This window comes from Streptomyces sp. 2323.1, from assembly GCF_900221035.1.
GTDB lineage: Bacteria > Actinomycetota > Actinomycetes > Streptomycetales > Streptomycetaceae > Streptomyces > Streptomyces sioyaensis.
Genome location: NZ_LT907981.1, coordinates 1,258,897 through 1,316,567, shown reverse-complemented (window position 1 = coordinate 1,316,567; position 57,671 = coordinate 1,258,897). Strand labels below are relative to the sequence as shown.

Genomic DNA, 57,671 nt, shown 5'->3' with positions numbered 1-57,671 from the left:
TGGGTGCCGACCACATGCACCTTGGTGCCGTTGACGTCCAACACCGCATAGACGAAGCCCTTGTTGGAGAAGTAGTCCGAACCGCAGGCGTCCTTGTAGATGTACTGCTCCTTGTGGACGATGGGCCACTTGCTCAGCAGTGTGACCCCGCCGTCCTCGGGGGTGGTGGCCGAGTAGGCACCGCCGGTGGCGTCCCAGCCGCTCCGGCTCCGGCCCACCACCGGTGTCTGGTGCGGATACTGCGCCGCGGCCCGGCTCTTCAGCGCATCGGAGGCGGAGTTGTCGAACGCCTCCTGGAGCACGACGACATCGTTGCCCTGGAAAAAGTCCGCGGCCGCGATCGCCTGGGCGCGGTGGTCCTGGCCCCAGTTGGGGTACAGCGTCTTGCTCATGAGGAAGGTGTTGTAGCTGAGCACCTTCAGATGGGGGACGGCGGCGGCCGACGCGGAGGGGGTGGCGGCCACGGTGACGGCGGTGAGAGCCGCGGTGAGGGCCGCGATCCGGGACGTGCGCAGCGGTGAGTGCGGCACTGAATCTCCCTGTGGGGGTGGGGACTTGACTCGGCGACGCTCATCCAACCAGTTGGGGTTACTTCCAGGTAGCCGCTCGGGGGGTGTGGGATGTACGGAGCAAAGACGTCGGTGGTGAGGGGGCGTCGGATGTGTCGCCGTCGTTGTCGGCCTCGTCGGCCGGTCTCGGTCGCGGTAGCCGAGGTGAGGTGACCGTCCGGAGGTGCGCCTCCCGTCCGGACCGGGTGCCGAGGTGGCGGTGGCGGTACCCCCGGCCGCCGCGCGGTCCGGTGGTGCGCTGCGGCGCTGTCGCTGCGGCCCGGGGGACGTCGACCCGGCAGCGTCCCCCTAGGGGCCCGCGGCGCGGAGGGGCCGGCGAGGGTGACGCAGAATCGATCCCCTTCTGAGCCGGTCACGGGGAGGCGCCGTATCATGATTAATGCAATGAATACGGTAAATAACGAAACAAATCCCCCACCGGTCGGAGGCGTGCTCTGGTCGCTGGTCGGGGACATCCGCATGCTCCTGACCCTGCCGGCCGCGCTGACCATGCAGGTCGCCCACCCCTCGGTAGGAGCCGGTGTGGACGACCACTCCGTGTTCCGCACGGACCCGTGGGGACGCGGCGAGCGGTCGCTGACCTCGCTGCAACTGTGGGTGTACGGCGGCGAGGGCGCGGCCGCGGAGGGGCGCCGGCTGCGCCGGCTGCACAAGGCCATTCAGGGGACCGACGCGCACGGCCACAGATACCACGCGCTCACCCCCTCCTCCTACGCCTGGGTGCACGCCACCGGCTATCCCGTCTTCCGGCACGCCCAGCAGTATCTCGGCCGTCCCTTCACCCCGGCGCAGGAGCGCCAGCTGTATGCGGAGTGGCTCCAGGTCGGCCGGGTGCTGGGCATCCATGACCGCGATATGCCGCAGACCATTGAGGAGTTCTGGCCGTATTACCGAAAGGTCCTTGAGAACGATCTCGAAGTGACCGTCGTGGTCGAGGAGTTGATCGCGCCGGACCAGCCGATCCCGGCCCCCGACCGCGGCCCCCGGTGGCTGCGGCTGCTCCTCCGGCCGCTCTGGCCGTCGCTGTGTCCGTGCTTCACCCGCTTCCGGCGCTTCCTGACGATCGGGCTGATGCCGCCGGACGTCCGCAGCGCCCTCGGTCTGGAGTGGACGGACGCTCAGGAGCGCAGGCTGCGCCGCTTCGGGCGGGTGGTGCGCGCCGTGGTGCCGGTGCTTCCGGAGCGGCTGCGGTTCATGCCGCTCGCCCGCCGGGCCCGCCGGGCGGCGCGCGGCTGAGGACGCGGTACGCGAACGGAGCCGGGGAACGCCCCCGGCTCCGTTCGGATCGGTCTGTGAACGGCCTGCTCAGTGCCCGTGTACCTCGTGCACCCCGTGGGTGGCCGCGGCGATCTGGCGCCACGACTTGGGCTCGGCGACGGCCGTGTGCCGTACGCCGAGCGTCCGGCCCGCCGCGCCCGCAGCGGGCCGGGTCGGCTCGAAGAGCCAGGTGTCGAAGAAGCCGTCCAGCGACTTGCCGGACTTCTTCCCGGCGAACTTCACGAAGTCGGCCACCGAGGCGTTGCCGTAGCGGTGCTCCGTCGGCCAGGACTTGAGGATGCCGAAGAACACCTTGTCGCCGACCTTGTTGCGGAGCGCCTGCAGGGCCAGCGCGCCACGGTCGTAGACCGCGTCGTCGAACTGGTTCTCCGCGCCCGGGTTGCCCGGCCTGACCTTCCAGAACGGGTCATCGGCCGGGTGCTGGGCGTAGACGTAGTCCGCCAGCTGCTGAGCGGTGCCCTCGCCCTCCTTCTCCGACCAGAGCCACTGGCTGTAGGCCGCGAAGCCCTCGTTGATCCAGATGTCCTTCCAGTCCTTGAGCGAGACGCTGTCGCCGTACCACTGGTGCGCCAGCTCATGCACCACGACGGAGACATTGGTGCCCCGGTCGAAGGCCTTCTTCCCGTAGAACGGACGGGTCTGGGTCTCCAGGGCGTAATGGGCCGGCACATTCGGCACGTAGCCGCCCACCGCATTGAACGGGTAGGGGCCGAAGACGCTCTCCAGCCACTCGGTGGCCTCGGCGGTGCGCGCGATGCTCGCCCTCGCCGACCCCTCGTTCGCGCCGAGGTCCTTGCTGACGGCGTTGATCACCGGGAGGCCGTTCGCGGTGGTGTCGGTGGTGATGTCGAACTTGCCGACGGCCAGCGTCGTCAGATACGTCGCCTGCGGCTTGTCCGAGCGCCAGTTGTAACGCGTCCAGCCCAGCTTGGAGGACTGCGAGGCCAGGACGCCGTTGCTGAGCGCCTGGGTGCCGTCCGGGACCGCCACCGAGACGTCGTACGTCGCCTTGTCGGTGGGGTGGTCGTTGCTGGGGAACCACCACACGGCGGCGTCCGGCTCCTGTGCGACCACACCGCCGTCGGGCGTCCGGGCCCAGCCGCTGTAGTTGTCGATCTTCACCTCGGAGGGCTTGTCCGCGTAGCGTACGACGACGCTGATCTGCTTGCCCTTCTCCAGCGGAGTGGCCGGGGTGACCTCCAGCTCGTGCTTGCCGGAGCGGGCGAAGCCGGCCTTCTTGCCGTTGACCCGGATCTCGCTGACCTTCAGCGCGAAGTCCAGGTTGAAGCGGGAGAGGTCCTGGGTGGTCGTGGCGAGCAGCGTCGCCGTGCCCTGCAGCAGGTCCGTCTTCGGCTGGTACTTGAGCCGCAGATCGTAGTGGGAAACGTCGTATCCGCCGTTCCCGCTCTCGGGGTAGTAGGTGTCGCCCACACCCGGAGCGCCCGGGGTGCCGGGTCCATCAAGGTTGGCGGCCGCGGAGGCCGGGACCGCCAGCACCAGGCTGAGTGCGACCGCGCCCGGGACGAGGAGTCTGTGACGCACGAGTCCTCCAACTCGTAGGGGGGATGGCTCTGTTCAGACCCTATGTACTCCGATGGGGCGGCGTCATGTACATGGCCTCATCTGACACATTGCCGACATGAACCACATCCGGCCACTCCCGGCCGCCCGCCTTTGTCACCGGCCGCACCTCCCTCGTCACCCGCACCCTTACGCGCGGGAGTTGAGCCGCGCTACCGTCCGCTTCGTGACCAATCCTGCGCGGATTCCCCGCATCTCCTTCACAGCACTCGTGCTGGCGGCCGTCGCCGCCCTGCTGTCCGCCCTGATCGGGCCGGCCGCCGCGCAGGCGGCGCCCCGTGAGAGCAGACCCGTCTACTCCTACGACCACGCGATCCGCGAATCGGTCTGGGTGGACACCGGGCTCGACGGCGACGGGGACGGACGGACCGACCGCGTCGCCGCCGACATCGTGCGGCCGTCCGAACCCGCCCGGCAGGGCCGCCGAATACCCGTGATCATGGACGCCAGTCCGTACTACTCCTGCTGCGGACGCGGCAACGAGAGCCAGAAGAAGACCTATGACGACCGGGGCCGTCCGGCCGGGTTCCCGCTCTTCTACGACAACTACTTCGTGCCGCGCGGCTATGCGACGGTCCTCGTCGACCTCGCCGGAACCAACCGCTCGGACGGCTGCGTGGATGTCGGCGGCCGCTCCGACATCCGGTCGGCCAGGGCCGTCGTCGACTGGCTCGGCGGCAGAGCCCGCGCCTACACCGCGCGGACGGGCGGTAGACCCGTCACGGCGGGCTGGTCCAACGGCAGTACCGGCATGATCGGCAAGAGCTGGGACGCCACCATCGCCAACGGCGTGGCGGCCACCGGGGTCAGGGGACTGAAGACCATCGTCCCGATCGCCGGCATCTCCTCCTGGTACGACTACTACTTCGCCCAGGGCGCCCCGCTCTACGACTCGGGCCCCGACTCCCTCGCGGCCATGGTCGAGAGCTCCGGCGCGCAGCGGCATTGCGACGCGGTGCAGCGCAAGCTCGTCAAGGGCGCCCCGCGCAGCGGTGACTGGACCGGACTGTGGACCGAGCGCGACTATGTCCGTGCCGCCGGCAAGGTCCGGGCCAGCGTCTTCATGGTGCACGGCATGCAGGACCTCAACGTCCGCACCCGGCACGCCGGGCAGTGGTGGGACGCGCTCGCCCGGCACGGCGTCGCCCGCAAGATCTGGCTGTCCCAGACCGGGCACGTCGACCCCTTCGACTACCGCCGCGCCGAGTGGGTCACGACCCTGCACCACTGGTTCGACCACTACCTGATGGGCTACGACAACGGCATCGAGCGGGCGCCGAAGGCCGATGTCGAGCGTGCGCCCGGCAGCTGGTCCACCGACCCCCGCTGGCCCGCCCCCGGCACAACGACGACCGTCCTGCGGCCGCGCGGCGGCAGTGTGCCCGGTGTCGGCGTCCTGGGCACCGCCAAGGCACCGCAGGGCGCGACGGAGACCTTCACCGACGATCCGAAGCGGAGCGAGGCCGACTGGGCGGCCCGGGCCGGTCAACCGACCCCGGACAAGGCCGGATTCAGCACCGGAGCGCTGCGCGCGCCACTGCGGCTGTCCGGCTCCGGAACGGTGACGGTGACCGCCACCCCGAGCACCTCGACCGCCCACCTCTCCGCCGTCCTGGTGGACCTCGGCCCCGCCACCATCCGCAATTACACGGCCGCCGGCGAGGGCATCACCACGCTGGACGCGCGCACCTGCTGGGGCGCGGGCACCCCGGCCGACACCGGCTGCTTCAAGGAGACCGCCGCCGACACCGAGAAGGTGGCCTCCACCGTCTTCAGCCGCGGCTGGGCCGACCTCGGCACCTACGCCGACGCCCACAAGGGCCGGCCGCTCACCCCCGGCAAGCCGTACACGATCACCCTGCACCTCGCCGCGAGCGATCATGTCGTGCCCGCCGGACACCGGCTCGCACTCCTCGTCGGCGGTACCGACGCCGGTCTGATCGACCCGCCCGCGTCCCGCCCGACGCTCACCCTCGACCTGTCCCGAACCTCGGCCGCGCTCCCGCTGACCGGTGGTGCCCCTGCCTTCGTACGGGCCACCGCGGGCGCGCCCCGGCCGCCGGTGGGCGGCCCCTTGCTGGACGGCCTCGCCCCGTCGCACGGCCTCAGCCGGATGCCGGCCGCGCGCTGACCGCCGTACCGCCGCGGGACGACCGCCCGGGGCCGCCCACCGCGGGCGGCCCCGCCCACCCCCACCGCTCACCCAAGGGAGGCACCCTCGTGATATCCCGCTCCCACCGCCTCGCCCGAGGGGCGCTGGCCATCGGACTGATGGCCACCCTCGGCGCGATCCTGCCGGCCCCTCCCGCCCGCGCCGCCGCAACCCCCCTGCCCCGTACGGGATTCGAGACCAGCTACGGCGCCCGCTGGACCGGCGAAGCCGAGGAGCAGGCGTTCCTCACCGCCGTCGACCGCGGCTCCGCGCGCGTGCGGATCGACCGGATCGGCACCACCGCGCAGGGCCGGCCGATGCGGCTCGTACGGATCGGTGCCCCGGCTCCCGCGCGCCCGGCGGACGTACGGCGCGGCAACTCCGTCCTGCTGACCTGCTCGCAGCACGGTGACGAGCCCTCCGGGCGCGAGGCCTGCCTGACCACCGTCCGCGACCTGGCCTACGCCCGGGACCCGGCGACCCGGCGCTTCCTGGCGCACACCAGCGTCCTGGTCATCCCGACCGCCAACCCCGACGGCCGGGCCGCCGACACCCGCGGCAACTCCGCCGGTGCGGACATCAACCGCGACCACCTCGCCCTGCAGACCGCGGAGGCCCGTGCGATGGCCGCCGTCCTCCGCGACTACCGCCCCGACACCGTCTACGACCTGCACGAGTACGGGCCCACCGTCCCGTACTACATGAAGGACGTGCTGTCGCTGTGGCCGCGCAACCTCAACACCGCGGACCCGGTGCACCGCGAAGCCGCCTCGCTCTCCCAGGACTTCGTGGCACCCGCCGTGCGCCGGGCCGGCTTCTCCACCGGCGTCTACGGCATCTGGACCGACCCGGAGACCGGCGACCCCGTCAAGCAGGTCGCGGGCGACGGCCAGGAGCGGATCCTGCGCAACACCGCGGGGGTGAAGGGCTCGATCGGGATGCTGGTCGAAACCCGGGTCGACGCGCTGACCGACGCCGAGAAGGCCGACCCCGCGCGCAACAACAGGCGCCGGGTGGACTCCCAGATCGCCGCCCTCAAGGGCGCGTTCGCCTTCCTCGACCGGCACCGCCCGCGGATCGAAGCGGCCACCACCGCCGCCCGGCTCGCCGGATACACCGACCGCGGCCCCGTCTACCTCGGCGGCGCGGACAACGAGCCCGCCACTGCGGAGCAGACCCTGGCCGATCCGCCCTGCGCCTACCGCCTGGACGCGGACCGGTTCGCGCAGGTCAAGGACGTGCTGGCGGGGCACGGGGTGCTCTGGAAGCGGGAGCGCGACGGCGTGGTCGTCCCGCTGCGCCAGCCGCTGCGCAAGCTCGTCCCACTGCTGCTGGACCGACGGGCCGTCTATCACGTCACGGACGCGACGCCCCTGGACGTCTGCCCTCGCGTGCGAGGGGAGAACCGGTAGGCAAAGGCGAGGGGCCTGCCCGCGGCCGTCCGGCCGCGCGCAGGCCCCCTTGTCCGTCCGGGACGGGCTACTTCTTGAAGCCGTAGTCCATCAGCTTCTTGGCGTCCGCGGTGCGGTTGGCCACCGAAGAGGAGGCCAGGACCGTGCCGATGACGGTCTTGCCGCCCCGGGTGGCGGCGAAGACGAGGCAGTACTTGGCCTCCGGGCCCGAGCCGGTCTTGACGCCGATGGTGCCCGCGTAGCTGCCCAGCAGATTGTTGGTGTTGGTCCACGACATGTAGCGGTAGCCACCGCTCTTCGTCGTGACCTTCTGCTTGGTCGACTTGGTCCCCACGACCGTACGGAACGTGGAGTACTTCATCGCGTTGCTGGCGATCTTCGTCAGGTCGCGCGGGGTCGAGTAGTTCCCGCCGCTGCCGATGCCGTCGAACGAGTCGAAGTGCGTGTTCCTCAGGCCGAGGCCCTTGGCGGTGGAGTTCATCTTGCCGATGAAGGACTTCACCCGCGCGGCCCGGGTGGACCCGCTGCCGAACTTGTCGGCCAGTGCGTACGCCGCGTCGCAGCCGGACGGCAGCATCAGCCCGTACAGCAGCTGGCGGACGGTGACCTTGTCCCCGACGATCAGATGGGCCGACGACGCCGTCTTGGAGACGATGTAGTCGCTGTACGCCTTCTGGACCGTGACCTTGGAATCAAGGTTGAGGTTCGGCTGTGCCAGCACCACCCGAGCCGTCATGATCTTGGTGGTGGAGCCGGTGGAGAGCCGGGTGTCGGCGGCCTTGGTGAAGAGGGTCGACCCCGTGCCGTTGTTCATCACGAAACCGCCCTTGGCGGTGATCGTGGGGGTGTTGAGCGTGGCGGCCTGCGCCGGGGCGGTGAACGCCCCGGCCGTCAGGACGGCTCCCGCGGTGACGACAACCGCGGACACGCGCCGAATGCCCTTAATGCCGATTTTCAAGTGAATGCTCCAAATGAAATGCCCCTGCAGTGCGGCGCCATAAGAGTGCCGCTCGCTGGTGAGACGCATGAGACGGGCTGATGGATGCGCCTGCGGAGCGGCAAATTTGTTCGTGTCCGGATGCCGCCCGGCACGAGGCGGCGTGGCGGGAAACCGCCCCGGAGCCTCGGCTACCGGAGGCCGCCCTCCCCGATCTCCCGTACGGTCCGCAGCACTTCGTCCGCACAGCCCCACGCCACGGTCACGCCCGCGCCCCCGTGCCCGTAGTTGTGGACGCACACCGCGCCGCCGGGCAGCCGCTCCGCCGCCAGCCGCACCGCGGGGCGGGCCGGGCGCAGCCCCACCTTGTGCTCCCGTATGGGGGCCCCTGCCAGCTCGGGGAAGTGCCGGGCGCACCGTGCCACGATGGCCTCCGCCACCGCCGGATCGGGCTCCCGCGACCAGGCGTGCTCACGGGCCGTACCGCCGAGGACCAGGCCGTACGGCTGCGGCAGCACATACGTGGTGTCCGCCGCACCGGTGTCGGCGGCCACGTACCACTCCTCGATACCGGGGTTCGCCACGATCACCAACTGCCCCTGGACCGGGTGGACCTCCGGGTCGGGTACCAGTTCGCGCGCGCCGAGACCCGAGCAGTTCACGACCAGGCCCGCCGCCCGGCCGGCCTCCTCCAGGGACGTGAGGGTGCGTCGCTCCACGGTCCCGCCGGCCGCCGTCAATCGACGTTCCAGGTACCGGAGATGGGCCGGCATGTCCACGAGAGGAGTCCGTGCCCGCCACCCCGAGGCGCACCCTTCGAGGAGCTCCTCCCGGCGCGCCCGCCGCAGCCCGGGGACCGCCTCGTACCAGGCGGCCAGACCCTCCTCGACGCCGTTGTCCGGGGCGCGGTGCCCCTCGTCCGCCGCGTCCGGCCCCGAGGCGCTCGCCATCGTGCCCGTCACCATCCGGGCGCCCGTCTCCTCCGGCCGCCGGGCCAGTTCGGCGAGCACCTGGAAGGACCGTACGGACCACTGCACCGCCCGCTCGTACGGCTGGATGCGGTACGGCCAGCACAGCCCGCCGGCCACCGCGGACGTCGTCCCGCCGGCCGCGTCGCGGCTCACCACCCGTACCCGGCGCCCGTCCTCCGCCAGCGCGATCGCCGACGTCAGCCCGATCACGCCGCCGCCGACCACCCATACGTCGTCTGTCCTGATCGTCATGGAGCGACGCTAACCCGTGCGGTGCGCGATGCCGAGGGGCTGGAAGACCTGGAAGAGGGGAGGACGGACGGGGGAGCGGAGGGGGCAGCGCGGCGGGCCGGCCGGCCGGGCCGCCTGCCCGCCGCTCGCCTGTGATCTTGCGGTAACCCCGCAGCAGCGAAGTGGACAATCCCGGACCTTAGGCTGGTAGCACCACCGTCGGCCGATGTCGCCCTTCGGATCCCGCCGGACCGGCCCGCCGCGCCCGTCCGAACGTCGTCGTCTGAGGAGGCTCATGCTCCGCGCGCAGCGCGCCGTGCCCGCCTGGCTGGCCCACCCCTTCCACTGGCCACGGCTGCCCGTGCCCTGGGCGGCCGTGGCCCGCGGTGCGCTGTGTGCGGGGCCGCTGCTGGGCGCGGGGATCGCGACCGGCCACCCGGCGCCCGGCGTACTGGCCGGACTCGGCTCGATGCTGGCGGGGGTCAACGACCGTCCCGGCACCCGGCGCACCGGCATCGTCCATATCGGTCTGCCCGCCCTCGCCTCGGCGTTCGGCATGCTGATCGGTGCCTCGCTGCAGGCGGCCGGCGCGGGCTGGTGGCTCGTGCCGGCGCTGTTCGCGGTCGGCTTCGTCTCCGGCGCGGGCAGCGTGGCCGGACCGGTGCGCTCCAACGCCGGCATGCAGATGCTGGCCACCACCGTCCTGGGCGCCGGGATGCCGCTGCCCGGCGCGCCCTGGGCGAAGGCCCTCTATGTCCTCGCCGGCTGTCTGTGGCTGCTCGTGCTGCGGCTCGTACTGCGCTCACCGCGTCCCGCGGGCGGGGCGCTCAGCGGTGAGCGGGCGGCCGTCGCCCGGGTCTTCGACGCGCTCGCCGACGCCCTGGGCGCGGCCGGCGGGCCCGGTGCCGAGGCCGCCCGGCGCCGGCTCACTGCCGCCCTGGACCGTGCCGACGAGGCGCTGCGGCTGCGTCGGCTCACCAGCCGGCTGCTGCACCGGCCGGCCCGTACGGAAGAACTCCTGCTCACCGAGCGGTTCGCCGCGGCCACCGCGCTGTGCGAGGCCAGCGTGGCGCTGTTGTGGGAGGCCCGCCCGCTGCCGTCCCGAGTGGCACAGAGCCCCCGCCGGTTCGCCGACGCCCTGCGCACCGGGCGCTCCCCGGGCCGGCTGTCCGCCCCGGAGACCAGTACGGCCGCCCGCGGCGCCTTCGACCGGGCGCTGCTGGACGCCGCCGTCGCGTTCGCCCGCCGGGAGCCGCTGCCCGCGCCGGAGCCGGGACCCGCGCCGTCCCGCCGGCCCGGCTGGCGCAGGGTGCCGGCGGCGGTGGCCGGCGGTGCGCTGGCGGCCGTCGGTGGCCGGACCCGGCGCGGCCGCAGCCTGTTCGGGCCCGCGGGGCGGGACTACGGGCTGCGGGTCGCGGTCTGCATCGCCGCGAGCACCGCCGTGGCGCTGATGCTCCGCGCCGACCACTGGTACTGGCTCCCGGCGACCGCCACCTTCCTCGTCAAGCCGGACCTGGGACCGCTCTTCTCCCGTACGGTCAACCGCTTCGCGGGGACGGTCGCCGGGGTGCTGGTCTTCGCCGGGGCGGGACTGTTGCTGACCGGCACCTGGTGGCCGGCGCTGGTGGCCGGGGCCGGCGGTGCGCTGCTGCCGTTCGCCACCCGGCACTTCGCGCTGCAGACCGTCGCGATCACCCTGATGGTGCTGTCGTTCGTGACGGTGAGCGGGGATCCCCAGGCGGCCGCCGAGCGGATCGTCGACACCTCCATCGCCTGCGGCATCGTCCTCGTCGTCGGGCATCTGCCGCACCTCGCCGATCCGCGCCGGCGGATCGGCCAGCGCGTGACCGCGGCGCTGTGGGCCGCCGAGCGGTTCCTCCGGCACGTCCTGGAGGCGGAACCGGGCGCGGACCCCACCGCGCGGCTGGCGCTGCGCCGCGCCGCCTACCGGGCGTTGGGGGAGGCCAGGGCGGCGGCGGAGACCGCCGCGGCCGAACTCGTCGCGGCCCGCGACCGCAACCCCGACTGGCTGACCGTCGTCACCGCGGCCGAACGCATCGTGGACGCCGCGACCGCCTGCGCGGTACGTCTCGACCACGGCGCCCACCGCCCGAGCACGGAGGAGGCCGAGCGGCTGTGCCGGGCGCTCGCCGCGATGGCCGAGGCCCTGGAGGACCCGGGCCGCGAGCCCGACGCCGCCGTAACGGACCCTGATCTGTTGCCGGTTCCGGACTGCGCCACGCTCACGGACGTGGCGGCGGAACTGGAGCGCATCCGCGGCTACGCGGGGGCCGGCTGAGCGTCCAACGGCTCCGGCAGCAGCGGGAGCCCGTCCCGCTGCTGCCGTTGCCGCCGGCGGGTGTCAGCGGCCGCCCCGCTCCTTGCCCAGGAGTCCGGCCCGCCGCAGGGCGTCCGCCATCGCGTCGTTGGCCGGCCCGGCGTCCCGGCCGCCCCGGCGGTCACCGCCGCGCCGGCCGTCGCCGCCCTGCCGCGGGCGCGGGGCACCGCCCCGGTTGCCGCCGTCCCGCGGCCCCCGGCCGCCGCCCGCGCCGCCGCGGCGCTCGCCGCCGCCCGTCGCCTGACCGCCCTTGCCGGGCTCGTCCTCCAGCCGCAGCGTCAGCGAGATCCGCTTGCGCGGAATGTCGACATCGAGCACCTTGACCCGCACGATGTCGCCCGGCTTCACCACGTCCCGCGGGTCCTTGACGAAGGTCTTCGACATCGCCGAGACATGGACCAGACCGTCCTGGTGGACGCCCACGTCCACGAACGCCCCGAAGGCGGCGACATTGGTCACCACGCCCTCCAGGAGCATCCCCGGCTGGAGATCGCCGATCTTCTCCACGCCCTCCTTGAAGGTCGCCGTCTTGAAGACCGGACGCGGGTCGCGGCCCGGCTTCTCCAGCTCCTGCAGGATGTCGCTCACCGTCGGCAGACCGAAGGAGTCGTCGACGAAATCGGCGGCCTTCAGGGTGCGCAGCACCGTCGCGTTGCCGATCAGTGAACCGACCTCGGTATTGGCCGACTTCACCATCCGCCGCACCACCGGGTACGCCTCCGGGTGCACGCTGGAGGCGTCCAGCGGGTCGTCGCCGCCCCGGATCCGCAGGAAGCCCGCGCACTGCTCGTACGCCTTCGGGCCGAGCCGCGCCACGTCCTTGAGGGCCTTACGGGAGCGGAACGGGCCGTTGCTGTCCCGGTGCGCGACGATGTTCTCGGCCAGGCCGGAGCCGATGCCCGACACCCGCGAAAGCAGCGGTGCGGACGCGGTGTTGACGTCCACGCCGACGCCGTTCACGCAGTCCTCGACGACCGCGTCCAGCGAGCGCGACAGCTTCACCTCGGACAGGTCGTGCTGGTACTGGCCCACCCCGATCGACTTCGGGTCGATCTTGACGAGCTCGGCCAGCGGGTCCTGGAGGCGCCGGGCGATGGACACCGCGCCACGCAGCGAGACGTCCAGCTCGGGCAGCTCCTGCGAGGCGAACGCGGAGGCGGAGTACACCGAGGCGCCGGCCTCGGACACCATCACCTTCGTCAGCTTCAGCTCCGGCTGCGCGGCGATCAGATCGGCCGCCAGCTTGTCGGTCTCGCGGGAGGCGGTGCCGTTGCCGATCGCGATCAGTTCGACGTCGTGCGCGCGGGCCAGCTTCGCGAGCGTGGCCAGCGAGGCGTCCCACTTCTGCTGCGGTACATGGGGGTAGATGGTCTCCGTGGCGGCCACCTTGCCGGTCGCGTCCACCACCGCGACCTTCACTCCCGTACGGAAACCGGGGTCCAGGCCCATCGTGGCGCGGGTCCCGGCGGGCGCCGCCAGCAGCAGATCGCGCAGGTTCGACGCGAAGACCCGTACCGCCTCGTCCTCGGCGGCCTGCCGCAGCCGCAGCCGCAGATCGATCCCGAGGTGGACCTGGACGCGGGTGCGCCAGGCCCAACGGACGGTGTCCTTGAGCCACTTGTCGGCCGGGCGGCCGCGGTCGGTGATGCCGAAGCGGTGCGCGATGGCCTGCTCGTAGGCGCTGGGGCCCTCGGTGACCGCCGACGGGTCCTCCGGCTCCAGGGCGAGATCGAGGATCTCCTCCTTCTCGCCGCGGAACATCGCCAGCACCCGGTGCGAGGGCAGTGCGGTGAACGGCTCGGCGAAGTCGAAGTAGTCGGCGAACTTCGCGCCGGCCTCCTCCTTGCCCTCCCGCACCTTCGACGCGACCTGCCCGCGCGACCACATCCGTTCGCGCAGCTCACCGATCAGATCCGCGTCCTCGCCGAACCGCTCGGTCAGGATGGCCCGCGCGCCCTCCAGGGCGGCGGCCGCATCGGCGACGCCCTTGTCCGCGTCCACGAACGACGCGGCGGCCGCGGCCGGCTCCACCGACGGATCGGCGAGCAGCCCGTCGGCGAGCGGCTCCAGGCCCGCCTCCCGGGCGATCTGCGCCTTGGTGCGCCGCTTGGGCTTGAACGGGAGGTAGATGTCCTCCAGGCGCGCCTTGGAATCGGCGCCGCGGATCTGCGCCTCCAAGGCGGCGTCCAGCTTGCCCTGGGACCGTACGGACTCCAGGATCGCGGCCCGCCGCTCCTCCAGCTCCCGCAGATAGCGCAGCCGCTCCTCCAACGCGCGCAGCTGCGCATCGTCGAGCGTCTCGGTGGCTTCCTTGCGGTAGCGCGCGATGAACGGGACGGTCGAGCCGCCGTCGAGCAGTTCGACCGCGGCCTTCACCTGCCGCTCCTTGACGCCGAGCTCCCCGGCGATCCTCGCTTCGATGGACCCGAGGGCCCCGATGGGCTCAGTGGATGCCGTCACGTTGATCCTGACCTGCCTTCCAGCGCTTGCATGAGCCTGCATTGTGCCGGGTGGCGGGCCGCAGTGTCGTGCCGCCCAGCCGACGGGGAGTGTCCGCGAAGCTCCCCGGCCGCCCGGAGGCCGGGAGGGACGTCGCGCCCGCTCCCCGGCGCCGGGGGTGTGCGGACGGCCGCGCACACCCCCGCCGGAATGCCGGATTCCCTATCGCTGAGGGGGCTTTGCCGCCGGGACGGGTTCCTGGACCGCCGGCCGGACTACTTGCCGAACAGCGTGGCCGGGAACGCCCCGGCCTCCATGACGGCGGTGGTGAAGCCGGTCGCCAGCTCGGTGAGCCGGGCCACGCCGTCGGCGCCCAGGTGCTCGTACGGCGCCCGGTCCAGCCGGTCCGTCGCCCGCTCCAGGTCCTTGCGCAGCTGCACCCCGGCCTCGGTCAACTCGCCCTCGGCGTCCAGCAGCCCGCGGCCGCGCAGCCGCTCCTGTGCGGCGCTCCAGTCCTCCTCCGACCAGCCACGGGTCGCCATGACGCCCTGGTAGCTCATCCCGCGGCCGCTGGCGGTGTGCGTGACCAGCGCCTCCAGGCCGTCGAGCCCGGCGTCCAGCAGCGCGGACAGATGGCCGTCGCCGCGGTGTTCGCGCAGCAGCGTGGCGGCGTGCCAGTAGGCGAGGTGCGGGGCGTCGGGCACCGGCAGGTCGGCGTGCGCGGCGTACAGCGGCCGGGCCGACCGGGAACAGCCCTCGGCGGCGCGCAGCGCCAGCTCGGCCGCCTCGGCCATCTCCGGGGAGGCGACGGCCTCCGGGCCGAGCAGCCGGCGCAGCGTGGCGTCCGCGGCGCGCAGCCGGGCGTCCAGTACGGCCTGCGGCGTGGTGACCGTCCAGACCTGCGGGACGTGCCGGGCGACGAGCTCGTGGTTGAAGTTGTAGAAGGTGGCCGTGATGGTGCCCGGACCCACCGCGCCCATGGCCGCGCCCCGGCAGGCGAAGTAACCGGCGCTGCGGTTCTCGATACCGGCCTTCGCCATCTCCTCGGCGAGCTCCGGCGCGAAGTAGTGCGTGGAGTGGAACGGGTTGATGACGGCGTGGCAAGTACGGCCGGCCTGCTCGGGCAGTGCGCTGGAAGTGGTCATGGGGGGAGGCTACCGACCGGTGGGTATGGAGCAGGCGCCGGGGGGACCGGAACCGGCCGCACGCCGGGGACCGACATCGGCACGCACGCCACACCCGCCCTCATGGCAGGAAAGGTGGGAAACCCGTCATTGCTGCCGGACGCCGCGCTGCCGAGGATGGAGGCATGGAACAGCGCGAGGTACTCGTGGTCCTCTTCGACGGCGTGCAGGCGCTCGACGTCAGCGGACCGGTCGAGGTCTTCCACGGGGCGTCCCAGGGGGAGCCGGGCGCCTACCGGATCCGTACTGCCGGCCTCGACGGCACACCGGTCCGCACCACCAGCGGGCTGACGCTCGTCCCCGACCTCACGCTCGCCGAGGCGGAGGCGCCGCACACCCTGCTGGTGCCCGGCGGCCAGGGCACCCGTACCCCCGACCCCCGGCTGATCGACTGGCTGCGCGGCAACGCCCACCGCGCCCGGCGGAAAGTCTCGGTGTGCAGCGGAGCGCTGCTGCTGGCCGAGGCCGGGCTGCTGGACGGCCGCCGCGTGACCACCCACTGGATGCTCTGCGAGACCCTCGCCCGGCGGTTCCCCGCCCTGCGCGTCGACCCGGAGCCGATCTACGTACGCGACGGCGACGTGGCCACCTCCGCGGGCGTGACCGCCGGCATCGACCTCGCGCTGGCGCTGGTGGAGGAGGATCTCGGCCGGGACATCGCGCTGGCCGTCGCCCGGCACCTGGTCGTCTTCCTGCGCCGGCCGGGCAACCAGACCCAGTTCAGCGTCCAGCTCGCCGCCCAGACCGCCGAGCGGCGGCCGTTGCGCGAGCTTCAGCAGTGGATCACCGAGCACCCCGGGGCGGATCTGTCCGTCGATGCCCTCGCGGACCGGGCGGGCCTGTCCCCGCGGCACTTCGCCCGGGCGTTCCGCGACGAGGTCGGCATGCCGCCGGGGCGCTATGTCGACCGGGTCCGGCTGGAGGCCGCCCGCCGGCGCCTGGAGGACACCGCCGACGGCATCGCACAGGTCTCCCGCCACTGCGGCTACGGCACCCCCGAGGCAATGCGCCGCGCCTTCCTCCGCGTCCTGGGCACCTCCCCGGCCGAGTACCGCCGCCGCTTCCAGCCGGCCCGGCCGCCCGTGCCCGCGGCCTGAACCCGCCGGCCGCCAGGACCCACCCGGCCGGCATCACCCCTACCGAACAGGAACCTGCAATGCAGCTCGCGATCCTTCTCTTCGACCGCTTCACCACCCTGGACGCCGTCGGCCCCTACGAAACCCTCAGCCGGCTGCCCGGCGCCGAAGCGGTCTTCGTCGGCGAACGCACCGGCCTCTACCGCAACGAACTCGGCTCGCTGGGGCTGGTCGCCGACGCCACGCTGGAGGAGGTCACCGCGCCGGACATCCTCGTCGTGCCCGGCGGCCCGGGCCAGGCGGCGCAGATGGCGGACGGCCCGCTGCACGAGTGGATCCGTGCCGTGGACGCCGGCACCACCTGGACCACCTCGGTGTGCACCGGCTCGCTGATCCTCGGCGCCGCGGGCCTCCTCAAGGGGCGCCGGGCCACCTCGCACTGGCTCGCGCTGGACCAGCTGCCGGCGCTGGGCGCCGAGCCGACCGGGGAGCGGGTGGTCTTCGACGGCAAGTACGTCACGGCGGCCGGCGTCTCCTCGGGCATCGACATGGGGCTGACGCTGGCGGGCCGGATCGCCGGGGACACCGTGGCCCAGACGATCCAGCTCGGCATCGAGTACGACCCGCAGCCCCCGTACGACGCGGGCTCCCCGGACAAGGCCCCGGCCGAGGTCACCGCGGCGCTGCGGGAGCAGAGCCGGTTCCTGCTGACGCAGCAGCGGTGAGGGACCGCGCCCCGGCGCCCGGCCCGCTCAGCCCGCCGGCCAGGTGAAACGCGGCGCCCTGCGCTCCAGGAAGGCGGCGGCACCCTCCGCGGTGTCGCCGCTCGCGCGGGCCTGCGCGGCCCAGTGGGCGCCCCGCTCCTCGGCCTCGGCCGGCGGTACGTCCCAGGTCCCGTTGGCCAGTTCCTTCGCCGCGGTCTGCGTCAGCAGCGACCGGCTCGCCAGCACGGCCGAGAACTCCGCCACCCGCTTGTCGAGCCCGCCCTCGGCCAGCACCTCGTCCACCAGACCCGTGCGCAGCGCCCGCGCGCAGCCGATCAACTCCCCGGAGAACAGCAGGTACTTGGCGGTGGACAGGCCCACCAGCCGGACCAGCCGCCGGGTGGCGGACGCCGGATAGACCACCGCCAGCTTGGCCGGCGTCACCCCGAACAGCGCGCCCTCCTCCGCGAACCGCAGATCGCAGGCGGCCGCCAACTGGGCGCCGCCGCCCACGCAGTAGCCGCGTATCGCCGCCAGTGTCGGCCCGGGGAACGCCGCCAGCGCCTCCTCCGCCGCCACCGCCAGGCCCTGCGACTCACCGGCCGCCTCCCGCAGCGCCCCGATGTCCGCCCCCGCGCAGAACGTCCCGCCCTCCCCGGTCAGCACCAGCGACCGCACCGTCCCGTCGGCCGCCAGCCGCTCCAGCAGCGGCGGCAGATCCCGCCACATCTGCACCGTCATCGCATTCCGCTTGCCGGTGTTGCTGATCGTGACGGTCGCGGTGCCGTCGCTGACATGTGTCTTCAGAGCGGGATCCATGCCCCGGATATTAGAGCGCCCGCCGCGGGCCGGGCCGGATACCATCGGCCGCCTGATGTCAGCCACTCTCGTCGCCAAAGACCTCGCCGCCGGCCACGGCGAGCGCGTCCTGTTCTCCGGCCTCGACCTGGTCATCGCCCCCGGCGATGTGGTCGGCCTCGTCGGCGCCAACGGCGCGGGCAAGTCCACCCTGCTGCGCCTGCTGGCCGGCCTGGACACCCCGGAGAACGGCAAGCTCGCGCTCAGCCCGCCCACCGCCACCGTCGGGCACCTCCCGCAGGAGCCCGACCGCCGCCCGGGGGAGACCGTCCGCGCCTTCCTCGCCCGCCGCACCGGTGTGACCGCCGCCCAGCTCGCCCTGGACACCGCCACCGAGGCGCTGGTCGAGGAGCGGCCCGGTGCGGACGACGCCTATGCGACGGCGCTGGAGCGCTGGCTCGCGCTGGGCGCCGCCGACCTCGACGAGCGGGCCGAGGAGACCGCCGCTCAGCTCGGCCTCTCCATCGGCCTCGACCAGCCGATGACGACGCTCTCCGGAGGCCAGGCCGCCCGCGCCTCGCTGGCCTCGCTCCTGCTCTCCCGCTACGACATCTTCCTGCTGGACGAGCCCACCAACGACCTCGACCTGGACGGCCTGCACCGGCTGGAGTCCTTCGTCACCGGCCTGCGCGCCGGCACCGTCCTGGTCAGCCACGACCGTGAGTTCCTGACCCGCACGGTCAGCCGCGTCGTCGAACTCGACCTCGCCCAGCAGCAGGTCAACACCTACGGCGGCGGCTACGCCTCCTATCTGGAGGAGCGCGAGCGGGCCCGGCGCCATGCCCGCGAGCAGTACGAGGAGTACGCCGACACCCGGGCCGCCCTGGTGACCCGGGCGCACACCCAGCGCAACTGGATGGAGAAGGGCGTCAAGAACGCCCGCCGCAAGGCCCCCGACAACGACAAGGTCGGCCGCAACGCCCGGGTCGAGGCGACCGAGAAGCAGGCCGCGAAGGCCAAGCAGACCCAGCGCCTGATCGAGCGGCTGGAGGTCGTGGAGGAGCCGCGCAAGGAGTGGGAGCTGCGGATGGAGATCGCCGCCGCCCCGCGGGCCGGCGCGGTGGTGGCCACCCTCCGGGGCGCCGGGGTGCAGCGCGGCGCATTCCGCTTCGGTCCGGTGGACCTCCAGATCGACTGGGCGGACCGGGTCGCCATCACCGGCCCCAACGGCGCCGGCAAGTCCACCCTGCTCGCCGCCCTCCTCGGCCGGCTGCCGCTGGACGAGGGGCATGCCGCCCTGGGCCCCGGGGTGGTGGTCGGCGAGGTCGACCAGGCGCGCGGCCAGCTCTTCGACGGCCACGGCGGGGGCGAGGAGCCACTGATGGACTCCTTCCGGGCCCATGTCCCCGACCTGTCGCCCGCCGATGTCCGCACCCTGCTCGCGAAGTTCGGGCTGAAGGCGGCGCATGTGCTCCGCCCGGCGCGCACCCTCTCACCGGGCGAGCGGACCCGCGCCGCGCTCGCGCTCCTCCAGGGCCGCGGGGTCAACCTCCTCGTCCTCGACGAGCCGACCAACCACCTCGACCTGCCGGCCATCGAACAGCTGGAGTCGGCCCTCGCCTCGTACCCGGGCACCCTGCTGCTGGTCACCCACGACCGCCGGATGCTCGAAGCGGTGCACACCACCCGCCGGATCGAGGTCGACGCCGGGCGGATCACCGACCGGACGGTGTGAGCGCCGGGACCGGCCGCCCGCGACATCCGCGCGGATTATCGATTTGGCCCACCGGCCACCGCCCCGTAGTGTGGTGTGCACCGACGCGGGGTGGAGCAGCTCGGTAGCTCGCTGGGCTCATAACCCAGAGGTCGCAGGTTCAAATCCTGTCCCCGCTACTGCAGAGGTACAGCCGGTCCGGTGCTCAGGCGCCGGGCCGGCTGTGCTGTAGATCCGGACGGTCCCGAGCGCAGGGCGACCGCTCCGCGGAAGTCCGCGAGCGAGACGCAAGAGCGACAGGACCGGTCGCCGGGCCCATCGAATCACTCGGAAGCGGCCAAAAGGCGTCGATAGACGCTGACTTGTGGTCAGCAGCCCGGTCCGGACCAGCGCATTCTCAACACTCTTCCTGTGAGGATGCCTTCTGGACCCCCCGCAGAGCCCCCTGAAGAGCTGACCTCCCCGCTCGCGTACGAAGGTGTCTGGCGGTTCACCGCCCCGGCACTGGAGGCCTCGGTGCCGCTGGCCCGGCACGCGGTCCGGGATCTGCTCGCCGAACAGCGTGTGCCCGTGGCCGCCGACATCATGGACGGCCTGCTGCTCATCGTCTCCGAACTCGTCACCAACGCCGTCCGGCACGCCGCCCTGCTCTCGCCCCAGATCGCCGTACAGCTCACCATCGGCGCGAACTGGCTGATGGTCGCGGTCGAGGACAGCCACCCCTACCGCCCCAAGGCACTGGAGGCGGATCAGGGTGATGTCGGCGGACGCGGCCTGTGGCTGGTCAAAACGTTCACCGCGGAGGCCGGCGGCAAATGCGGTGTGGAGCTCACGGCGAACGGCGGCAAGGCCATCTGGGCCGAGCTTCCGCTCACCCCGCTCGCTACCAGCCCGCCGACCGTCCGGTGAGTTCGCGCACCGCGGGGCGCGCCGCGTCCAGCACGGTCATGAACCACGCGGAGAACGGCGCCTCGGCGTGCCGCTCGGCCAGCTCCTCAGGCGTCACGAACGCGATCTCGCCGATCTCCTCCGGGTCGGGCGCCGGCTCGGCCCGCACCAGCCCGACGAACAGGTGGTTGTACTCCTGCTCCACGAGGCCGGAGGCCGGATCGGGATGGTTGTAGCGCACCGTGCCGGCCTCGGCCAGCAGGGACGGGGCCAGGCCCAGCTCCTCGGCCGTGCGCCGCGCCGCGGCCGCGAACGGCGCCTCACCGGGATACGGGTGACCGCAGCAGGTGTTGGACCACACACCGGGGGAGTGGTACTTCCCCAGGGCCCGGCGCTGGAGCAGCAGGCGGCCCTTCTCGTCGAAGAGGAAGACCGAGAACGCACGGTGCAGCTGCCCGGGAGGCTGGTGGGCGGCGAGCTTCTCCGCGGTGCCGATCGTCGTGCCGTCCTCGTCGACCAGCTCCAGCATGATCGGTTCGGCGGCGCCGCCCGGTGTGCTCACCGCCGGGTCCCCGGCGGTCTGTCCGTTGGCAGGTGTGATCGGCATGCCCATCCTTGTCGTCGGTCTTCGACGCCAAGTCTGCCCTAGCCAGGTCCCCATCAGCGGCACAGCGGGTGCGCGGCGCCACATGCCAGCGCGCCGGACGGGGAGCGCGCCCGTGGTGAGAGGGGCCACATCCGCCGCCGTGCGCGGTGTCCCCGGCGCGACGGACGAGGGCGGCCGGGTCGCGGCACCGGCACCTGGCGACCGCCCGCCGGACGCGGGATGGCACACACCACACCTGCCCCGGCACAACCCGCCCGCCCCGTGACCAGCCCTCTCATAAGGGGCACCGGATCGGGCGCCGGGGGCGCACCGCAGTTGTTCATGCGCCGTCCGATCCACCATGATGATCGCGGCAGGCGCAGCCGTCGGTCACTCGATCGTGCGGTGAATGCGCGGTGAACGGCCGCATCCGGCGATCCGATAACCTCTGCCGACGTGCCACCCAGCCCCTCCGGGGGCGAGGTGTGCCACGCCCGCTGCCCGGGTAGTTCGTGTCGAATGCGGATCGACTTCGGACCGGCCTGGCTGCCTTGTCAGCTTCCAAGGAGTGAGTTCGTCTGTCGACCGCCATCCTCACCGGTTCGCCGGTCGCCGGGTCGCCGCTCGAAGCCGACCTGCGCACGCTGGGCTTTGACGTCCGTACGGCGAACGATGCCGCGGCCGCCGCCGAGCTGATCGCCGCGGTGCCCGCGCAGGAGCGGGTCGCCGTCGTCGACCCCCGCTTCGTCGGGCATCTGCACGCCCTGCGGCTGGCGCTGACCGACCCCCGCTTCCCGGCCGCGGCCGTCCCCGGCGCGCTCACCGTGCAGCCCGAGGCCCGCGGCGCGCTGGCCCGCGCGGTCGGCAGGATCCCGGTCGGCGCCGGCACCGCCCATCTCACGGACGTCCTCACCGACACCCTCACCGCGTCCCTGGACCGTGACGCGATCGGCCTGCACCACGTCGAGCTGGGCACCCTGGTCGCCACCGTCGCGCTCACCCCCGCCCAGCGCGAGGAGGCACGGGAGTCCGTCGCCGCCGTCGACGACGAGGCGGTCCGGCTGCGCACCGCCGTGAAGTCCCGCGACGGGTTCTTCACCACGTACGGCATCAGCCCCTACTCCCGCTACCTCGCCCGCTGGTGCGCACGGCGCGGGCTCACCCCCAACCAGGTCACCACCGCGTCGCTGGTCACCGCGCTGATCGCGGCCGGCTGCGCGGCCACCGGGACCCGCGGCGGCTTCGTCGCCGCCGGCCTGCTGCTGCTCTTCTCCTTCGTCCTGGACTGCACCGACGGGCAGCTCGCCCGCTACTCCCTGCAGTACTCGACGATGGGCGCCTGGCTGGACGCCACCTTCGACCGTGCCAAGGAGTACGCGTACTACGCGGGCCTGGCGCTGGGTGCGGCGCGTGGCGGGGACGACGTCTGGGCGCTGGCGCTCGGCGCGATGGTCCTGATGACCTGCCGCCATGTCGTCGACTTCTCCTTCAACGAGGCGAACCACGACGCCACGGCCAACACCAGCCCCACCGCCGCGCTCTCCGGCAAGCTCGACAGCGTCGGCTGGACGGTCTGGGTGCGGCGCATGATCGTGCTGCCGATCGGTGAGCGCTGGGCCATGATCGCCGTGCTCACCGCGTTCACCACCCCGCGCATCGTCTTCTACGCCCTGCTCATCGGCTGTGCGCTGGCCGCCTGCTACACCACCGCGGGGCGGGTGCTGCGCTCGCTGACCCGGCGGGCCCGGCGCACCGACCGCGCCGCCCGGGCGCTGGCCGACCTCGCCGACTCCGGGCCGCTGGCCGAGCTGATCGCCGGCGGCGCCCGCGGCCGCGGCCGCACCGGTTCCTTCCTGGCCCCCGTCATGGCATTTCTCTCAGCCGCCGTGCTGCTGGTCTGGGTGATCTTCCAGGACGACCCCAGCTCCTGGCTCACCGTCGGCGTCGCCCTCTGCTCCGCACTGCTGGCCGGTGCGGCCGTCTCCCGCCCGCTCAAGGGCGCCCTCGACTGGCTGGTACCGCCCTTCTTCCGGGCCGGTGAATACGTCACGATCCTGGTGCTGGCCGCCCGCGCCGACGTCCCCGGAGCGCTGCCCGCGGCGTTCGGGCTGGTCGCGGCGGTCGCCTACCATCACTACGACACCGTCTACCGCATCCGCGGTGGCACCGGGGCCCCGCCGCGGTGGCTGGTCCGGGCAACCGGCGGGCACGAAGGACGCGTCCTTGTGGTCACCGTCCTCGCCGCCGCGCTGCCCCCTGAAGGTTTCACAATCGCGCTCACGGCCCTTGCCGTGGTCCTGGCGCTGCTGGTGCTCGTCGAGAGCATCCGCTTCTGGGTGTCCTCGCAAGCACCCGCCGTACACGATGAAGGAGAACCCGCATGATCGGCCTCGTGCTGGCTGCCGGCGCCGGACGGCGTCTGCGTCCCTACACCGACACCCTGCCCAAGGCTCTGGTGCCGGTCGATGGTGACACCACCATCCTCGACCTGACCCTCGGCAACTTCGCCGAGATCGGCCTGACCGAGGTTGCGATCATCGTCGGCTACCGCAAGGAAGCCGTCTACGAGCGCAAGGAGGCCCTGGAGCAGAAGTACGGCCTCAAGCTCACCCTCATCGACAACGACAAGGCCGAGGAGTGGAACAACGCCTACTCCCTGTGGTGCGGGCGTGACTCCATCAAGCACACCGTGATCCTCGCCAACGGCGACACCGTGCACCCGGTCTCCGTCGAGAAGACCCTGCTCGCCGCCCGCGGCAACGGCCAGAAGATCATCCTCGCGCTGGACACGGTCAAGCAGCTGGCCGACGAGGAGATGAAGGTCGTCGTGGACCCCGCCAAGGGCGTCCAGAAGATCACCAAGCTGATGGACCCGGCCGAGGCCACCGGTGAGTACATCGGTGTCACCCTCATCGAGGGCGAGGCCGCCGAGGAGCTGGCCGACGCCCTGAAGACCACCTTCGAGCGGGACCCCGACCTCTACTACGAGGACGGCTACCAGGAGCTGGTCAACCGCGGCTTCAAGGTGGACGTGGCGCCGATCGGCGACGTCAAGTGGGTCGAGATCGACAACCACGACGACCTGGCGAAGGGCCGTGACATCGCATGCCAGTACTGACCCGCCTCATTCCGTCCCCGGTCGTCGTTGACATCAACGCCGGCGCCCTGGACGACCTGGCGGGCCTGCTGGCCGATCAGCGCATCTCCGCGTCCGGCAAGCTCGCCATCGCGATCAGCGGCGGCTCGGGGGCCCGGCTGCGGGAGCGGCTGTCGCCCGCGCTGCCGGGCGCCGACTGGTACGAGGTCGACGGCGGCACCCTGGACGACGCGATCAAGCTCGCCGACGCCATGAAGAAGGGGCACTACGACGCGGTCGTGGGCCTGGGCGGCGGCAAGATCATCGACTGTGCCAAGTTCGCCGCCGCGCGCATCGGTCTGCCGCTGGTCGCCGTCGCGACGAACCTGTCGCACGACGGCCTGTGCTCGCCGGTCGCCACCCTCGACAACGACGCCGGCCGCGGCTCCTACGGTGTGCCGAACCCGATCGCCGTGGTGATCGACCTCGACATCATCCGCGAGGCCCCGGTCCGGTTCGTCCGCTCCGGCATCGGCGACGCGATCTCCAACATCTCCGCGGTCGCGGACTGGGAGCTCGCGCACCGCGAGACCGGCGAGGACCTCGACGGGCTGGCCGCCGCCATGGCCCGCCAGGCCGGCGAGGCCGTGCTGCGCCACCCCGGCGGCGTCGGCGACGACAAGTTCCTCCAGGTGCTGGCCGAGGGCCTGGTCCTCACCGGTATCTCGATGTCGGTCGCGGGCGACAGCCGTCCGGCCTCCGGCGCCTGCCACGAGATCAACCACGCCTTCGACCTCCTCTTCCCCAAGCGCGCGGCGAGCCACGGCGAACAGTGCGGCCTCGGCGCCGCGTTCGCCACGCATCTGCGCGGGGACACGGAGACCCGTGACCTGATGGTCGAGGTGCTGCGCCGGCACGGTCTGCCGGTCACGCCGGGGGAGATCGGCTTCACCGACGAGGAGTTCGTCCAGGTCGTCGCGTACGCCCCCAAGACCCGCCCCGGGCGCTACACGATCCTGGAGCACCTCGACCTGTCCACCGACCAGATCAGGGACGCTTACGCCGACTATGCAGAAGCCATCGGTAGCTGAGCTCCGCCCGGTCGTTCACCCTCCGGGGGTGAAGGACCGGCGGAGCGGCGAGCACTGGGCCGGCCGGCTCTACATGCGCGAGATCTCGCTGCGCATCGACCGGCACCTGGTGAACACGCGGATCACGCCCAACCAGCTGACCTACGTGATGACCGTCGCCGGCGTCCTCGCCGCCCCCGCCCTGCTGGTGCCGGGGATCGCGGGGGCTCTGCTCGGCGTGCTGATGGTCCAGCTCTACCTGCTGCTCGACTGCGTCGACGGCGAGGTCGCCCGCTGGAAGAAGCAGTTCTCGCTGGGCGGGGTCTACCTGGACCGGGTCGGCGCCTACCTGTGCGACGCCGCGGTGCTCGTCGGCTTCGGGCTGCGCGCCGCGGACCTGTGGGGCTCCGGGCGGATCGACTGGCTGTGGGCCTTCCTCGGGACCCTCGCCGCGCTCGGCGCCATCCTGATCAAGGCCGAGACCGACCTGGTCGGCGTCGCCCGCCACCAGGGCGGTCTGCCGCCGGTCAAGGAGACGGCCTCCGAGCCGCGTTCGTCCGGCATGGCGCTGGCCCGCAAGGCGGCCGCGGCGCTGAAGTTCCACCGCCTCGTCCTCGGGGTCGAGGCCTCCCTGCTGATCCTGGTCCTGGCGGTCCTGGACACGGTCCGGGGCGACCTGTTCTTCTCGCGGCTCGGCGTCGCCGTGCTGGCCGGCATCGCGCTCCTGCAGACCCTGCTGCACCTCGTGTCCATCCTGGCGTCGAGCAGGCTGAAGTGAGGGGCGCGATGAAGGTCGGCGCGGTCATCATCACCATGGGCAACCGCCCCGAGGAGCTGCGCGCACTCCTGGACTCGGTCGCCAAGCAGGACGGCGATCCGGTCGAGATCGCCGTGGTCGGCAACGGTTCGCCGCTGCCCGAGCTCCCCGAGGGCATCCGGACCGTCGAGCTGCCGGAGAACGTCGGCATCCCGGCCGGCCGCAATGCCGGAATCGAAGCGTTCGGGCCCGGCGGCCGCGACGTCGACGTGCTGCTCTTCCTCGACGACGACGGACTGCTGGCCACCGAGGACACCGCCGAGCTGTGCCGTCAGGCCTTCGCCGCGGACCCCCGGCTCGGCATCATCAGCTTCCGGATCGCCGACCCGGACACCGGCGAGACCCAGCGCCGGCACGTCCCGCGGCTGCGCGCCGCCGACCCGATGCGCTCGTCGCGGGTGACCACCTTCCTCGGCGGCGCGAACGCGGTCCGTACGACGGTCTTCGAGGAGGTCGGCGGGCTGCCCGACGACTTCTTCTACGCCCATGAGGAGACCGACCTGGCCTGGCGGGCGCTGGACGCGGGGTGGCTGATCGACTACCGCGCGGACATGGTCCTCTTCCACCCGACGACGGCCCCGGCCCGGCATGCGGTCTACCACCGCATGGTGGCCCGCAACCGCGTCTGGCTGGCCCGGCGCAACCTTCCCGCCCCGCTGGTTCCGGTCTACCTCGGTGTCTGGTTTCTGCTCACCCTCGTCCGCCGGCCGTCGCGGCCGGCGCTGCGGGCGTGGCTGGGCGGCTTCAAGGAGGGCTGGGTCTCGCCGTGCGGTCCCAGGCGCCCCATGAAGTGGGCTACCGTTTGGCGACTGACCCGACTGGGCCGCCCTCCCGTCATCTGACAAGCTCGTATCTGAGAGCATCAGGCGCGAACCGGGGCGTGGCCCCGGCAGCGCACCTTGAGGACGAAAGTGTCAACTGTGAGCGAGACCACGCACGACAGTGCGGTCGCCATGAGTGCCCCGCCATCTTCCGATGAGGGGCTCACTCCTGCCCAGCGGGCCCAGAAGTACGGGCTCTCGCAGAGCGGCGCCCGTCCCGGCCTCCCGGAGTACATCCGGCAGCTGTGGCACCGCCGGCATTTCATCTCCGCCTTTGCCAGCGCCAAGCTGACCGCGCAGTACAGCCAGGCCAAGCTGGGGCAGGTCTGGCAGGTGGCGACGCCGCTGCTGAACGCGCTCGTGTACTACTTGATCTTCGGCCTGCTGATCGGCACCCGGAAGGGCGTCCCCGACTTCGTTCCGTTCCTGGTCACCGGCGTCTTCATCTTCACCTTCACCCAGAGCTCGGTGATGGCCGGCACCCGGGCGATCTCCGGCAGCCTCGGCCTGGTGCGGGCGCTGCACTTCCCGCGGGCCTGTCTGCCGATCTCGTTCTGCCTGATGCAGCTGCAGCAGCTGCTGTTCTCCATGGGCGTGCTGGTGATCATCCTGCTCGGCTTCGGGCAGGTGCCGACGTGGTCGTGGCTGCTGGTGTTCCCGGCGCTGGCGCTGCAGTTCATCTTCAACACCGGTCTGGCGATGGTCATGGCGCGGCTGGGGTCCAAGACTCCGGACCTGGCGCAGCTGATGCCGTTCATCATGCGGACGTGGATGTATGCGTCCGGCGTGATGTTCAGCATCGATCTGATCCTCAAGGGCAAGGCCGTCCCGAAGTTCGTGGAGATCCTGCTCAACGCCAATCCGGCCGCGGTCTACATCGACCTGATGCGGTTCGCACTGATCGACAGCTTCAAGGCGAACCAGCTGCCGCATCATGTGTGGGCGTTCGCCGGCGGCTGGGCGCTGCTGATGGGCGTCGTGGGTTTTGTGTACTTCTGGAAGGCCGAGGAGCGGTACGGACGTGGCTGAGCAGACCAACGGCGTCCAGCCGACCGAGGCGGCGCGCGAGCGCATCCCGACCGTGATCGCGGACGATCTGCACATCGTCTACCGCGTCTACGGCACGGGAGCCGGCAAGGGCAGCGCCACCGCGGCCCTCAACCGCATCGTGCGGCGCAAGCCGTCCACGGGTGTACGTGAGGTGCATGCGGTCAAGGGCGTGTCCTTCACTGCCTACCGTGGCGAATCGATCGGCCTGATCGGCTCCAACGGGTCGGGCAAGTCGACGCTGCTCAAGGCGGTCGCCGGCCTGCTGCCGGCGGAGCGCGGCAAGGTCTACACCCACGGCCAGCCCTCCCTGCTCGGCGTGAACGCCGCGCTGATGAACGACCTGACCGGCGAGAAGAACGTCGTCCTCGGCGGCCTGGCCATGGGTATGTCCCGCGAGCAGGTCCGCGAACGCTACGACGGCATCGTCGACTTCTCCGGCATCAACGAGAAGGGCGACTTCATCTCGCTGCCGATGCGCACCTATTCGTCCGGCATGGCGGCCCGGCTGCGGTTCTCCATCGCCGCGGCCAAGGACCACGACGTGCTGATGATCGACGAGGCGCTGGCCACCGGCGACCGCAGCTTCCAGAAGCGCTCCGAGGCCCGCATCCGCGAGCTGCGCAAGGAGGCCGGCACGGTCTTCCTGGTCAGCCACAACAACAAGTCCATCCGCGACACCTGCGACCGGGTGCTGTGGCTGGAGCGCGGCGAGCTGCTGATGGACGGCCCCACCGACGAGGTCATCAAGGCGTACGAAAAGGAGACGGGCAAGTAGTCCCCGTCCCGCACCCGAAGGCCTCCGCGAGTCCGCCTCGCGGGGGCCTTCGGGTGTGAAGGAATCACCAACTCCGCGGACATCGGGACCAGTTCGGACGTCGTGGAGAGTGGCCGGAATGGTGCCCGGCGCTGCGGTACCCCCTCGGACGCGGGCGAGACGTACGGCGTAAGCTGTACGGGTACTGAACAGCATCAAGTGGTACATGTCGGGCAATGCTCACCCGAGCGGGCGATATGGACTCGATCGGGCGCGCCATCTGCTGCGGCGTGTCCGAAATAGGATGTTTTAGCTTGGCGGTGTAGAACGGGAGACGTGACGGCAATGGCTACTGGTTCGCTCCGGCACCGAAATGCGCCGGGCAGCCCCCGGTGAGCCGAGACAACGAGCAGGCGCGTCGCGCCTTCCCCCGGACGGGGGCGGCGGGCGACGGACGGGAGCAGACGCGCACCGTGCTCGATCAGGCCGCACACGAGAACTTCCCGGTGGCGCCGTTCTTCCTGCCCCGGGTCTGGCGCGCCGATCTGATGGCCGTTTACGGCTTCGCCCGGCTCGTCGACGACATCGGCGACGGTGATCTCGCCCCCGGCGGCGGCGATGCCGTGCTCCTCGGGCTGGACCGCGCGCAGGATGGGGGTACCTCCCGCTCGAGCGCAGCCGAGAGTGGGGGAGACCGTGCCGCGTTGCTGGACGCCCTGGAGGCGGATCTGCACCGCGTCTTCAGCGACCGGGCCCCCGGACCTCGGCATCCGCTCATGCGCCGGCTCGGCCCAACCGTCCGCCGCTGCGGACTGACCCCCGAGCCGTTCCTCGATCTGATCGCGGCCAACCGGCAGGACCAGCGGATCAGCCGCTATGGCACCTACGACGATCTGGCCGCCTACTGCGAGCTGTCCGCCAACCCCGTCGGCCGGCTCGTCCTCGGCATCACCGGCACCGCGAGCCCCGAGCGCATCCGCCGCTCGGACGCCGTCTGCACCGCCCTCCAGATCGTCGAGCACCTCCAGGACGTGGCCGAGGACCTCGGGCGCGACCGCATCTACCTCCCCGCCGAGGACATGAAACGCTTCGGCGTCACCGAGGCCGATCTGGCCGCGCCCAGCGGGGGCGCATCGGTGCGCGCGCTGATCGCCTACGAGGCGGAACGCGCCCGTGACCTGCTGAATGAAGGCACCCCGCTGGTGGGTAGCGTCCACGGCAGGCTCAAGCTGCTGCTGGCCGGCTTCGTGGCCGGCGGACGCGCTGCACTCCAGGCGGTCGCGGCCGCCGATCATGACGTACTCCCTGGACCGCCCAAGCCGACCAAGCTCAGCCTGCTGCGCGAGGTAGCGGCGACATTGCGAAGAGAGGGGTGAGTCGGACCGTGGAGGACACTGCACACGCGTCCGCGCCGGTGCTCGCTGCGTACCGCTACTGCGAGGCCATCACCGGGCAGCAGGCACGGAACTTCGCCTATGGCATCCGGCTGCTGCCGACCGACAAGCGACAGGCCATGTCGGCGCTCTACGCCTTCTCCCGCCGGATCGACGACATCGGTGACGGCACCCTGGAGCCCACCGCCAAACAACGGCGCCTGGAGGACACCCGGGCGCTGCTGGCCCGTATCAAGGACGGCCGGATCGACGACGACGACACCGACCCGGTGGCCGTCGCGCTCTCCGACGCCGCCCGCCGCTTCCCGCTGCCGCTGGAGGGTCTCGACGAGCTGATCGACGGCGTGCTGATGGATGTGCGTGGCGAGACGTATGAGACCTGGGACGAGCTGAAGCTCTACTGCCGTTGTGTGGCCGGCGCGATCGGCCGGCTCTCGCTGGGCGTGTTCGGCACGGTCCCCGGCGCGCAGGACGCCGAGCGTGCCCCGGAGTACGCCGACACCCTCGGGCTCGCCCTGCAACTGACCAACATCCTCAGGGACGTTCGCGAGGACGCCGGCAACGGCCGGACGTACCTCCCCGCCGAGGACCTCGCCAAGTTCGGCTGTGCGGACGGCTTCGACCGGCCCGTACCGCCGCCCGGCTCCGACTTCGCCGGCCTGGTGCACTTCGAGGTCGCCCGCGCCCGCGCACTGTTCGCCGAGGGCTTCCAGCTTCTGCCGATGCTCGACCGGCGCAGCGGCGCCTGCGTGGCCGCGATGGCGGGCATCTACCACCGCCTGCTGACCCGGATCGAGGCCGACCCCGAGGCGGTGCTGCGCGGCCGGGTCTCGCTGCCCGGCCGGGAGAAGGCGTTCGTCGCGGTGCGCGGACTGTCCGGGCTCGACGCGCGGGCGATCGGCCGACGGCAGTCCGTCCGGAGGCGTGGATGATGCGCCGGACGGCCAACGGTGGTGACCCCGCGTCAGCGCGGCGGGCAACCCTCTCCGGGGTGGCTGCGTCCCTCACAGCAGTACGGGGGGAGACCACATGACATCCGGAGCCACGCGGCTCGGCCGCCACCCTGACCTGCCGTCCGGCGCTCCCCAGGGGCGGACCGCGGTGGTCATCGGGGGCGGTCTCGCGGGCACGACCGCGGCGCTCGCGCTGGCCGACGCGGGGCTGCGGGTGACCCTGATCGAGGGCCGGCCGCGGCTCGGCGGGCTGGTCTTCTCCTTCCGCCGCGAGTCCGCCGCCGGCGAGCTGAGCGTCGACAACGGCCAGCACGTCTATCTGCGCTGCTGCACCGCCTACCGCTCGCTGCTGGAGCGGATCGGCGCCGCGGACCTGGTGCCCCTTCAGGACCGCCTGGACGTACCGGTCCTGGACCCCGGCGGCAGCTCCGGCCGGGGCCGGATGCGGCTGGGCCGGCTGCGCCGCAGCGCCCTGCCCGTCCCGCTGCACCTCGCCCGCAGCCTGGCCGGCTACCCGCACCTCTCACCCGCCGAGCGGGCCGGTGTCGTCCGCGCCACCCTCGCGCTCAAGGGCCTCGACCCGGCCGACTCCGCGCTGGACGGGGTGGACTTCGGCAGCTGGCTGCGCCGGTACGGCCAGTCGGCGCGGGCCGTCGAGGCGCTGTGGGACCTGGTCGGCATCGCGACCCTCAACGCCCGTGCCGAGCACGCCTCGCTGGGCCTGGCCGCCAAGGTCTTCAAGACCGGGCTGCTGTCCGCGCCGGGCGCCGCCGACATCGGCTGGTCCCGCGTCCCGCTCGGCGACGTCCACGACGACCGGGCCCGCACGGCCCTGGAGAAGGCCGGCGTACGCATCGCCCTGCGCACCCGCGCCGGGGCGCTCACCCGCAGCGATGACGGCTGGCAGGTCACGGTGGAGAACGGCCCGCACGGCAGCGAGCAGCTCGCCGCCGACACCGTCGTGCTCGCCGTACCGCAGCGCGAGGCGCACGCCCTGCTGCCCGACGGTGCGCTGGACGGCAAGGACCGGCTGCTGGAGATCGGCACCGCCCCGATCCTCAACCTCCATGTCGTCTACGACCGTACGGTGCTGCGCCGCCCCTTCTTCGCCGCGGTCGGCTCCCCGGTCCAGTGGGTCTTCGACCGCACCGACGCCTCGGGGCTGACGCGCGTCCCCGGCAACGAGCGCTGCCAGTATCTGGCGGTCTCGCAGTCCGCCGCGCAGGAAGAGATCGACCAGCCGGTCGCCAAGCTCCGCGCCCGCTATCTTCCGGAGCTGGAGCGGCTGCTGCCCGCCGCCCGGGGCGCCCGGATCCACGACTTCTTCGTCACCCGCGAGCGCACCGCGACCTTCGCGCCCGCACCGGGCGTCGGCAGGCTCCGCCCCGCCGCCCGCACCCAAGCTCCCGGCCTGTATCTGGCCGGTGCGTGGACCGCCACCGGGTGGCCCGCGACCATGGAAAGCGCTGTTCGCAGCGGCACTGCCGCCGCTCGCGAGGCACTCACCGAACTCGGCTTCCCCCAGGGCCAGTTGCCTCAGGAGGCGGCATGACTACGAGTACGAGCGCTCGCACGAGCACGAGCATCGGAAACAGAGGAGAAACCGTGAATCCGGCTTCCCCAGCTATCGACACCGAGGGCGTCACCGCGCTGCTGGAGCGCGGGCGGACACTCGCCACTCCCGTGCTGCGTGCCGCCGTCAACCGGCTCGCTCCTCCCATGGACACCGTCGCCGCGTACCACTTCGGCTGGATCGACGCCGAGGGCCACCCCACCACGGGTGACAGCGGCAAGGCGGTACGGCCCGCGCTCGCCCTGCTCTCGGCCGAGGCCGCCGGGGCGGCCCCGGAGGTCGGGATCCCCGGCGCGGTCGCCGTCGAGCTGGTGCACAATTTCTCGCTGCTGCACGACGACCTCATGGACGGCGACGAGCAGCGCAGGCACCGCGACACCGTCTGGAAGGTGCACGGCCCCGCGCAGGCCATCCTGGTCGGCGATGCGCTGTTCGCGCTGGCCAACGAAATACTGCTGGAGCTCGGCACGGTCGACGCCGGCCGCGCCACCCGCCGGCTCACCCAGGCCTCCCGCAAGCTGATCGACGGCCAGGCGCAGGACATCTCCTACGAGCACCGCGAGCGGGTCACCGTCGAGGAGTGCCTGGAGATGGAGGGCAACAAGACCGGCGCGCTGCTGGCCTGCGCCGTCTCCATCGGCGCGGTGCTCGGTGGCGCCGACGACCGCACGGCGGACACCCTTGAGAAGTACGGCTACCACCTCGGTCTCGCCTTCCAGGCCGTCGACGACCTGCTCGGCATCTGGGGCGACCCGGACGCCACCGGCAAGCAGACCTGGAGCGATCTGCGGCAGCGCAAGAAGTCGCTGCCGGTCGTCGCGGCCCTGGCCGCCGGCGGTGACGCCTCCGAGCGGCTCGCCCGGATCCTGGCGGCCGACGCCAAGAAGAGCGAGAGCGAAATCGCCGACTTCACCGAGGAGGAGTTCGCCTCCCGCGCGGCCCTCATCGAGGAGGCCGGCGGCCGTGAGTGGACGTCGCAGGAGGCCCGCCGTCAGCACACCACCGCCATCGCCGCGCTCGACGAGATCGAGATGCCGCAGAAGGTCCGTGCCGAGCTCGTCGCGCTCGCGGACTTCGTCGTCGTACGAAAGAGATGAGGACCGCCGACACCGAATAGATCGCAGTCGCCGGCCGGTGCCTGGGGGCACCTCCCACGCCTTTAGGGCAGTGGGGGACGGGCGCCGGCCGACGGAATCCCTGAGCACGCTTTTCACAGTTCACTGCCGAAGGGGAAGCCATGACAGCGACGACCGACGGAAGCACCGGGGCGCTGCCGCCCCGGGCCCCTTCGGCCAGCGACGCCACCGCTGAGAAAACCGCAGCATCCGCCCGTACCCGCAGCGCCGTACGGGATGACACGGCGGACGCCGCCCGCCGCGCGACCGCCCGCGCCACCGACCATCTGCTGTCCGTCCAGGACCCCGCCGGATGGTGGAAGGGCGACCTCGAGACCAACGTCACGATGGACGCCGAAGATCTGCTGCTCCGCCAGTTCCTGGGCATCCAGGACCCCGAACTCACCGAGGCCGCGGCCCGCTTCATCCGCGGCGAGCAGTGCGCGGACGGCACCTGGGCCACCTTCTACGGCGGGCCCGGCGAACTCTCCGCCACCATCGAGGCCTATGTCGCCCTGCGGCTCGCCGGGGACGCCCCGGACGCCCCGCATATGGCCAGGGCCTCCGCATGGGTCCGCGAGCAGGGCGGCATCGCCGCGGCCCGGGTCTTCACCCGCATCTGGCTGGCCCTGTTCGGCTGGTGGAAGTGGGACGACCTGCCCCAACTGCCGCCGGAACTCCTCTACTTCCCGAAGTGGTTCCCGCTCAACATCTATGACTTCGGATGCTGGGCGCGGCAGACGATCGTGCCGCTGACCATCGTCTCGGCCAAACGCCCGGTGCGCCCGGCGCCGTTCGCCCTCGACGAGCTGCACACCGATCCGCGCCGCCCCAACCCGCCGCGGCCGCTCGCCCCCGCCGCCAGCTGGGACGGGGTCTTCCAGCGCCTCGACAAGGCGCTGCACCTCTACCACAAGGTCGCCTTCCGCAAGCTGCGCCGGGCCGCGATGCGCTCCGCCGCCCGCTGGATCATCGAGCGCCAGGAGAACGACGGCTGCTGGGGCGGCATCCAGCCGCCCGCCGTCTACTCCGTCATCGCGCTGCACCTCCTCGGCTACGACCTCGACCACCCCGTACTGCGTACCGGCCTGGCGTCCCTCGACCGGTTCGCCGTACGGCGCGCGGACGGGGCCCGGATGATCGAGGCCTGCCAGTCCCCGGTCTGGGACACCTGCCTGGCCACCATCGCGCTCGCCGACGCCGGAGTGCCCGCCGACCACCCCCAGCTGGTCCAGGCCGCCGAGTGGATGCTGGCCGAGCAGATCGACCGGCCCGGCGACTGGAGCGTGAAGCGTCCCCAACTCCCCTCCGGTGGCTGGGCGTTCGAGTTCGAGAACGACAACTACCCCGACATCGACGACACCGCCGAGGTGGTGCTCGCGCTGCGCCGGGTCAAGCACCCCGATCCGCAGCGGGTCGAGGCCGCGGTACGCCGCGCGGTGCGCTGGAACTTCGGCATGCAGTCCAAGGACGGCGGCTGGGCCGCCTTCGACGTCGACAACACCAGCCCGTTCCCCAACCGGCTGCCGTTCTGTGACTTCGGGGAGGTCATCGACCCGCCGTCGGCCGATGTCACCGCCCATGTCGTGGAGATGCTTGCGGACGTCGGCCGCACCCACGACCCGCGCACCCGCCGCGGTGTCGCCTGGCTGCTGGCCGAACAGGAGCCCTGCGGCGCCTGGTTCGGCCGCTGGGGCACCAACTACGTCTACGGCACCGGCTCGGTGCTCCCGGCGCTGGCCGCGGTGGGCATCCCGCGCTCGCACCCCGCGGTCCGCCGGGCGGTCCGCTGGCTGGAGGGTGTGCAGAACGACGACGGCGGCTGGGGCGAGGACCAGCGGTCCTACCGGGACAAGGAGCAGTGGGCCGGGCGCGGCACCTCGACCGCCTCCCAGACCGCCTGGGCGCTGATGGCGCTGCTCGCGGCCGGCGAGCGCGACGGCGAGGCGGTACGCCGCGGAGTGCGCTGGCTGGCCGCGACCCAGCGCGAGGACGGCTCCTGGGACGAGCCGTACTTCACCGGCACGGGCTTCCCCTGGGACTTCTCCATCAATTACCACCTCTACCGCCAGGTCTTCCCCCTGACGGCCCTGGGGCGCTATCTCAACGGGGGCCCGGCCGTCGCGCCGGTGGGGGCCTGATGCCCGGCCGGCCCCTGACGGACGCGGATCCACCGCTGCTGGTCGCCTGTGCGCTCGGCATCGAGCGGATCGCACTGCGCGGCGGCGACCGCGGGGGAGCGGCCGAGCGGGCCTTACCGCGGCCGGTCGTGCTCCGTACGGGCATGGGCCCGCAGGCGGCCGAACGCACCCTCGCCAAAGCGCTGAGCGAGGGTGCGGTCACCGAGCGTTCCCCGGTGGTCGCCAGCGGCTTCTGTGCCGGTCTCGCCCCCGGTATGCGCCCCGGGGACGTGATCGTCGCCTCGGCCACCCGCGGCCACCACGCCGACGCCCCGGAGACGCCCTGCCGGGACAACGGGCCGCTGCTGCGGGCCCTGCGGGAGCGCGGTCTGAGGGTGCACAGCGGGCTGCTGTGCGGCTCCGACCACGTGGTGCGCGGCGCGGAGCGGGCCGCGCTGCATGCCGCCGGTGCGGTCGCGGTGGACATGGAATCCGCTGCCACCCTCCGTGCGGCCCGGCGGGCCGGCCCCCGTCCGGTTGCGGCCGTCCGGGTGGTCGTGGACGCTCCAGAACATGAACTCGTGCGTATCGGCACCGTGCGGGGTGGAATATCAGCCTTCCGAGTCCTGCGCTCCGTCCTGCCTGTTTTCTACGAATGGCACCTTTCTTTGCTGCTCCCCTGGAGGTGAGTCAGATGGCCATGCCGCTTCGTCAGTCCATCCGGGTCGGTACCTATCTTTTTGAGCAGAAGATGATCCGGCGGCGTGAGAAGTTCCCGCTCATTGTCGAGCTGGAGCCGCTCTTCGCGTGCAATCTGAAATGCGAGGGCTGCGGGAAGATCCAGCATCCGGCGGGCGTGCTCAAGCAGCGCATGCCGGTGGCGCAGGCGGTCGGCGCGGTGCTGGAGTCGGGTGCCCCGATGGTCTCCATCGCCGGCGGTGAACCCCTGATGCACCCGCAGATCGACGAGATCGTCCGACAGTTGGTGGCCAAACGGAAGTATGTCTTCCTGTGCACCAACGCCATGTTGCTGCGCAAGAAGTTGGATGATTTCCAGCCCTCTCCGTATTTCGCGTTCGCGGTGCATATCGACGGTATGCGTGAGCGGCACGACGAATCGGTCGCCAAGGAAGGCGTTTTCGACGAGGCGGTGGCGGCAATCAAGGAGGCCAAGCAGCGCGGCTTCCGGGTCACCACCAACTCCACCTTCTTCAACACCGACACCCCGCAGACCATCATCGAGGTCCTCAATTTCCTCAATGACGACCTACAGGTCGACGAAATGATGCTCTCGCCCGCCTACGCCTACGAGAAGGCGCCCGACCAGGAGCACTTCCTGGGCGTCGAGCAGACCCGCGAGCTGTTCAAGAAGGCCTTCGCCGGCGGCAACCGGCGGCGCTGGCGGCTCAACCACAGCCCGCTCTTCCTGGACTTCCTGGAGGGCAAGGCGGACTTCCCCTGCACGGCCTGGGCGATCCCCAACTACTCGCTCTTCGGCTGGCAGCGCCCCTGCTACCTGATGAGCGACGGCTACGTCCCGACGTACCAGGAGCTCATCGAGGACACCGACTGGGACAAGTACGGCCGCGGCAAGGACCCGCGGTGCGCCAACTGCATGGCGCACTGCGGCTACGAGCCCACCGCCGTCCTCGCCACCATGGGCTCCCTGAAGGAGTCCCTGCGGGCGGCCAGGGAGACCATCGCCGGGAACCACGGATGACCCGCTGAACAGGGGGAGCCCGCGTGCCCGGGCTCCCCGCGTCATGGTCCGGTCCGCCGTCGGCCCCGCGCGCGACGGCGACCGGACCGGCACGGCCGGCCGAACCACGAAGAGGGGGACCGCACATGACGATGCTGGAACACCTCCGGGAACCGCGCGCGCTCAAGGCGCTCCCCGCGGCCCGGCTGCCCGAACTCGCCGAGGAGATCCGGCACTTCCTCGTCCAGGCCGTCGCCCGCACCGGCGGCCATCTGGGCCCCAACCTCGGCGTGGTCGAGCTGACCATCGCCCTGCACCGGGTCTTCGACTCACCCGCCGACCGCATCCTGTGGGACACCGGGCACCAGTCCTACGTCCACAAGCTGCTGACGGGACGGCAGGACTTCTCCAAGCTCCGGGCCAAGGGCGGGCTGTCCGGATACCCCTCGCGCGCGGAGTCCGTGCACGACGTCATCGAGAACAGCCATGCCTCGACGGTGCTGGGCTGGGCCGACGGCCTCGCCAAGGCCCACCGGCTCCGCGGCAGCAGCGACCATGTGGTGGCCGTGATCGGCGACGGAGCGCTGACCGGCGGTATGGCCTGGGAAGCGCTGAACAACATCGCGGCCGCCAAGGACCGCCCGCTGATCATCGTCGTCAACGACAATGCCCGCTCCTACGCGCCGACCATCGGCGGCCTGGCCGACCACCTCGCCACCCTGCGCACCACCGACGGCTACGAGAAATTCCTGGCCTGGGGCAAGGACGTCCTCCAGCGCACCCCGGTCGTCGGCGCACCCCTCTACGACTCCCTGCACGGCGCCAAGAAGGGCTTCAAGGACTTCATCGCCCCCCAGGGCATGTTCGAGGACCTGGGCCTGAAGTACATCGGGCCGATCGACGGCCATGACATCGCGGCCGTCGAATCGGCGCTGCGCCGGGCGGCCGGCTTCCACGGGCCGGTGCTGGTGCACTGCCTGACCGAGAAGGGCCGCGGCTATCCGCCCGCCCTGGAGGACGAGGCGGACCACTTCCACACCGTGGGCGTGATGGACCCGCTGACCTGCGCACCGGTCGCCCCGCCCGGCGCCCCCTCCTGGACGTCCGTCTTCGGCGACGAAATGCTGCGCATCGGCGCCGAACGCGAGGACGTGGTCGCCCTGACGGCGGCGATGCTGCAGCCGGTCGGTCTGGAGAAGTTCGCGCGGGCCTACCCGGACCGGGTGTGGGACGTGGGCATCGCCGAGCAGCATGCGGTGGTGTCGGCCGCGGGCCTGGCGACCGGCGGTCTGCACCCGGTCGTCGCGGTCTACGCCACCTTCCTCAACCGCGCCTTCGACCAGGTGCTGATGGACGTGGCGCTGCACAAATGCGGGGTCACCTTCGTCCTGGACCGGGCCGGCGTCACCGGCACCGACGGCGCCTCGCACAACGGCATGTGGGACCTGTCGGTGCTCGGCGTCGTACCGGGGCTGCGGATCGCCGCGCCGCGCGACGCCGACCAGCTCCGGGCCCAGCTGCGCGAAGCGCTGGACGTGACCGACGCACCGACCGTCGTCCGCTTCCCCAAGGAGGCGGTGGACGACCCGATCCCGGCCGTCGACCGGATCGGCGGCGTCGACGTCCTCCACCGGGCCCCGCACCCGGACGTCCTGCTGGTCGCCGTCGGGGTGATGGCCCCGGTGTGCCTGCGGGTCGCCGAACTCCTCGCGGCGCGCGGCGTCGACGCCACCGTCATCGACCCGCGCTGGGTCAAGCCGGTCGACGAGGCCATCGAGCAGCTCGCCGCGCAGCACGCCATGGTGGCCGTCGTGGAGGACAACAGCCGGACCGGCGGCATCGGCTGGGCGGTCGGGCAGGCCCTGCGGGACGCGCACGTGGACGTGCCGCTGCGTACCTTCGGGATCCCCGAGCAGTTCCTGCCGCACGCCCGGCGCGGTGAGCTGCTGGCCGACCTCGGACTCACCCCGGCCGAGATCGCCGGACAGATCAGCGCCGCGCTGGGCCGTGCCGCGCAGGGCCGTAAGGAGAGCACACCGTGACCGGATTCGATCTGACCGGGCTCCTCGCCGAGCGCGGCACAGAGGGCTATGAGCTGCACGCCCGCCATCTCAACCACCAGCTCCCGCGGATGCTGCACACCATCGGCTTCGACAAGGTCTACGAGCGGGCCGAGGGCGCCTACTTCTGGGACACCGAGGGCCAGGACTACCTCGACATGCTCGCCGGCTTCGGGGTGATGGGCCTCGGCCGGCACCACCCCGTCGTCCGGCAGGCGCTGCACGACGTGCTGGACGCCGGCCTGGCCGACCTCACCCGCTTCGACTGCCAGCCGCTGCCCGGTCTGCTCGCCGAGAAACTGCTGAGCCATGCACCCCACCTCGACCGGGTCTTCTTCGGCAACAGCGGCACCGAAGCCGTGGAGACCGCCCTGAAGTTCGCCCGCTACGCCACCGGCAGACCGCGCATCCTCTACTGCACCCACGCCTTCCACGGCCTGACCACCGGCTCGCTCTCCGTCAACGGCGAGGACGGCTTCCGGGACGGCTTCGCGCCGCTGCTGCCGGACACCGCCGTCGAGCTGGGCGATCTGGCCGCACTGGAGCGGGAGCTGAAGCGCGGCGACGTGGCCGGATTCGTGGTCGAGCCCGTCCAGGGCAAGGGCGTCCACCCCACCCCGCCCGGATTCCTGCGCGCCGCCCAGGACCTGCTGCACCGCCACAGAGCGCTGCTGATCGCCGACGAGGTGCAGACCGGCCTCGGCCGCACCGGCGACTTCTTCGCCTATCAGCACGAGGACGGCGTCGAACCGGACCTGGTGTGTGTGGCCAAGGCGCTCTCGGGCGGCTACGTTCCGGTCGGTGCGACCCTCGGCAAGGACTGGATCTTCAAGAAGGTCTACTCGTCCATGGACCGGGTCCTGGTGCACTCCGCCAGCTTCGGCTCCAACGCCCAGGCGATGGCGGCCGGGCTCGCGGTGCTCGCCGTGATGGCGGACGAGCAGCTCGTCGCCCACGCCCGGCACACCGGTGACCTGCTGCGCTCCCGGCTCGCCGCCCTCATCGACCGCTACGAGCTGCTGCATGACGTACGGGGCCGCGGCCTGATGATCGGCATCGAGTTCGGCCGCCCCAAGTCCCTGAGCCTGCGGGGCCGCTGGAGGATGCTGCAGGCCGCCCGCAAGGGACTGTTCGCGCAGATGGTCGTGGTCCCGCTGCTGCAGCGGCACCGCATCCTGACCCAGGTCTCCGGCGACCATCTGGAGGTCATCAAGCTGATCCCCCCGCTGATCATCGGCGAGCGGGAAGTCGACCGTTTCGTCGAGGCGTTCACGGCCGTCATGGACGACGCCCACAGCGGCGGCGGCCTGATGTGGGACTTCGGACGGACGCTGGTGAAGCAGTCCTTGCAGGTGGGCAGGGGCTGAGCTGTTCGATGGGCAGACGGCGGCCGCCGGCCTCCGGCCCGCTCGGCGTCCGGGCGGCCGCCGCCACGCTCCCTACTGGCGCCCGTACGCCATCCACTTCGCGGGTTCCGTCAGCGGGCGGAACCCCACCTTCCCGTAGACCTCGTGGGCGTCGGCGGTGGCGAGCAGAATGCGGCGTACCTCGTAGGGCGCCAGATGGTCGCGGACCGCGGTGACCAGCGCTGTGCCTATCCCCTTGCCGCGCGCCGCCGGGGCGACGTAGACATCGCAGAGCCAGGCGAAGGTGACCTGGTCGGTGACCACCCGCGCATAGGCGACCTGGGCGCCCGAGTCGGTGTCGTAGGCGCCGAAGTTCAGCGAGCCGGCGATCGCCCGGTCCTGCTTGTCCCGTGAACGGCCCGCCGCCCAGTACGCGTCGGTGGACAGCCAGTGGTGCACCAGTGCGGCGTCCAGCCGGGCCGGATCGCTGGAGAACTCATAGTTGTCGATCATGCCGGGCAGCCTGCCACAGGGACCGCGCGCGGGTGTCAGTCCGTCAGGAGCTGGGACCGGAGCCGCTCCCGGACGGCGGGGGTCAGCTTCAATCCGTCGGTGAGGTACGCCTCCGTCGAGCCCCAGGTCCGCTCGATCGCGTCGTAGGCGGCCGTGAGGTAGTCGGTGTGCGCCCCGAACAGCGGCGAGAGCAGCTCCAAGATCTCCGGCGACATCCCCACCGCCGAGTTGTCCGAGCGGCGGATCTTGTAGCGGCGGTGCGGGTCGTTGGACTTGAGGTAGTCCGCCTCGATGGCGTCCCGCTCCACGCCGACCGCCAGCAGGGTCACGGCCACGGACAGGCCCGCACGGTCCTTGCCGGCCGCGCAGTGCATCAGCGCCGGCACGCTGTCCTCGGCGAGCGCATGCAGCACCCGGCTGTGGTCCTCGGTACGGGTGGTGATGATGTGGCGGTAGGTGGCGGCCATCCGGGCCGCGGCCTTCCCGTCGCCGAGCGCGCTGCGCAGCTCGTCCAGCTCACCGTCGCGCACCATCGTCCAGAACTCCGCGCCGTCGGCCGGGTCGGTGAGCGGAATGTTCACATTGCGCACACCGGGCAGCGCGACATCCGGCCCTTCCAGTTTGATGTCCGAGGCATTACGGAAATCAAAGACGGTGTGCAGTCCGAGACCGGCCAGAAATGCCGCGTCGTCCGTGGTCGCATGGGCGAGATGCCCGCTGCGGAACAGCCTGCCCTCCCGTACGCGACGCCCGTCCACGGTCGGCAGCCCGCCCACATCGCGGAAATTGCGGACCTCCGCGAGCTCGGTCTGGGCCGGTGGGACCTGCGGCGTCTGCGTCACGGGCGCTCCTTGGTGTCGGCCGCCGACGCTGCTCGTCGACGAGGCGGGTCATCATCCGACGATACGACATTGATGCAAGGGGCAATCAGGCCGCAATGCAGGCGTGTAGGAGTGCGGCAAAGCGCTCGGGAAGCAAGGTGCGGCCGATCTCTATTCCCGTTTGGGCAGAATTTGACTTGGTGGCGTTAATCACCCGCCGTCAACCCCTGGTTACGGTGGCGTAAGTCACTTCTCAAGGTGAAGTATGTCCTGACGTGGCAGACGATTCGAAGAACATCAGCAGCGGCGCCCACGGCGCCATCGGGTCGTACGCAGCCGTCGGGGACAGCTTCACAGAGGGGGTCGGGGATCCCGGCCCTGACGGGGTGTACATCGGTTGGGCGGACCGGCTCGCGGTCCTGCTCTCGGACCAGCAGGCGGAGGGGGATTTCCGCTATGCGAATCTCGCCGTCAGGGGACGGCTTCTGGACCAGATCGTCGAGGAACAGGTGCCGCGGGCGAAGGAGCTCGCCCCCGCCCTGGTGACGTTCTGCGCCGGCGGCAATGACATCCTGCGGCCGGGCTCGGACCCGGACGCGGTCGCCGAGCGCTACGAGGCGGCGGTCCGCGATCTGAGCCGGTCGGTCGGCACGGTCCTGGTCTGCACGGGTTTCGACACCCGTGGCGTCCCCGTGCTCAAGCATCTGCGCGGCAAGATCGCGACGTATACGGCGCACGTCCGGGCGATCGCGGACCGGCACGACTGCCCGGTCCTGGATCTGTGGTCGCTGAAGTCGGTGCAGGACCGGCGGGCCTGGAGCGAGGACCGGCTGCATCTGTCGGCCGACGGGCACACCCGGGTGGCGCTGCGCGCGGCCCAGGTACTCGGCATGCGGGTGCCGGCCGACCCGGATCAGCCGTGGCCGCCGGAGGCGGAGCGGTCGGCCGCCGACACGCGGCGGGACCACATCCACTGGGCGCGGGAGCACCTCGTCCCGTGGATCGGCCGCCGACTGCGCGGTGAGTCCTCCGGCGATCACATCGAGCCGAAGCGCCCCGATCTGCTGCCGCTGTAGCGTCCGCCCGGCCGAAAACGGCCCGGGCATGACGAAGGCCCCGGTTCCGCCGACGGCGGAGCGGGGCCTCAGTGCGCTGCGGTACCGGTGTAGGGCAGGTCCGCCCAGACGACCCGGCCCGGTCCGCCGTCGGCAGGCCGGGACCCCCAGCTGTCGGACAGCGCGCCGACGAGGAACAGTCCCCGCCCGCACTCCTTGTCCACGCTGCCGGGCTGGACGTGCGGCGCCGAATTCTCCGGGCCGCCCTGGTCCGTGATCTCTATGCGTATGTGCCCGCCGAACAGGGCGAGTTCGCACCCGACCTTCTCGCTGTCGGTGTGCCGCAGAGCGTTGGTGAACAGCTCGGAAACCACCAACTCCACGTCGTCGCGGACTTGTTGATCCGCGCCCCACTCGCTCAGCAGCGCGCTGACGCGCCGGCGTGCCTCGGGCACGGACGTGCGTAGCGCCGGCAAGTGGAACGCGTCCTGCGGGTACTGGGCGACAGAGCTGCCACAGCGCCCTAACGAAGGAGCGTTGTTGGAGGAAGCCACTCCGCAACTATGTGCGATGTCGGTGACCGATGGCAAGGATCACTCTGCAATTTGCAGAATCGTAAGAACCAGTCTGTTCGCGATACTGACGGCATGACACACTGCTGCACACTGAAATCAGTTGGAGGCGATCGGACGTGGCGGACCCACGGTCGGCAGGTGCACCGACCGTCCTGCGGGTGGTGCTCGGTAAGCGACTGCAGGACCTGCGCGAGAAAGCGGGGCTCTCCTACGAACAGGCCGCCGCGGCCCTCGACGTGACCCACGCCACGATACGGCGCATGGAGAAGGCCGAGGTCGGCCTCAAACTCCCCTACGTCGAGAAGCTGCTGGCGACGTACGGCGTGGTCGACGAGGACGAGATCGAGGGCTTCCTCTCCCTCGCCCGCGAGGCCAACAAGCCCGGCTGGTGGCACCGTTTCCGGGACGTCCTTCCCGAGTGGTTCAGCGCATTCGTCAGCCTGGAGAGCGAGGCCAACCTCATCCGGGCCTACCAACCGCACTACGTCCCCGGCCTGTTGCAGACCGAGGACTACGCCGCCGCCGTGCTGCGGGCGGGCATGCCGCACGCCTCCCCGGCGGACATCGACCGGATCGTCGCCCTGCGGATGGCCCGGCAGTCCCTGCTGACCCGCGACAACGCACCGATGTTGTGGGTCGTCATGGACGAGACCGTGCTGCGGCGGCCGATCGGCGGCTCCTCGGTGATGCGGGAGCAGATTTCCCGGCTGAGGGAAGCCACCGCGCTGCCGAACGTCCGGCTTCAGATCATGCCCTTCGCCGCCGGCCCGCACCCGGCCATGTACGGCCCCTTCCACCTCTTCCGCTTCCCGATCCCGGAACTCCCGGACATCGCATACGCGGAAAGCCTCGTCGGAGCCGTGTACTTCGACCAGCGCAACGACGTCTCGCAGTTCCTGGAGGCCCTCGACCGGATGTGTGCGCAGGCCGCGCCGGCACACCACACCGAGGCCATTCTGGGTGGCTTTCGCAAGGAGATCTGAACCATGGATCGCATACGCATCTACAACGGCATGCCCGCCAAAGAGCTGGGCACTGAGGGCTGGCACAAGCCGTGGAGCGGCGGAAACGGCGGCGAGTGCGTCGAGGCGATGCGGCTGGGGGACGGCCGGATCGCGCTGCGCCAGTCGACCGACCCGGACGGCCCGGCCCTGATCTACACGCACCGCGAAATGGTGAGCTTCATCGAGGGGGCGAAGGCGGGCCACGCCGACTTCCTGCTCGCGGTGGCGCCGGCCCGGTGCACCGACCGGAGGACGGCATGAGCGAGCAGGACATATCCCCGCACGGACCGGACGACGGGGCCACGGACCTCGGACCGTACGTCCAGGGCCCCGAGCACTCGGGCTTCGCGGCCGAGGAGATCGACACCAGCCGGCCGCACCCGGCCCGGATGTACGACTACTACCTCGGCGGCTGGGACAACTACGAGGTCGACCGGGTGGCCGCGGAGCGCGTCATCGAGGTCCACCCGCAGGTGCGGCTCAGCGCCCGCGCCAACCGGGCCTTCATGCGGCGGGCGGTGCGCGAACTGGTCGCCGGCGGCATCCGCCAGATCATCGACATCGGCACCGGCATTCCCACCTCGCCCAACACCCACGAGGTGGCCCGGGAGACCGCGCCCGACACCCGCGTCGTCTACGTCGACAACGACCCGATCGTCGCCACCCACGCCGGGGCCCGGCTGACGACCACCGAGGGCACCGCGTTCGTGCTCGGCGACGTCCGCGACCCCCAGGCGGTGCTGAACCACCCGGCCGTCCGCGAACTGATCGACTTCGACCAGCCGGTGGCGCTGCTGCTGGTGGCCGTACTGCACTTCATCCGCGACGACGAGGATCCCGCCGCGCTCATCGCCACCCTCGCCGAGGCGCTCCCCGCGGGCAGTTGTCTCGTGCTGTCGCACGCCACCGGTGAACCCTACGAGGCCTACGCCCAGGGCCGCACGGACGAGCGGGCCCGCGATGGCGTGGTGAGCGTCTACCAGAGCTCCACCGCCACCCTCAATCTGCGCACGAAGGCCGGGATCGAGCCGCTCTTCGGACCGTTCACCCTGCTGGAACCGGGTGTCGTACGGGTCCCGCTATGGCGGCCGGACGGTGCGGTGCCCGGCGCGGAGGAGCTCAACAACACCATTTTCTACGGCGGCGTGGGCCGCAAGGGCTGATCTGCGGCGGGCGGTGCGGGGGAGTGCGGCGGAGCGGTGGGGGCCGGCGCCGTGGTGGGGACCGCGCGCAGCACGTCCGGCCCGACGAGGGTGGTGTGGGTGCCGGGCGAGGTACAGGCATGGGCCCCGGCGACGGCGCCCAGCCGCGCGCAGTCCTCAAGGCTCCGGCCCAAGTGCCGGCCGTAGAGGAACCCGCAGGTGAAGGCGTCGCCCGCGCCATTGGTGTCCACGACCGGGCCGGGGGGCACCACGGCCGGCACCGGACGGGGGGAGCGGTCGTCGGCGCCTAGGACATAGGCACCGCCCGCCCCCGCCGTCGCGATCACGGCCTCGGCACGCCCCTCGTGCAGGATCTCCCTCATGACGGACGCGATCCGTTCCCCCGCCCCGGCGGTGCTGAGGAACACCAGGTCCGAGCGGAGCGCGAACTCGCGGTGATGTTCCGTCAGCCCGTCCCAGTCGTGCAGATCCGTGGAGACGGGGAGGCCCAGCGCCTCGATGTCGTCGTACAGAAAGCGGGAGAAGTGCGTGATCGACAGATGGACGTGCCGGGCGCGGCGCAGCGCAGGGAGGTAGTGCTCCGGCGGCATCCGCAGGTCGAGCGGGTCCCGGGCGTCGTAGAAGGACATCCGGCGGCCGTCGGGGGCGACGAGATTGACCGCCCGCCGGGTGCCGTGCGGCGAGATCAGCGGCCGGAAGTCGACGCCGGTGGCGGCCATCCGTTCGCGGACCAGGCTGCCGTGGTGGTCGTCGCCGATGAAGTCCACGAAACCGGTGGTGAGCCCGAGCGCCGCGCAGCCCAGCGCGACGCCGGTACCGGTGTGTCCCACCCATTCGCGAATGGGGGGTACCGCCGAGGAATCGGTGAGCGGTATCGGCAGCGCGCCGACCGGCACGACGGTGTCCACCCCCGACCCGCCGACGACGAGGACGTCATAGGCGTCATACGGCTCAGAAACCTGCTGGAATGTCACAAGCGTCCCTGGATCCCTTGCTGGTGAGACGAATCCCTTGCTGGTGAGACCGTTTGCGGACGAGGTGCGTCCGCTGCCGGGAGTCTAGACGCAGGCGCGGCGCATGACGGGATGTCAGGGAATCTGGTGACACGAGGAGAGAACGAGCCGTTAGGGGCCAGGATTGTGTTCTGTGGCCAGTGGGGAGCGAGTGACGGCGGGCGGGTTGCGAAAGGCGCCGCACAGTCCTCAAACCGGCGTCCCACAGGGGCCGTTGACACGATCGCCGAAGGCACTGAAGTCTGAGGAGCCTCGATGATCGGCTTCCGGAAGCGGCGAGCGGATCCCCGGTACGGCGAGCCGGCCGGCGACAGGGACGAACGGGGCGTACGGCGGCCGGACGGGCCGGCGGGGGAGCGAGGCAGGCATGGCAGAGCACTCCAACGGGGGACGCACCGCGCTCGTCATCGGCGGCGGGCTCGCCGGGATGCTGGCCGTCACCGCCCTGATCGGGCAGGTCGACGCGATCACGGTCGTCGAACGCGATCGCTATCCGGAGGGGCCCGCCTTCCGTAAGGGCGTTCCGCAGGCCCGCCACCTGCACATCCTCCTCAGCGGCGGCCAGCGGGCACTGGAGGAACTGCTGCCCGGCACGCTCGACGCCCTCGGCGACGCGGGCGCCCGCAGCCTGGATCTGCCGCGCGATCTGCTCACCCGTACCCCCACCGGCTGGCAGCGCCGCTTCGACGAGCGCCGGCACCGCACCCTGAGCGTCACCCGGCCGGTGCTGGACGCGGTGGTCCGCGAGCGGGTGCTGCGGGCGGCCGCCGGCTCGGCCACCCGCGTCGAGGTCCTCGAAGCGACCGAGGCCGTCGGACTGACCGGGGACGCCCACCGGGTGACCGGTGTACGGGTGCGGTCGCGGGACGGTGCGCCGGCCGGACGGTCCGTGCGCGAGCTGAGGGCTGCGCTCGTCGTGGACGCCTCGGGCCGCGGTTCCCGCACTCCGCAGTGGTACGGCGACCTCGGCCGGACCGCCCCGCACGAGGAGACCGTGGACGCGGGGATCGCCTACGCCACCCGGATGTACCGCCCCAAGGACCCGGCCACCGCGCCCGACGTGGCCGTCAATGTCCCCGGCTGGCCGGAGTGCCCGCGCGGCGGGGCGTACGTGCCGGTCGAGGACGGCAACTGGCTGCTGACGCTGTCCGGCGTGCGCGGGCACCACCCGCCCACGGACGCGGCGGAGTTCACCGCGTTCAGCGCGACGATCGGCGACCCGTACGTCCATGAACTGCTCGCCCGGGCCGAGCCGCGCTCGCCCGTGTACGGCTTCCGCGACACCTGCAACCGCCGCCGGCGCTTCGAACGGTCCGGTGCGCTGCCCGAAGGACTCCTCGTCCTGGGGGACGCCTGCTGCACCTTCAACCCTGTGTACGGGCAGGGCATGTCGGTGGCCGCCCTCGGCGCGCTCGCGGTCCGCAGCACGCTCGCGGGCGGCGGGAGCACCGCCGAGGCGCAGCGGGCGGTGGCCCGTGCCGTGGAGCCCGCCTGGCTCGCCGCGGTCGGCGCGGACCGCCCGTATGCCGGCCCCGAGGACAGCACGGCCGGCCCCGGCGAGCGGCTGACCACGTGGTACCTCGACCGGCTCGTCGCCCGCGCCGCGATCGACCCCGTCGTCGGCGCGGCCTTCCGGGACGTCTTCTGCCTCACTGCACCGCCCACCCGGCTCGTCGCCCCGCGCGTCTTCCTGCGCACCGTCTTCCTGCCGCGCCGCCCCGGTCTCCCCAGCCCGCCCACGGCCGTCGAGGGGGCGCCCGCCGGCCCCCGAAAAGCGGCTGCGGCCGCGCGCCGGCCCACGGGAGGATGAGGCATGACGTGGACAACGACCCGGAATCTCGCGGACTTCGAGGCGGCTGCGGGAGCGTTCCTGCGCAGCCGGCCCGCCGCGCACTCGGTGCTGCTGTCCGTGACGTCGTCCTTGCGGTCGCTCGGTGCGGATGCGTACGGGGCGGATGCGCCCGCGTTCGGCTGGTGGCGGCGCGACGGACAGGACCCGGTCGGGGCCGCGTTCGTGTGGACACCGCCGCGGACGGTGTTGCTCCCACCGATGCCGGACGAGGCCGCGGGCGAGCTGGTGGAGACGCTGGCCGCCCAGCGGTTCGACGTCCCGGGGGTGAACGCCGGCCGGGCGGTGGCCGAGGCGGTCGCCGGCGCCTGGCAGCGGCGGCACGGCGGCACGGTGACCACCGCCGAACGCCTGCGGCTCTACCGGCTGGACGAGCTGATCGAGCCGTCCCCCGCACCACCGGGCACGGCCCGGCGCGCCCGGCCGGCCGACCGGGATCTGCTGCTCGCCTGGTTCACCGCCTTCGCCACGGAGATCGGTGACCCGCCGCCCCGCGACGGCCGTGCGGTCGACGCCCGGATCGCGGGCGGCCGCTGCCTGCTGTGGGAGACCGACGGCCGTCCCGTCTCGATGGCCGGCCACACCCCTCCGCTCTTCGGCGCGGCTCGCGTCGCCCCCGTCTACACCCCGCCCGAGCTGCGCGGACGCGGCTATGCGGGAGCGGTGACGGCCGCCGTCTCCCGCGCCGTACGGGCCTTGGGCACGCAGGAGCTGCTGCTCTTCGCCGACCTCGCCAACCCCACCAGCAACGCCCTCTACCAGCGTCTCGGCTACTGCCCGGTCGAGGATCATCTCGTCCTGGAATTCGGGCGGGAGTAGGGCACTGGAGAGGGCGCGGGCGGGCGGCGGCCGGCGCCACCCTCGGGTGCCGGGCGCAGCTCACCGCAATGGACGCGTCCGACGTGCCGAAAAGGGCGGCGCCGGGACCGCCACATCCCCCTCGGACAAGGTCACACCCGATTTCCGGAATGTCACGGCCGGTCGCGCGGTTTGCCTCAGAGGGTGATGGTGTTGAGTCCGGGTGTCGTGGTGCGGAAGCCGTACGACGGCGCCGAGTGGCGCGGTGTGCCGGAGCCTGCCGCCCACGCGGCCCGTATCACTTCGCGTTCGCCCTGACCATGGAGGTGCCGTGACCGGTTCCCGCCCCCGCCGCACTGGCCTTTCCGCGCTGCGTCCCGCGAGCTTCGGCATCGAACCCACGGGTGAGCGGCTGGCCAGGATGCGCAGATCGCCGCAGTTCGTGGACGGTCAGTTCCGTAATCCGGTGCCGACCGGACGACCGCCCAAGGGTGCCGCGCTGGAGATGGCGCGGGCGCAGCTGAGCCGGGAGGGACGGCTGCGCCGGGCGCCGATCGGCCCGATTCCGGTGTACCGCCCGACCGCCGGGGACTTGGGACAGCCGCCCGCTTCCGGGCTGCGGCTCACCTGGATGGGGCATTCGAGCGTGCTGGCCGAAATCGACGGCCAGCGGGTGCTCTTCGACCCGGTCTGGGGGGAGCGCTGCTCGCCGTTCAACTGGGCCGGCCCCAAGCGGCTGCACCCGGTACCCATCGGGCTGGACGAACTGGAGCCGGTCGACGTCGTGGTGATCTCGCACGACCACTACGACCATCTGGACATGCCGACCATCGAGCGCCTGACCGGCACCGGCGCGGCTTTCGTGGTACCGCTCGGCATCGGCGCCGACCTGGAGTTCTGGGGGGTGCCGGCGGAGCGCATCACCGAGCTCGACTGGCACGAGTCCACCCGCTTCGGCGGGCTGACCCTCACGGCCACCCCCGCGCAGCACTTCTGCGGCCGCGGGCTGCGCGGTCCGCAGCACACCCTGTGGTCCTCCTGGGTGGTCGCCGGGCCCGACCACCGGATCTTTCACAGCGGCGACACCGGCTACTTCTCCGGCTTCGCGGAGATCGGCGCGGCGCACGGCCCGTTCGACGCGACGATGATCCAGATCGGCGCGTACAGCGATTTCTGGCCCAAGAACCCCACCTCGGACACCCGGCACCCCGGCATGTGGCCGGACATCCACATGAACCCTGAACAGGGCGTGCAGTCCCACCTCGACCTCCAGGGCGGGGCGCCCGGCGGGGTGCTGCTGCCGATCCACTGGGGCACGTTCAACCTGGCGCTGCACCCTTGGGCGGAGCCTGCCGACTGGACGATGACCGCTGCCCGCAAGGCCGGGGTCGCCACCGCACACCCCCGGCCGGGAGAGCCCTTCGAGCCCGCCGATCCGCCGGCCGTCTACCCGTGGTGGCGGGCGATCGCGGTGCCGCCCGCCCATGGCTGGCCCGCCTGGACCCCGGTGGTTTCCCCCACCGATGTGGACCTCGCCGCGGACCGCTGAGGCCGGTCCCGACAGCAGGCAGTGGCCCGGGCCAGGTGCGCCGCGGGCCCTCCTCCGCCTTCCTGCTGCTCAAGCCCCCTTGCCCGGGCCCCGGGTGGCGCCGGCCCAGCCGTGTTCGAGGAGGGCGAAGGCGGCTTCGAGGGCCGTGCGGGGATCGTCCCGGCCGTGGGCGAGGGCGACCGAATCCAGGGCGTAGTGGGCGAGGGCGGCGCAGGCCGGATCGCCCTCGGGGGCTCCGGTCTCGTCGGCGATCGCCTCCGCGAGGGCGGCCTCGTGGCGCATCCACATGCGGTGGCCGTACTCGCGCAACGCCGGCGTGCTGAGGACGAGCTGCTTGTAGCGGGCGAACCCGGGGTCGGTCGCCGTGGGGAGAAGGGTGCGCAGGACGTGGTCGAGCAGGGCGGCGGGGAGGGAGCGGCCGGCGGGCCGTTCGCGTACGGCGGCGACGAGGGCGGCCTGCTGGTCGGCGTCCTCGTCGAAGACCAGCGCTTCCTTGCTGGGGAAGTGCTTGAACAGCGTCGTGGTGGACACATCGGCGGCTTCCGCCACGTCCTTGACGCTGACCTGGTCATAGCCGTGTTCCAGGAACAGGTGCAGGGCCGCGTCGGCCAGCGCCTGACGGGTGGCGGCCTTCTTGCGCTCGCGGCGCCCCACGGGCTTCGGTGTATCGCTCACTGCTGCACTGTACCCACTTGTTGCCTCGATTGAAAAGTTGACTCGTTGCACTTTTTTAGTGAGTGTGCTCTTCTGTGTGGACCGGTGGCGGGGCAGCGGTACGCCCCCACCCGCACCGTCCCGACCGAACGGAGCCCTCATGAACTCGACGTCCATACCCACATCCGCACCCCGCATCGCCGTCATCGGGGCCGGTCCCGGCGGCCTCACCTGCGCCCGCGTCCTGGAGCGGCACGGCATCGCGGTCACCGTCTACGACCGCGACGCCTCCGCCGACGCCCGCAACCAGGGCGGCACCCTCGACCTGCATGCCGACTCCGGGCAGATCGCCCTCCAAGAAGCCGGTCTCCTCGACGAGTTCTTCGCCCTGGCCCGGCCGGAAGGGCAGGCCATGCGCGTCCTCAGCCGGCATGGTGAGGTCCTCGCCGACTACCGGCCCCCGGCCGACGAGAACGCCGCGCCCGAGATCGACCGCGGCCAGCTGCGCACGCTCCTGGCCGGCTCCCTCGCCCCCGGCACCGTCCGCTGGGGCCACACCCTCCGCTCCGCCGCCGCCCGCCCGGACGGCACCCACCGCCTCACCTTCGAGAACGGCACGACCACCGACGCCGACCTCGTCATCGGCGCGGACGGCGCCTGGTCACGGGTGCGGCCGCTGGTCAGTGACGCCACGCCGGTCCACACCGGAGTGACCTTCATCGAGGCCCACTTCGACCGCGTCGACACCGACCACCCTGCCGTCGCCGAACTCGTCGGCGACGGGCAGACCTTCGCCACCGGCGACCACAAGGGGCTGCTCGCGCAGCGCAACAGCAACCAGCATGTGCGTGCCTATATCGCCCTCCGAGAGGACGCGGACGGGGAGGGCCTGGCCGGCACCGACCTCAGCGACACCGAGGCCGTACGCGCCGCGCTGCTGGAGAAGTTCACCGGCTGGGACGAGCGGCTCCGCATCCTGATCACCGACAACGACGGGCCCTACGTCCACCGCCCGCTGTTCGTCCTCCCCGCCCCGCACGCCTGGCCCCACACCTCCGGCGTCACCCTGCTCGGCGACGCCGCCCATCTGATGGCGCCCTTCGGCGGCAACGGCGCCAATCTCGCCATGCTCGACGGATGCGAACTCGCGCTCGCCCTTGCCCGCCACGACACCGTCGACGCGGCGATCACCGCCTACGAGGACACCATGCTGCCGCGGGCGGCCGAAGCCGGTGACGGCGCGGACGCCCTCGACCGGGTCTTCGGCCCCGGAGACCGCGATGCCGCCGAGGTGCCCGACTTCGGCCGGGAGAAGGAGGAGTACCGGCGCGGCGCCGCCGCGTACCGCAGCCGCTGAGCCCGCCGCGGTGCCGACTGCCGCACCCGGCGGCGCAGGCCGCACGGGCTCCGGGCGCCGCCGCGGTCAGTCCGCGCGGCCGGTGACCGCCACCGTCACACCCAGGCCGATCATGGCGAAGCCGCCGGCCCCGCCGATCATCGACAGCCGGCGCTCGGAGCGGGCGAACCAGCCGCGGGCCGCCGAGGCCGTCAGCCCCCACACGGTGTCGGTGATCAGACCGATGCAGATCGGTACCAGGCCCAGGATCATCATCTGGGTGGGCAGCCCGCCCGCCGACGGGTCCACGAACTGGGGGAGTACGGCGGCGAAGAAGACGATCCCCTTCGGGTTGGTGACGCCGACCAGGAGGCCGTCGGCAATCGTCCGCAGATCGCCGCGGGCCGCCGGCCCGGGCGCGTCCCCGGCCCCCATCTTCATGTCCTTGCGGTGCCGGAAGGCCTGGACGCCGAGAAAGACCAGGTAGGCCGCACCGGCAAGCTTCACGGCCAGGAAGACCGTGACGGACCGCTCCACCAGCGAGCCGAGCCCGAGTGCCACCGCGACCACCAGGAGGTAGGAGCCCAGCACATTGCCCAGGACCGTCGCCAGGGCCGTCCGCCGGCCGTGGGCCAGCGCCCGGCCGATCACGAAGAGCACGCTCGGTCCCGGGATCACGATCACCAGCAGCGACATCGCTGCGAACGCCAGTATCCGGTCGGTAGTCACCATGTCTGTCACCTCGGCGGCCATTGAATCAGGCCGACCCGGGGCTTCGTCAGTGGTGAGCGGCGTGCAGCAACGGATGCCGTGCGGCCCGGTCCGCCGCCGGCCGGGCCGGGCCCGCCGTGCCGCGCGGCCACGGATGCCGTCCGTGAGCCCTCGGAGGTCGCTTCCGGAGGCAGCAACTCCGCCTCGCTGAACGACAGTTCGGATTACGTCGCACTGATGTGCGTCACGCGCCCACTCAAGGAGGTGGCGAGGGGTAGCGAAAGCCCGAAGTAGCTCCGGACACTACCCCCGTAACAACTAGCGTGCGTGCTCCGCGAACTGCCAACGGCCGATCCGGAGGGCGCCGATGCCTACCGCATTCCCCCAGGGGACCCAGATGTCCCAGGAAGCTCAGAGGTCCCCGGGACCCCAGAGCTCCCCGGGGGTCGCTGCTGTCCCCACCTCCGCCCGGCGGCGGGAGCGTGACGGCGGACGACACGGCCGGGCTTCGTTCCCCGAGTCGGCCGCCGATTCGGCGATACGGTCCCGGCTGGTCCGGCTCGCCGCCGTCCCCTGTCTCCTCGTCGCCGTCGTCTGCACCGCCGTCGCCGCGTTCGTCGTGCAGGCCGGCGGCGCCCGGCTGTCCGGGCGGGAGTGGGTGATCCTGGCCGGCGGGCTCGCCCTGGTCTGCGTCATCGTGCTGACCGCGGGCGCCGCCGCCAACGCCGAGGCCCGCGCCACCGTGGCCCGTTACGCCCGGCTCCGCCAGGTCTGCGCCCGCAGCCAGTCCGACCTCTACGACCTGCTGGACCGGGTACGGCAGGGCGAATGGCTCCAGCGCCGCGAGCCGGACACGGCGCTCGCGCCCACCGGCGACACCCTCGACCTGCTCGCCCATGAGGTGGCCGCCGCCGGCCGGGCCGCCGAGTCCGCCGTCATCGACGCGGTCGCCATCGCCCGCAGCAACGCCAGCGGCAGCGAGCAGAAGGTCGAGGTCTTCGTGAACCTCGCCCGCCGGCTGCAGTCCCTGGTCCACCGCGAGATCGAGCTGCTGGACGAGCTGGAGAACCAGGTCGAGGACCCGGATCTGCTCAAGGGACTGTTCCACGTCGACCACCTGGCCACCCGCATCCGCCGGCACGCCGAGAACCTCGCCGTCCTCGGCGGCGCCATCTCGCGCCGCCAGTGGAGCCGCCCGGTGTCCATGACCGAGGTACTGCGCTCCTCGATCGCCGAGGTCGAGCAGTACCCGAGGATCAAGCTGGTGCCGCCGATCGAGGGCACCCTGCGCGGACACGCCGTCGCCGACGTCATCCACCTGCTCGCCGAACTCGTCGAGAACGCCTCGATCTACTCCGCCCCGCAGACCCCGGTCCTGCTGCGCGCCCAGCTCGTCACCGCCGGTCTCGCCGTCGAGGTCGAGGACCGCGGCCTGGGCATGTCGGCGGACGAGCAGAACCGGATGAACGCCCTGCTGGCCGACCCCGAACACGTCGATGTCGCCGAGCTGTTGAGCGACGGCCGCATCGGGCTGTTCGTGGTCTCCTCGCTCGCCCGGCGGCATGGCATCGTTGTCCGGCTGCAGAGCAACATCTACGGCGGCGTCCAGGCCGTCCTGATCGTGCCCCAGGGGCTGCTCGGCGCGGAACCGGCCGACGGGGAGCGGGGCGGGACGGATGCCGCGCCCACGGGATCCCCGGACACCGTCCCGGCGCTCGACCACGACGGCGGGTACGAGGGCGGGTACGTCGCCGGTTACGCCGACGACCCGGACGCCGGCCCGGCGCGGCACGCGCGTCATGACCGCCATGAACCGGGCGCCGACGGCTTCCCGACCGTGGCCATCCCCCGCCCCGGCCCGGCCCCCGACCCCGCGCTCGACCTGTCGTCACGCGGCTATGACGAGCGTACGGCCGAGTTCCCGGTCCCCGTTCCCGCGGACCCCGGTCCCGACTCCGGCGCCGCCCGCCGCCGGCTCGTCCACGCCTCGGGCGCCCGCACCCCTGAAGTCCCCATGGCCGACACCCGCACGCCCGAGCCGCACCCCCGCGAGCTCGCCCCCACCGACCGCCCGGCCGACCCCGGCCCGGTCATGCTGCCGCCCGCCCCGCCGGCCGTGGACGACAGCGCCCGCCCGCGGCTGCCCCGGCGGCGCAAGCAGACCCATCTCGTCCCGGAGCTGCGCGGCGACCCGATCCTGCCGTCCGCCGCACGCCGCACGGGCCCGGAACCCGAGCACGACCCCGGCCTGATGGCCGCCTTCCGGCGCGGATTCAGCCTCGCCGACGACTGCTACGCACGCGACACCGGCGAGCACGCCATCCCCCCGCCCCCGGGCGGCGACACCGGCAGCCCGGCCGGCAACGACCTTCTCTACGACCGTGACCACGACGCCCCGATGGCCCGCCCCCGAGGAGACGACCGCAACCATGGTGAGTGATGTGCATGCGCAGGCGCACTCGCAATTGCCGGGAAGCCAGCACACCGACCTGTCCTGGCTGCTGACCGGGCTCGTACAACGGGTGCCGCACGCCCGGAGCGCGCTCCTGCTGACCTCGGACGGCCTGGTCAAGGCCGCCCACGGCTTCGACCCGGACAGCGCCGACCACATGGCCGCCCTGTCCTCCGGCCTCTACTCCCTCGCCCGCAGCGCGGGGGTGCGCTTCGGGGACGGCGACGACGTCCTCCAGGTCGTCGTCGAGCTGGAGTCGACCTTTCTGTTCGTCTCCACCGCCGGTTCGGGCGCCTGTCTGGCCGTCCTCGCCGGCCGTGAAGCCGATGTGGCGGTCCTGGGTTACGAGATGTCGATGCTGGTCAAGAGCGTCCGCCCGTACCTGTCCACGCCCGCCCGCCAACAGACCCCCGCGGGTGGTCGATGACCATGGCCGTGCGTCGCCGACGGCGGCAGGGCGGGGAACCGTGGTTCGACGACGCCGCGGGCCGGCTGGTCCGCCCGTACACCATCAGCAACGGCCGGACCCGTCCGACGGCGCACTTCGACCTGCTGACGATGGTGATGGCCACCGGCCGGCGGCCCGTCTCCTGCCAGGGACCCGACTACGCCCAGGTGTTGGGCTTGTGCGGCGGCCCGGTCTCCGTGGCCGAGATCGCCGCCCACATACGGCTGCCCGCCGTGGTCACCAAGGTGCTCCTCGCCGACCTCGTCGACTGCGGGGCACTCACCGCGCGGGCTCCCGCAGCCGTTTCGGCAGGGCCCGCGTCCCGTACCGACCGTGCCCTGCTGGAGGCGGTGTTGAATGGACTTCGCAAACGACTGTGACCCCCCTGCCCTGGGGGATCCCGCCACCGATGCCTTCCCCACCGCGCTCAAGATCCTGGTCGCGGGCGGCTTCGGCGTCGGCAAGACGACCTTCGTCGGAGCGGTGAGCGAGATCGAGCCGCTCAGTACGGAAGAGCTCCTCACCCAGATCAGCGTCGGCACGGACGATCTGGCGGGCGTCGAGGACAAGAGCACCACCACCGTCGCCATGGACTTCGGCCGGATCACCCTCAGCCCCGCGCATCTGCTCTACCTCTTCGGGACGCCCGGGCAGCAGCGCTTCTGGTTCATGTGGGACGAGCTGTCCAACGGCGCGCTCGGCGCGGTGATCCTCGCCGACACCCGGCGGCTGGACCAGTGCTTCGGCGCGGTCGACTTCTTCGAACGGCGCGGGATCCGCTTCATCGTCGCCGTCAACGAGTTCGACGGCTCCTACCACTACGCACCGGACGAGGTCCGCAGCGCGATAGACCTCTCCCCGGACATCCCCGTCGTGCTCTGCGACGCCCGACAAAGCAGCTCGGCGACCCGCGTCCTGGTAGCGCTCGTCCAGCATCTGCTCACCCCCGCCCTCGCCGCGACCCCGGAGCTGCCATGAACCACCCCGCCTCCCGCGTCCCGTACATCTCCTACGACCCGACGCG

General features: G+C 72.0%; 51 protein-coding genes and 1 tRNA gene (2 of these 52 only partly in view). 38 read left to right on the top strand and 14 right to left on the bottom strand.

Translation table 11 applies throughout. The annotated features are described in order from the left end of the window. On the bottom strand, positions 1-530 hold the 5' portion of the coding sequence (gene sph, locus CPH93_RS05055) for a sphingomyelin phosphodiesterase (protein WP_096212082.1). 442 nt of this gene lie to the left of the window's left edge; the window shows 530 of its 972 coding nt (coding positions 1-530); its start codon is at positions 528-530; its stop codon lies off the left edge, out of view. 423 nt (positions 531-953) lie between these two features. Here sph and CPH93_RS05050 point away from each other — a divergent pair, with 423 nt between their 5' ends. Next, positions 954-1,805: an oxygenase MpaB family protein gene (locus CPH93_RS05050; protein ID WP_173909720.1), complete on the top strand. Its 852-nt coding sequence runs from the start codon at positions 954-956 to the stop codon at positions 1,803-1,805. A 69-nt stretch (positions 1,806-1,874) separates the two neighbouring features. Here the strand turns inward: CPH93_RS05050 and CPH93_RS05045 are convergent, their stop codons facing one another. Continuing rightward, a complete protein-coding gene (locus CPH93_RS05045) occupies positions 1,875-3,389 on the bottom strand; it encodes a M1 family metallopeptidase (RefSeq protein WP_096212081.1) in 1,515 nt (504 codons plus the stop codon). Positions 3,390-3,594: 205 nt separating this feature from the next. On the opposite strand from CPH93_RS05045, the gene CPH93_RS05040 reads away from it, so the two are divergent. Beyond that, positions 3,595-5,559, top strand: a complete 1,965-nt coding sequence (locus tag CPH93_RS05040) for a Xaa-Pro dipeptidyl-peptidase (protein WP_231977185.1) — start codon at positions 3,595-3,597, stop codon at positions 5,557-5,559. Between the two features lie 89 nt (positions 5,560-5,648). Then, positions 5,649-6,992 (top strand): M14 family metallopeptidase, encoded by a 1,344-nt coding sequence (locus tag CPH93_RS05035; RefSeq protein ID WP_173909719.1) that lies wholly within the window; start codon positions 5,649-5,651, stop codon positions 6,990-6,992. Positions 6,993-7,059: 67 nt separating this feature from the next. Here CPH93_RS05035 and CPH93_RS05030 read toward each other — a convergent pair whose 3' ends face one another. After that, entirely contained in the window at positions 7,060-7,950 is an 891-nt protein-coding gene (locus tag CPH93_RS05030) for a D-alanyl-D-alanine carboxypeptidase family protein (protein WP_093486730.1), read from the bottom strand. A gap of 170 nt (positions 7,951-8,120) precedes the next feature. Beyond that, complete coding sequence (locus tag CPH93_RS05025) at positions 8,121-9,152, bottom strand: FAD-dependent oxidoreductase (protein ID WP_096212080.1); 1,032 nt, start codon at positions 9,150-9,152, stop codon at positions 8,121-8,123. 274 nt (positions 9,153-9,426) lie between these two features. On the opposite strand from CPH93_RS05025, the gene CPH93_RS05020 reads away from it, so the two are divergent. Further along, positions 9,427-11,430, top strand: a complete 2,004-nt coding sequence (locus CPH93_RS05020) for an FUSC family protein (RefSeq protein ID WP_096212079.1) — start codon at positions 9,427-9,429, stop codon at positions 11,428-11,430. 63 nt (positions 11,431-11,493) lie between these two features. On the opposite strand, the gene CPH93_RS05015 is transcribed toward CPH93_RS05020, so the two are convergent. After that, a complete protein-coding gene (locus CPH93_RS05015) occupies positions 11,494-13,929 on the bottom strand; it encodes a Tex family protein (RefSeq protein ID WP_096212078.1) in 2,436 nt (811 codons plus the stop codon). A 254-nt stretch (positions 13,930-14,183) separates the two neighbouring features. After that, positions 14,184-15,053: an SCO6745 family protein gene (locus tag CPH93_RS05010; RefSeq protein WP_096212077.1), complete on the bottom strand. Its 870-nt coding sequence runs from the start codon at positions 15,051-15,053 to the stop codon at positions 14,184-14,186. A 164-nt stretch (positions 15,054-15,217) separates the two neighbouring features. Between CPH93_RS05010 and CPH93_RS05005 the strand changes: the two genes are divergently transcribed. Then, positions 15,218-16,189, top strand: coding sequence for a GlxA family transcriptional regulator (locus CPH93_RS05005; RefSeq protein ID WP_093486740.1), 972 nt, complete (start codon positions 15,218-15,220; stop codon positions 16,187-16,189). 59 nt (positions 16,190-16,248) lie between these two features. Next, on the top strand, positions 16,249-16,893 hold the full coding sequence (locus tag CPH93_RS05000) for a DJ-1/PfpI family protein (protein WP_093486742.1): 645 nt from the start codon (positions 16,249-16,251) through the stop codon (positions 16,891-16,893). Positions 16,894-16,920: 27 nt separating this feature from the next. On the opposite strand, the gene CPH93_RS04995 is transcribed toward CPH93_RS05000, so the two are convergent. Then, on the bottom strand, positions 16,921-17,691 hold the full coding sequence (locus tag CPH93_RS04995; RefSeq protein WP_093486744.1) for an enoyl-CoA hydratase/isomerase family protein: 771 nt from the start codon (positions 17,689-17,691) through the stop codon (positions 16,921-16,923). A 55-nt stretch (positions 17,692-17,746) separates the two neighbouring features. Between CPH93_RS04995 and CPH93_RS04990 the strand changes: the two genes are divergently transcribed. The 3 genes from CPH93_RS04990 (at position 17,747) to CPH93_RS04980 (ending at position 20,293) form a co-directional block, all read left to right on the top strand. Then, complete coding sequence (locus CPH93_RS04990; RefSeq protein ID WP_096212076.1) at positions 17,747-19,405, top strand: ABC-F family ATP-binding cassette domain-containing protein; 1,659 nt, start codon at positions 17,747-17,749, stop codon at positions 19,403-19,405. A gap of 84 nt (positions 19,406-19,489) precedes the next feature. Beyond that, positions 19,490-19,563, top strand: a tRNA-Met gene (locus CPH93_RS04985). Between the two features lie 238 nt (positions 19,564-19,801). Next, positions 19,802-20,293, top strand: coding sequence for an ATP-binding protein (locus CPH93_RS04980; protein WP_093486748.1), 492 nt, complete (start codon positions 19,802-19,804; stop codon positions 20,291-20,293). Here CPH93_RS04980 and idi read toward each other — a convergent pair. Then, the gene (gene idi, locus CPH93_RS04975; protein ID WP_006602025.1) at positions 20,268-20,879 is read right to left on the bottom strand and encodes an isopentenyl-diphosphate Delta-isomerase; all 612 of its coding nucleotides are present in this window, start codon (positions 20,877-20,879) and stop codon (positions 20,268-20,270) included. The two genes, CPH93_RS04980 and idi, sit on opposite strands and share 26 nt — an antisense overlap. A 557-nt stretch (positions 20,880-21,436) precedes the next feature. Here idi and CPH93_RS04970 point away from each other — a divergent pair. From CPH93_RS04970 to CPH93_RS04895, 16 genes are all read left to right on the top strand, one after another. Then, a complete protein-coding gene (locus CPH93_RS04970) occupies positions 21,437-23,242 on the top strand; it encodes a DUF5941 domain-containing protein (protein WP_096212075.1) in 1,806 nt (601 codons plus the stop codon). Further along, positions 23,239-23,976 carry a phosphocholine cytidylyltransferase family protein gene (locus CPH93_RS04965; RefSeq protein WP_086720811.1) on the top strand — a complete coding sequence of 246 codons (738 nt, stop codon included), beginning with the start codon at positions 23,239-23,241 and terminating at the stop codon, positions 23,974-23,976. Before CPH93_RS04970 ends, CPH93_RS04965 begins: the two co-directional genes overlap by 4 nt. Then, on the top strand, positions 23,964-25,025 hold the full coding sequence (locus CPH93_RS04960) for an iron-containing alcohol dehydrogenase family protein (protein WP_093486752.1): 1,062 nt from the start codon (positions 23,964-23,966) through the stop codon (positions 25,023-25,025). Before CPH93_RS04965 ends, CPH93_RS04960 begins: the two co-directional genes overlap by 13 nt. After that, positions 25,003-25,782, top strand: coding sequence for a CDP-alcohol phosphatidyltransferase family protein (locus CPH93_RS04955; protein ID WP_051006817.1), 780 nt, complete (start codon positions 25,003-25,005; stop codon positions 25,780-25,782). Before CPH93_RS04960 ends, CPH93_RS04955 begins: the two co-directional genes overlap by 23 nt. Next, on the top strand, positions 25,779-26,663 hold the full coding sequence (locus CPH93_RS04950) for a glycosyltransferase family 2 protein (protein WP_096212074.1): 885 nt from the start codon (positions 25,779-25,781) through the stop codon (positions 26,661-26,663). The genes CPH93_RS04955 and CPH93_RS04950 overlap by 4 nt, the downstream gene beginning before the upstream one ends. A 78-nt stretch (positions 26,664-26,741) precedes the next feature. Next, positions 26,742-27,671 carry an ABC transporter permease gene (locus CPH93_RS04945; RefSeq protein WP_096212073.1) on the top strand — a complete coding sequence of 310 codons (930 nt, stop codon included), beginning with the start codon at positions 26,742-26,744 and terminating at the stop codon, positions 27,669-27,671. Next, positions 27,664-28,467 (top strand): ABC transporter ATP-binding protein, encoded by an 804-nt coding sequence (locus CPH93_RS04940; RefSeq protein ID WP_093486758.1) that lies wholly within the window; start codon positions 27,664-27,666, stop codon positions 28,465-28,467. The genes CPH93_RS04945 and CPH93_RS04940 overlap by 8 nt, the downstream gene beginning before the upstream one ends. A gap of 452 nt (positions 28,468-28,919) precedes the next feature. Next, on the top strand, positions 28,920-29,822 hold the full coding sequence (hpnC, locus tag CPH93_RS04935) for a squalene synthase HpnC (RefSeq protein WP_096212072.1): 903 nt from the start codon (positions 28,920-28,922) through the stop codon (positions 29,820-29,822). Further along, on the top strand, positions 29,819-30,772 hold the full coding sequence (gene hpnD / locus CPH93_RS04930; protein ID WP_093486760.1) for a presqualene diphosphate synthase HpnD: 954 nt from the start codon (positions 29,819-29,821) through the stop codon (positions 30,770-30,772). The genes hpnC and hpnD overlap by 4 nt, the downstream gene beginning before the upstream one ends. Before the next feature lie 97 nt (positions 30,773-30,869). Next, the gene (hpnE, locus tag CPH93_RS04925; protein WP_391263684.1) at positions 30,870-32,345 is read left to right on the top strand and encodes a hydroxysqualene dehydroxylase HpnE; all 1,476 of its coding nucleotides are present in this window, start codon (positions 30,870-30,872) and stop codon (positions 32,343-32,345) included. A gap of 53 nt (positions 32,346-32,398) precedes the next feature. Next, entirely contained in the window at positions 32,399-33,463 is a 1,065-nt protein-coding gene (locus CPH93_RS04920) for a polyprenyl synthetase family protein (protein WP_173909718.1), read from the top strand. A gap of 140 nt (positions 33,464-33,603) precedes the next feature. Next, a complete protein-coding gene (gene shc, locus CPH93_RS04915) occupies positions 33,604-35,622 on the top strand; it encodes a squalene--hopene cyclase (RefSeq protein WP_096212071.1) in 2,019 nt (672 codons plus the stop codon). Then, entirely contained in the window at positions 35,622-36,290 is a 669-nt protein-coding gene (locus CPH93_RS04910) for a phosphorylase family protein (RefSeq protein ID WP_096212070.1), read from the top strand. Before shc ends, CPH93_RS04910 begins: the two co-directional genes overlap by 1 nt. Positions 36,291-36,295: 5 nt before the next feature. Continuing rightward, a complete protein-coding gene (gene hpnH / locus CPH93_RS04905) occupies positions 36,296-37,321 on the top strand; it encodes an adenosyl-hopene transferase HpnH (protein WP_096212069.1) in 1,026 nt (341 codons plus the stop codon). 125 nt (positions 37,322-37,446) lie between these two features. Next, a complete protein-coding gene (gene dxs / locus CPH93_RS04900; protein WP_096212068.1) occupies positions 37,447-39,342 on the top strand; it encodes a 1-deoxy-D-xylulose-5-phosphate synthase in 1,896 nt (631 codons plus the stop codon). Then, a complete protein-coding gene (locus CPH93_RS04895; protein ID WP_093486772.1) occupies positions 39,339-40,727 on the top strand; it encodes an aspartate aminotransferase family protein in 1,389 nt (462 codons plus the stop codon). The genes dxs and CPH93_RS04895 overlap by 4 nt, the downstream gene beginning before the upstream one ends. Positions 40,728-40,799: 72 nt before the next feature. On the opposite strand, the gene CPH93_RS04890 is transcribed toward CPH93_RS04895, so the two are convergent. After that, the gene (locus tag CPH93_RS04890; protein WP_096212067.1) at positions 40,800-41,219 is read right to left on the bottom strand and encodes a GNAT family N-acetyltransferase; all 420 of its coding nucleotides are present in this window, start codon (positions 41,217-41,219) and stop codon (positions 40,800-40,802) included. Between the two features lie 35 nt (positions 41,220-41,254). Further along, positions 41,255-42,061: a tyrosine-protein phosphatase gene (locus tag CPH93_RS04885; RefSeq protein WP_093486776.1), complete on the bottom strand. Its 807-nt coding sequence runs from the start codon at positions 42,059-42,061 to the stop codon at positions 41,255-41,257. Positions 42,062-42,315: 254 nt separating this feature from the next. Between CPH93_RS04885 and CPH93_RS04880 the strand changes: the two genes are divergently transcribed. Then, positions 42,316-43,116: an SGNH/GDSL hydrolase family protein gene (locus CPH93_RS04880; RefSeq protein ID WP_006602005.1), complete on the top strand. Its 801-nt coding sequence runs from the start codon at positions 42,316-42,318 to the stop codon at positions 43,114-43,116. Positions 43,117-43,184: 68 nt separating this feature from the next. Here CPH93_RS04880 and CPH93_RS04875 read toward each other — a convergent pair whose 3' ends face one another. Beyond that, positions 43,185-43,571: an ATP-binding protein gene (locus CPH93_RS04875; RefSeq protein WP_096212066.1), complete on the bottom strand. Its 387-nt coding sequence runs from the start codon at positions 43,569-43,571 to the stop codon at positions 43,185-43,187. Between the two features lie 215 nt (positions 43,572-43,786). Here CPH93_RS04875 and CPH93_RS04870 point away from each other — a divergent pair, with 215 nt between their 5' ends. The 3 genes from CPH93_RS04870 to CPH93_RS04860 are packed head-to-tail and all read left to right on the top strand — an operon-like array spanning position 43,787 to position 45,837. Continuing rightward, positions 43,787-44,653, top strand: coding sequence for a helix-turn-helix domain-containing protein (locus CPH93_RS04870; protein ID WP_096212065.1), 867 nt, complete (start codon positions 43,787-43,789; stop codon positions 44,651-44,653). Between the two features lie 3 nt (positions 44,654-44,656). Next, complete coding sequence (locus CPH93_RS04865; protein ID WP_006602002.1) at positions 44,657-44,935, top strand: DUF397 domain-containing protein; 279 nt, start codon at positions 44,657-44,659, stop codon at positions 44,933-44,935. Then, entirely contained in the window at positions 44,932-45,837 is a 906-nt protein-coding gene (locus CPH93_RS04860; protein WP_173909717.1) for an SAM-dependent methyltransferase, read from the top strand. Before CPH93_RS04865 ends, CPH93_RS04860 begins: the two co-directional genes overlap by 4 nt. On the opposite strand, the gene CPH93_RS04855 is transcribed toward CPH93_RS04860, so the two are convergent. Further along, on the bottom strand, positions 45,810-46,811 hold the full coding sequence (locus CPH93_RS04855; RefSeq protein WP_096212064.1) for a carbohydrate kinase family protein: 1,002 nt from the start codon (positions 46,809-46,811) through the stop codon (positions 45,810-45,812). The two genes, CPH93_RS04860 and CPH93_RS04855, sit on opposite strands and share 28 nt — an antisense overlap. 406 nt (positions 46,812-47,217) lie before the next feature. Between CPH93_RS04855 and CPH93_RS04850 the strand changes: the two genes are divergently transcribed. From CPH93_RS04850 to CPH93_RS04840, 3 genes are all read left to right on the top strand, one after another. Then, the gene (locus tag CPH93_RS04850; protein WP_096212063.1) at positions 47,218-48,660 is read left to right on the top strand and encodes an NAD(P)/FAD-dependent oxidoreductase; all 1,443 of its coding nucleotides are present in this window, start codon (positions 47,218-47,220) and stop codon (positions 48,658-48,660) included. Positions 48,661-48,663: 3 nt separating this feature from the next. After that, positions 48,664-49,518: a GNAT family N-acetyltransferase gene (locus CPH93_RS04845; protein ID WP_096212062.1), complete on the top strand. Its 855-nt coding sequence runs from the start codon at positions 48,664-48,666 to the stop codon at positions 49,516-49,518. Positions 49,519-49,828: 310 nt separating this feature from the next. After that, a complete protein-coding gene (locus CPH93_RS04840) occupies positions 49,829-51,046 on the top strand; it encodes an MBL fold metallo-hydrolase (protein WP_096212061.1) in 1,218 nt (405 codons plus the stop codon). Between the two features lie 69 nt (positions 51,047-51,115). On the opposite strand, the gene CPH93_RS04835 is transcribed toward CPH93_RS04840, so the two are convergent. Further along, positions 51,116-51,700, bottom strand: a complete 585-nt coding sequence (locus CPH93_RS04835) for a TetR/AcrR family transcriptional regulator (RefSeq protein WP_096212060.1) — start codon at positions 51,698-51,700, stop codon at positions 51,116-51,118. Between the two features lie 160 nt (positions 51,701-51,860). Here CPH93_RS04835 and CPH93_RS04830 point away from each other — a divergent pair, with 160 nt between their 5' ends. After that, on the top strand, positions 51,861-53,057 hold the full coding sequence (locus CPH93_RS04830) for an FAD-dependent oxidoreductase (protein WP_096212059.1): 1,197 nt from the start codon (positions 51,861-51,863) through the stop codon (positions 53,055-53,057). 66 nt (positions 53,058-53,123) lie between these two features. Here the strand turns inward: CPH93_RS04830 and CPH93_RS04825 are convergent, their stop codons facing one another. Beyond that, complete coding sequence (locus CPH93_RS04825) at positions 53,124-53,768, bottom strand: LysE family translocator (protein ID WP_093489406.1); 645 nt, start codon at positions 53,766-53,768, stop codon at positions 53,124-53,126. 376 nt (positions 53,769-54,144) lie between these two features. Here CPH93_RS04825 and CPH93_RS04820 point away from each other — a divergent pair, with 376 nt between their 5' ends. The 5 genes in view from CPH93_RS04820 to CPH93_RS04800 are tightly spaced (at most 2 nt apart) and all read left to right on the top strand, a layout consistent with a single transcriptional unit that may run on beyond the window. Further along, positions 54,145-56,187 carry a sensor histidine kinase gene (locus tag CPH93_RS04820; protein WP_096212058.1) on the top strand — a complete coding sequence of 681 codons (2,043 nt, stop codon included), beginning with the start codon at positions 54,145-54,147 and terminating at the stop codon, positions 56,185-56,187. Beyond that, a complete protein-coding gene (locus CPH93_RS04815; protein ID WP_093486795.1) occupies positions 56,177-56,626 on the top strand; it encodes a roadblock/LC7 domain-containing protein in 450 nt (149 codons plus the stop codon). Before CPH93_RS04820 ends, CPH93_RS04815 begins: the two co-directional genes overlap by 11 nt. Before the next feature lie 2 nt (positions 56,627-56,628). Further along, positions 56,629-57,027, top strand: coding sequence for a DUF742 domain-containing protein (locus tag CPH93_RS04810; protein WP_093486797.1), 399 nt, complete (start codon positions 56,629-56,631; stop codon positions 57,025-57,027). After that, the gene (locus CPH93_RS04805; RefSeq protein ID WP_093486799.1) at positions 57,005-57,625 is read left to right on the top strand and encodes a GTP-binding protein; all 621 of its coding nucleotides are present in this window, start codon (positions 57,005-57,007) and stop codon (positions 57,623-57,625) included. Before CPH93_RS04810 ends, CPH93_RS04805 begins: the two co-directional genes overlap by 23 nt. Beyond that, positions 57,622-57,671, top strand: the 5' portion of a protein-coding gene (locus tag CPH93_RS04800; RefSeq protein ID WP_173909716.1) for a GAF domain-containing protein. Its footprint extends 556 nt past the window's final position; only the first 50 of its 606 coding nucleotides appear in the window; its start codon is at positions 57,622-57,624; its stop codon lies beyond the right edge, outside the window. The genes CPH93_RS04805 and CPH93_RS04800 overlap by 4 nt, the downstream gene beginning before the upstream one ends.

Excerpts from the sequence above, each read along its gene's own strand:
- CPH93_RS05050 (WP_173909720.1), top strand. The coding sequence starts at position 954 with ATGAATACGGTAAATAACGAAACAAATCCCCCACCGGTCGGAGGCGTG.
- CPH93_RS05025 (WP_096212080.1), bottom strand. The coding sequence starts at position 9,152 with ATGACGATCAGGACAGACGACGTATGGGTGGTCGGCGGCGGCGTGATC.
- CPH93_RS05020 (WP_096212079.1), top strand. The coding sequence starts at position 9,427 with ATGCTCCGCGCGCAGCGCGCCGTGCCCGCCTGGCTGGCCCACCCCTTC.
- CPH93_RS05010 (WP_096212077.1), bottom strand. The coding sequence starts at position 15,053 with ATGACCACTTCCAGCGCACTGCCCGAGCAGGCCGGCCGTACTTGCCAC.
- CPH93_RS05005 (WP_093486740.1), top strand. The coding sequence starts at position 15,218 with ATGGAACAGCGCGAGGTACTCGTGGTCCTCTTCGACGGCGTGCAGGCG.
- CPH93_RS05000 (WP_093486742.1), top strand. The coding sequence starts at position 16,249 with ATGCAGCTCGCGATCCTTCTCTTCGACCGCTTCACCACCCTGGACGCC.
- CPH93_RS04995 (WP_093486744.1), bottom strand. The coding sequence starts at position 17,691 with ATGGATCCCGCTCTGAAGACACATGTCAGCGACGGCACCGCGACCGTC.
- CPH93_RS04990 (WP_096212076.1), top strand. The coding sequence starts at position 17,747 with ATGTCAGCCACTCTCGTCGCCAAAGACCTCGCCGCCGGCCACGGCGAG.
- CPH93_RS04980 (WP_093486748.1), top strand. The coding sequence starts at position 19,802 with ATGCCTTCTGGACCCCCCGCAGAGCCCCCTGAAGAGCTGACCTCCCCG.
- idi (WP_006602025.1), bottom strand. The coding sequence starts at position 20,879 with ATGCCGATCACACCTGCCAACGGACAGACCGCCGGGGACCCGGCGGTG.
- CPH93_RS04965 (WP_086720811.1), top strand. The coding sequence starts at position 23,239 with ATGATCGGCCTCGTGCTGGCTGCCGGCGCCGGACGGCGTCTGCGTCCC.
- CPH93_RS04960 (WP_093486752.1), top strand. The coding sequence starts at position 23,964 with ATGCCAGTACTGACCCGCCTCATTCCGTCCCCGGTCGTCGTTGACATC.
- CPH93_RS04955 (WP_051006817.1), top strand. The coding sequence starts at position 25,003 with ATGCAGAAGCCATCGGTAGCTGAGCTCCGCCCGGTCGTTCACCCTCCG.
- hpnE (WP_391263684.1), top strand. The coding sequence starts at position 30,870 with ATGACATCCGGAGCCACGCGGCTCGGCCGCCACCCTGACCTGCCGTCC.
- shc (WP_096212071.1), top strand. The coding sequence starts at position 33,604 with ATGACAGCGACGACCGACGGAAGCACCGGGGCGCTGCCGCCCCGGGCC.
- CPH93_RS04910 (WP_096212070.1), top strand. The coding sequence starts at position 35,622 with ATGCCCGGCCGGCCCCTGACGGACGCGGATCCACCGCTGCTGGTCGCC.
- hpnH (WP_096212069.1), top strand. The coding sequence starts at position 36,296 with ATGGCCATGCCGCTTCGTCAGTCCATCCGGGTCGGTACCTATCTTTTT.
- dxs (WP_096212068.1), top strand. The coding sequence starts at position 37,447 with ATGACGATGCTGGAACACCTCCGGGAACCGCGCGCGCTCAAGGCGCTC.
- CPH93_RS04890 (WP_096212067.1), bottom strand. The coding sequence starts at position 41,219 with ATGATCGACAACTATGAGTTCTCCAGCGATCCGGCCCGGCTGGACGCC.
- CPH93_RS04865 (WP_006602002.1), top strand. The coding sequence starts at position 44,657 with ATGGATCGCATACGCATCTACAACGGCATGCCCGCCAAAGAGCTGGGC.
- CPH93_RS04860 (WP_173909717.1), top strand. The coding sequence starts at position 44,932 with ATGAGCGAGCAGGACATATCCCCGCACGGACCGGACGACGGGGCCACG.
- CPH93_RS04850 (WP_096212063.1), top strand. The coding sequence starts at position 47,218 with ATGGCAGAGCACTCCAACGGGGGACGCACCGCGCTCGTCATCGGCGGC.
- CPH93_RS04845 (WP_096212062.1), top strand. The coding sequence starts at position 48,664 with ATGACGTGGACAACGACCCGGAATCTCGCGGACTTCGAGGCGGCTGCG.
- CPH93_RS04830 (WP_096212059.1), top strand. The coding sequence starts at position 51,861 with ATGAACTCGACGTCCATACCCACATCCGCACCCCGCATCGCCGTCATC.
- CPH93_RS04825 (WP_093489406.1), bottom strand. The coding sequence starts at position 53,768 with ATGGTGACTACCGACCGGATACTGGCGTTCGCAGCGATGTCGCTGCTG.
- CPH93_RS04820 (WP_096212058.1), top strand. The coding sequence starts at position 54,145 with ATGTCCCAGGAAGCTCAGAGGTCCCCGGGACCCCAGAGCTCCCCGGGG.
- CPH93_RS04815 (WP_093486795.1), top strand. The coding sequence starts at position 56,177 with ATGGTGAGTGATGTGCATGCGCAGGCGCACTCGCAATTGCCGGGAAGC.
- CPH93_RS04810 (WP_093486797.1), top strand. The coding sequence starts at position 56,629 with ATGGCCGTGCGTCGCCGACGGCGGCAGGGCGGGGAACCGTGGTTCGAC.
- CPH93_RS04805 (WP_093486799.1), top strand. The coding sequence starts at position 57,005 with ATGGACTTCGCAAACGACTGTGACCCCCCTGCCCTGGGGGATCCCGCC.